We start from the raw sequence: 41,092 nt of genomic DNA, 5'->3' as shown, positions 1-41,092 counted from the left end.
GCTTCCTCGGCCCCTGCGGCTTCCGGCTCCCTCGGATCTCGAAATCCATCGCACCCCTTGAACTGGGGTGTTGCGACGATCCCTAGAACCCAAGCATCCGTACCGGGCCCTCCCGCTTCCCGGCGGTCCGGCCGGGGGTGCCGGGCCGGTACCGGGGACCGGACGGGTTTCCGTCCGGGTGCGGACGTCAGGCAAGATGGGTGTATCTGCCCACACCTCTATTGCTGCCGGACGGTTTCTCTTGGCTGAGTTCATCTACACCATGCGCAAGACGCGCAAGGCGCACGGCGACAAGGTGATTCTCGACGACGTCACCCTGAACTTCCTGCCCGGCGCGAAGATCGGTGTCGTGGGGCCCAACGGCGCCGGTAAGTCCACGGTGCTGAAGATCATGGCGGGCCTGGAGCAGCCGTCCAACGGTGACGCGTTCATCACGCCCGGCTTCAGCGTCGGCATCCTCATGCAGGAGCCGAAGCTCGACGAGTCGAAGACCGTCCTGGAGAACGTCCAGGACGGCGCCGCCGAGATCATGGGCAAGCTCAAGCGCTTCAACGAGGTCGCGGAGCTCATGGCGACCGACTACTCCGACGCGCTCATGGACGAGATGGGCAAGCTCCAGGAGGACCTGGACCACGCCAACGCGTGGGACCTGGACGCGCAGCTGGAGCAGGCCATGGACGCCCTTGGCTGCCCGCCCGGCGACTGGCCCGTCAACAACCTCTCCGGCGGCGAGAAGCGCCGTGTGGCGCTCTGCAAGCTGCTCATCGAGGCCCCGGACCTGCTCCTCCTCGACGAGCCCACCAACCACCTCGACGCCGAGTCGGTGAACTGGCTGGAGCAGCACCTCTCGAAGTACGCGGGCGCCGTCGTCGCCGTGACGCACGACCGGTACTTCCTGAACAACGTCGCCGAGTGGATCCTCGAGCTCGACCGCGGCCGCGCCCTGCCCTACGAGGGCAACTACTCCACGTACCTCGACAAGAAGGCCACCCGCCTCAAGGTCGAGGGCCGCAAGGACGAGAAGCGCGCCAAGCGGCTCAAGGAGGAGCTGGAGTGGGTCCGCTCCAACGCCAAGGGCCGGCAGACCAAGTCCAAGGCGCGTCTCGCACGCTACGAGGAGATGGCGGCCGAGGCGGACAAGATGCGGAAGCTGGACTTCGAGGAGATCCAGATCCCGCCGGGCCCGCGACTGGGCTCCATCGTCGTCGAGGTCGAGAACCTCTCCAAGGCCTTCGGTGACAAGGTCCTCATCGACGACCTGTCGTTCACGCTGCCGCGCAACGGCATCGTCGGCATCATCGGTCCGAACGGCGCGGGCAAGACCACGCTGTTCAAGATGATCCAGGGCCTGGAGACGCCGGACTCCGGCGCCATCAAGGTCGGCGACACGGTCAAGATCTCCTACGTCGACCAGTCCCGCGCCAACATCGACCCGAAGAAGACCCTCTGGGCCGTCGTGTCGGACGAGCTGGACTACATCAACGTCGGCCAGGTCGAGATGCCCTCGCGGGCGTACGTCTCCGCGTTCGGCTTCAAGGGCCCGGACCAGCAGAAGCCGGCCGGTGTCCTCTCCGGTGGTGAGCGCAACCGCCTCAACCTGGCGCTGACGCTCAAGGAGGGCGGCAACCTGCTGCTCCTCGACGAGCCCACCAACGACCTCGACGTCGAGACCCTGTCGTCGCTCGAGAACGCGCTGCTGGAGTTCCCCGGAGCAGCGGTGGTCATCTCCCACGACCGCTGGTTCCTGGACCGCGTCGCCACGCACATCCTGGCGTACGAGGGCGACTCCAAGTGGTACTGGTTCGAGGGCAACTTCGAGTCGTACGAGAAGAACAAGATCGAGCGCCTCGGCGCGGACGCGGCCCGCCCGCACCGCGCCACGTACAAGAAGCTCACGCGAGGCTGATCGACTTGGCCCGTCACATCTACAGCTGCCCGCTGCGCTGGTCGGACATGGATGCCTTCGGCCACGTGAACAACGTGGTCTTCCTCCGCTACCTGGAGGAGGCGCGCATCGACTTCATGTTCCGGCTGGCGCCGGGGGACGGTTCGCCGTCCTTCTCGGGCGGTTCCGTCGTGGCCCGGCACGAGATCGACTACGTGCGCCCGCTGGTCCACCGGCACGCGCCGGTGACCATCGAGTCCTGGGTCACGAAGATAACCGCCGCGTCGCTCACCATCGCCTACGAGGTGAAGGACCCCGGGCAGGTCTACGTGCGGGCGTCGACGGTCGTCGTGCCGTACAACCTGGCCGAGGAGCGGCCGCGGCGGATCACGGCCGAGGAGAAGCACTTCCTGCAGGAGTACCTCGACCAGGAGCCCGCCGTCGTATGACAGTGCCTGTACGGTCACTGCGGTTCGCCGACGCGAGGGAGGCGGCGGACCTCGCCGCCTTCCTCGGCAGGCTGCTGCACTACGACCGGGCCGCCGCCGTCCGCCTCCAGGCGGGCGGCGGCGCGCTCGCGGTCTTCGGCCGGCCGCCGTCGTTCGAGGTCCTCGCGATCCGTACGGTCCGGCTGTCCGGCTCGCACGACTTCGACCTCACCGTGTCGGCCGGGGAACTCCTCGAAGCGCTGGACACGGACGGGGCGGACGACGACGCGGCCGGTGTCGGCGCGCTCCCGGTGCCCGTGACCGGGCCCCCGTGGACCGGGGTGCTGCCGCCGCGCGGCGGCTGGCGGGAGCGCACCGGACTGCCCGGGCCGGTCGGCCTGCGCACCGCGCTCGCCGACGCCGTGGCCGAGTTCCGGTCCCGCGACGCGGCGCTCCCGGAGGACCGGCGCACCAGGACGGAACGCGACCTGATCGGCCGCGACATCTGGTCCCGCACGGTCGGGGAGACGGAACTCCCGCTGCGTGCCGTGCACGCCGCTCAGTCGCTCGGTTTCCTGCGACCCGCGCCGGACTTCCCGGTCGCGCTGCTCACCGCCGGTTCCTGGATGCGGCTGCGCACGCCGTACGGGTCGATCGCCGTGCGGGGCGCGGGCGGTGGCCTGGGGGCCCTCGCCGTGACCGTCGGGACCGTCTGAGGCCACCCGGCACCGGGCGTTCCGGGTGGGCACCAGCCGGGTCCGCCCCGGGGCCGCCCGGGGCCCGCCGCCCAGCCCTCCGGGGTGTCGACCGCACGGACCCCGTCTCCCTCGGCCCCGGCGCCGGTGGCGTCGAGGAAGTCGGCGACGGCGGGGACGCGGCGACGCCGGCCGAGTTTCTGCCGGAGGCCGTCCAGGGCGCGGCTGCCGCGTGCCGAGGTGACGCCTCGCATACGGGCGACCGCGATGTGGGCGGTCGCGACGGCGGCGTCGACATCGCCGAGGGCGAGGTGCGCTTCGGCGAGGCGGGCGAGGTAGATGGCGTGTGCGCGCGGGAACTCGTCCCCGGCGTACGCCTCGTCGCGTGCGTGGTGGGCGCCGGCGGCGTCCTGGAAGTGCTGGAGGGCCTGGCGGGGGTTGCCCAGGTCGAGCGCGGAACTGCCGAGCAGTTGGTGGGCCTCTCCCAGGTTGAACCAGTACACGCACGCGGGGTCGTCGGCGACGGGGCCCGCATGGGCGTAGACGTCGAGGGCGGCGTTCGCCGACCGAGCCGAGGCGCGGGCGTCGCCGGCACGGGCGTGAGCCCGGCAGGCGCGGGCGTGGAGCATGGCGGTCATCCGGGCGGAACCGATCTGCGGTGCCGTGGCCAGGGCCGCTTCGACCAGGTCGGCCGCACCGCGTGGATGGCCCGTCGAGTACTGCTGAATCGCCCAGAAGGCCAGCGTGTTCGCGGCGACGACCGGATCGTCCGCGCTGGCGGCTGCTCGCAGAGCGGTGGCGAAATAGCGTTCGGACACGGCGATCCGGCCGCTGTCGTAGGCCGTCCAGGCGGCGGAGCGTGACGCCTCGGCGGCGGCGCCGAACAGTCGCCGTCCGACCTGCTCGCTGTACGAGGCGTTGCGGATGGCGCGGGTGATGAAGGGGAGTTCGGCCCGGACCACGTCGTGGACCGCGCCCGAACCCACGTGGTCGTCGAGGTGGCGTAATCGGTCCAGGCGGGCTTCGAACCGCTCGGGGACGCCGGCGTCGATGCGGCGGCCCGTCGCGGGGGGCGAGGCACCGGCGGGTGCGGTGCCGGACCACTGGGTGAGTGCGCTGCCGAGGGTGACGGATGTGGTGATCAGGAACCTTCTGCGGTTCACCGAACCTCCTGCGGTCTCCATTGCGTGCAGGGGTGCCGTGGTGGTCCACGGGTGTGGGGAGAACGGCTGTGCTTCGTCTGGCGCCGCGAGTGAGAGCCGGGCCCCGGCCGGCCGTGCGCGAGGACGGCTCGGGGAGGGATGTTCTCTGGCGCTGCCATGGGGTGCTGAGTGCGGATGCCGGGCACGTCAGCCGGTCACCCAGCGTGACCTCTTGTTCTTGCGATGCCCCATCCGCCGTTGCCTCATGCGCCGGTGACGCTCTGTCACCCGAAAGGTGTGTCCCGTACGTCGTCGGCGTGCCCCATCGGCATCATCCGCCCGCCGAGTCCGGCCACACCCCGATGTGGTCCTGCTCCAGTTCGAGCATCACGCGGTGCTCCATCCCGAGCGCCTCGGTGTAGTCCGCCGGGAGCTGCAGCCGGCCCGCCCGGTCGAGCATCGCGTACTCCCGGGCCACCTGGGACTCCTGCCCCGTCGCGGCGTCCACCTCGGTGCGCCGCAGCACCTCGGACGACGTGCGGCCGTCGCGGATCGCGACCGTGCGGCGCACCTCGCTCGCCACGGCCTGGTCGTGGGTGACGATCACGATCGTCGTGCCGAGTTCCTCGTTGGCCCTGCGGAACGCCGCGAACACCTGCTCGCCCGTCGCCGAGTCCAGCTCGCCTGTCGGCTCGTCGGCGAGCAGCACCGAGGGGTTGTTGGCCAGTGCCACCGCGATCGCGACCCGCTGCTGCTGCCCGCCGGACATCTGCGCGGGGCGGCGGTCCCGGCAGTCCGCCACCTCCAGCATCTCCAGCAACGACTCGGCGCGCGCGGCCCGTTCGCGGTTCCGGCCGCCCCCGCGCAACTGCATCGGGAGCGTGATGTTCTGGGCGGCGGTCAGATACGACAGCAGATTGCGGGAGGTCTGCTGCCAGACGAAGCCGACGACGTCGCGCCGGTAGCGCAGCCGTTCCTTCGGGCCCATGGCGAGCAGGTCGCAGCCCGCCACCTTCGCCGAGCCGGCGGTGGGGACGTCGAGGCCGGCCAGAATGTTCATCAGGGTCGACTTCCCGCTCCCCGACGCCCCGACGAGCGCCATCAACTCGCCCTTCGTGACCAGCAGATCGAGTCCCTGCAGCGCCTGCACCTCCACCCCGTCCGCCGAGAAGACGCGCACCAGCCGGTCGCAGGCGATCAGGGAGTCGTGTCCGTACGACGGCCGGTCACGGCGCGCCGCCGCCCGCTGCTCCAGTTCCGCCAGGGTGGTCTCTGTCGACGATGTCACCGGGTGTCTCCTGCCCTGAGTTCCTTGATCGATCCGCGGCGGCCCGCCCACCACGCCTGGACGCCGGCCACGGCGCCGGCGAGGACGACCACGCCCAGTGCCGGGAGCGCCAGCGAGCCCGGGTCCGCCCGCAGCGAGGCGGTGTGCGCCGCTCCCGGGCGTCCGCCCGCCAGCGCCAGCGCCGCCAGGTCGATGCCCGGTGCCAGCAGGGCGATGGTCGCCCAGCCGACGAGGAGCCCGCCGGACGCCGCCAGCAGCGCCTGCGGCATCGCCTCGAACGCGAGGAGCCGCCGGCCCTGCCGGGTGGTGAGCCCCATGGTGCGCAGCCGGGCCAGGAGCGTGGTGCGCTCCGGCGCGGTCTGCAGCAGGGAGAGGAGCACGGCGAGCAGCGCGTATCCGGCGCCCGCCGCGACAGCCGCCCCGTAGATCTGTTCGGCGCCCGTCTGCAGCGGGGTGTCCGTGAACACCCCGCGCTCGACCGCCCGTATCCGTACCGCGTACTCCGGACCCGCCGCACGTGCCGCCGCCCGCAGCTGGGCTCCGTCGAGTGACGAACCGGTGACCAGCAGGGTCGTGGGCCGGTCCATGGAGGGCGCCGCCGAGTCCACGATCAGGAACTCGGCGTCGCTGACCGCGGACGTCCGCGGGAGGACGGCGGCCACCCGCACGCGGATGTCCCCGGCCTGCGACCGGACGGTGTGCGGCCGGTCCCCGAGCCGCTTCGCGAGTGCCGGTGAGGCCACCGCGGGCAGCACCTCGCCCTTGCCCGCGGTCTCCTCCAGCGCGTCCGCCGGGAAGGCGGGCAGTCCGGTGTCGCGGGCGAGCCGTGCGTAGGAGCCCGGTTCGACACCGATCAGGGTCACGTGCTTCGTGTCCGACCTGACGTCCGCGGACGCCGCCAGCGGGGTCGTGTACTCGATGCGCACGGCCGCGACGCCCTCGGCGCCGTCCATCGCCCGCACCCTGCGTACGACGTCGTCCGGGACCGGGTTCAGCGCCCCCTCACCGCTGATCCGGGCGTCGGCGCCGACCGCCCGCAGCGCGGCGGCGTCCCGCGCGTCGGCGATCCCGGCGAGGACCGAGCCGCCGAAGGCCGCCGTGGTCAGTGCGACCAGGAGGGCCAGCAGGGGCAGGGTTCCGCTCGACGGGGCACGGCCGGCGCGGGCCAGCGAGAGGAAGCCGACCGCACCGCGCAGCCGCGCCACGGGGCGCGACGCGAGCCGCAGCGGCAGGGGATACAGGCGTACCAGCACGAGCGCGGCGATCAGGCCCACCAGGACCGGGGCCGCACTGATCAGGAGGTCGGTCCCCGACCCGGGCGACGTGCCCCGTCGGCGCAGCGCGGCGACCGCGCCGACCGCCAGGACGAGCAGCGTCAGCTCGGCGACCGTGCGCCGTCGGGAGGGCCGGGCGTTCACCACGTCGTCGCGGGCACCGTGGAGCAGCGGCCTGCGGTGGTGCAGCGTCGTGCGGAGCGGCAGCACCACACAGACCAGGGCCGCGACGGCGCCGGCCGCCAGCGCGGCGGGCAGGAACCGCGCCTGGGGGACGAGCAGCACGGCCAGCAGCAGGCCCAGCGCCGCCGCGGGAAGGACGGCCACGGCGGTCTCGGCGAGCAGCCGCCCGCCGATGCCCCTCAGCGACCCGCCGCGCGAGCGCAGCAGGGCGAGTTCGTGGTGACGGCGGGCGCCGATCAGCCCACCGGTCATCAGCAGGACGACGGCGGCCACCGCGCCGATCCCCATCGCGGCGACCGTGACGACGGAGTCGATCGCGGCACGCGTCGCCAGGTGGGCTTCGGCGATGGCGTCCAGGTCGGTGGTGAGCGCGGTGTTCGGGCCGGCGATGTCGCGCAGCTTCAGGAGCCCGGGGCCGTTCTCCGTCACGGCCACGGCGGTTCCCAGGCGGGACGCGTCGGCCGCGGTGAGGTCCGAGACGTCCGGGGCGAAACGCCAGTAGAGCTCGGGCTCGCTCATGGTCGCCAGCAGCGCCGGCGCGGCGTCCGGCGGCAGCAGCAGCGTGGCCCTCCAGAAGAAGACGGGGGTCCGTGACCCCGGGTCCCTGACCAGGGAGGGGGCGCGGAACAGCGGGTCCACCGCCCAGTAGCCGCTCTCCGGCCGCAGCGGTGCGACGATTCCCGTGATCCGTACGGTGAGCGGTGCGCCGCGCGTGGTGGGCACGGAGATCGTGGAGCCCGGCCTCATCCGCAGCTCCGCCGCGGTCTCCGCGGTGACGGCGGCCTCGACCTCGCGGGAGTCCTGGGTCACCCGGCCGTGCACGACCGGCCGGCGTCCCGAACGCAGGGTGCTGTGCTCGGGGAGCGCCGACGGTGCCGCGTAGGTGAACCGGGGCGGCAGCGCGTCGGGGCGCGGCAGCCAGGGCTCCTGAGCCGCGACGGGCTCCGTCGTGTGCACCCCGTACGAGGAGCGCGGCAGGTCGGCCCGCAGCGGAGCGGGGAACGCCCCGGCCAGTGCCCGGTCCGCCTCCGCCAGGGCGTCCTCACGCATCGCGTGCTCGCGGACCGACGGGGCCTGGCCGAGCGCCGGCGGTGGTGTCGTCACCTCCAGGACGCTCTGCCCGGGCCGGGCGGCCGTGATGTCGTGGCGCAGCGCCTTCGTCCCGTAGGCGTCCACGGCGCGCGGGAACGCGGCGGCCAGGAAGGCCGTCAGCAGGACCAGGACCGCCAGGGCGGCGGAGATTCCGGGGGCGGTACGCAGCCGGGTGCGCACCCAGGGGGCGCAGGCGGCCTGAATCTTGGTGGCGTTCATGTCAGTTGTCCCCCTGGTGGCGCAGCGACACCGCGGGATCGGCGCGGCGCAGTGTGATCGCCGCGACGAACAGCAGCGGCAGCGCGGCGACCGAGGCCAGCAGGACGGCGACCTGACCGGCGGGCAGCAGCACCAGCACATCGGGCACCGGCCTCGCCGCCTGCCCGGTGAGCACGACGAGCGGCACGACGGCCCTGGTCAGCGCGGCCCCGAGAGCGAGCCCGATCAGCAACGCCAGGGCGATCAGGACCCCTTGCTCGGCCGCCAACATGCGGGCCAGGCGGCGGCGGGGCGCGCCCAGCGCCCGCAGCACCGCGAACTCGGCGGCCCGCTCGCGCTGCGAACCGACGAGCCCCACGGCGAATCCGACCGCCGCCAGGGCCGCGGCCACGACAGCGGCCGCCAGCAGCGCCGACTGCGGCCCCGCCCCCAGCGGATCGTCCGCGAGTTCCCGCGCGACCTCGTCCCGCACCCGCACCTGCGCCGGGTCCGTGTCGGGCAGTGCGCGCAGCTCCGCCGCCACCTCCGGGCCCCCGCCGGGCGCGGTGCTCAGCCACCACTCGGTGGGGGCGAGCGTGGCCCCCGACCGGTGGGCGAGCACTTCGGACACGGCCCTGAGGTCCAGCAGCAGGGCCCCGCCGGGCTTGACCGACGCGTCGGCGACCGCACCCCCGGCGGCCGCGCCCGGCCCGGTGGTCGGCAGTTGCCGCACGGACTTCACCAGCGTCACCCGGACCGTGTTGCCCGCCAGCGTCAGGTCGACCTCCTGGCCCGGCCGGGCTCCCGCGTACTTCAGGTACGCGTCCGTGGCCACCGCCTTCAGCGCCGGGGCCGCGGGACGGTCCGCGGTGATCCGCAGGGTGCCGACCGGCTCACCCGCCCAGAATCCGCCGTCCTCCGTGTCGGCACCGGTGCCGTAGCGGAAGGCGGGCGAGGAGCCCGAGCCGGTGACCGCCTCGGCCTTCTCGCCGGGGCGGGTCTCACCGGCCTCGGTCACCGTCGCGGCGGCGTGCCAGCGCACCCCGTCCGAGGCCGGCACCGGCCGCTCGACGCCGCCGGCGGTGAGCGCGCGCATCCTCGTCACGGAGACCAGACGCTCCTGCGGCGTCCCCGGCACCTGGCCGTCCACCTCGAAACCCGTCACCGCCAGCCGGCCCGACGCGGACACGGGGAAGGACTTCGGGTGCACACGCCCGTCGGCGGGGACGGTTCCGGCGCCCACCCGGTAGCCGATCCCGTAACGGTCCTCCAGCAGCACGCTCACCAGCGGCGCCGCCCGGGACGGGGACGTCCCGTCGGCCGCCGGGGTGCCGCCGATCCGCAGGTCGAACAGCACCCGCGTGCTGCCCTCGGGCAGGACGACCCCGGTCCGCTCGGTCCTCGGTGGTGCCACCGCGTCGAAGAGCTCCTGCGGCGACGTCCCCGAGAGGTCCTCGCGCAGCAGCAGCCGGTCGTCCGCGTGGGCGGTGTCCAGGGCGACTATCTCGGCCGTCCGGCCGTTGGACAGGCCGGCCGTCGTGCGGAACGCGGGAGCGGCCTGCCGCACGCCCGGCAGCTCCGAGTAGGGGGCGGCGTTCGCCGGGTCTCCGGAGAGCCCGCCCACCATGCGCACCGAGGCACCCGACCTGAAGTCCGCCTGGTCGTCCTGCGACCGGTCCCACGACGCGCTCTGCCCGATGGCCAGCATGCCCATCGCGACCGAGAGGACCAGCAGCAGCACCGGGCCGGCGCCGCGCAGCGGGCGACGGCTGAACTGCCAGCCGGCCAGGGCCGCCGACAGTCCCCGGCCGCTCGCGGCACGACGCTCCGCGAGCCTGGCGGCGGGCGGGAGCAGCCGCAGCGTCAGCACGGTCCCGGCGAGCAGGGCCAGGGCGGGAGCGGCGACCAGCAGCGGGTCGATGCCGAGTTCGCCGCCGCGGTCCCCGGTGAGCGCGCCACCGCCGGACGCCCCGGTCTGCCGGTCCAGCTGCCAGTACGCCACCCCCGCGATCACCAGCAGCCCGATGTCGGCGCCCGCCCGCACCGGCACGGGCAGCGCGGAGCCGCGGCCGCTCCGGCGGCCGCTCCCGACGGCGGTGAGCGCGGGTGCGACCACCGCGAGCGCGCACATCAGGGCCACGGCGGCGGCCACCAGCCAGACCGTGCCGTCCACCCCGCCGTCGAGCCGCAGCCCGATCCGGCCGAGCTCGCTCCGCCGCGCCAGCAGCCGTGTCAGCGGCCCCGCGAGCAGCGGGGCGACCACGGCGGCGGGCACCGCGAGCAGCAGCGCCTCGATCGCGGCGAGGGAGGCGATACGGCCCCGCGAACCGCCCCTGGCCCGCAGGAGTTCCGTCTCGCCGCCGCGTTCGCCGCTCAGCAGCCTGGCCACGAGGAGCAGCGCGTAGCCGGCGAGCAGGACGAGCTGAACGGCGACGATCATGATCGTGGAGCGGGACACCAGCAGGGCCCGCTCGATCTGGTCGATGACGGCCGGCAGCGAGGTCCGTACCGCCGGGCCGTTCCCGAACACCCCTGACGCGGCCAGGGTTCCGGGGCCGGCCTTCGACGCCTTGCGCAGGGCCGCGGTGCGGTCCGTGGTCATCGTGGCGAAGTCGGCGGCGGCCACCCACGCCAGCGGACCGGCGCTGACGCGGGCGGAGCCGACGACGGCCGGGTCCGCCAGCAGCGGGCCGTAGGTGGTGAAGACGACGTCGCGGACACCGCGCCCGCCGAGCGGGTCGAGCCGCCAGTAGGGATCGGCCAGGTCGGAGGCCTCGTAGAGCCCGGTGATCTCGATCTTCAGCGGGGCCCCGCCCACCCGGTCGGTCAGGGTGAGCGTGGAGCCCGGCTTCAGTTTCAGGGCGCCGGCCGCGGCACGCGGCAGCGCCACCTGCACGGGGGCGCCCGCCGCACCGGCCCCGGCGTCGGGCATGCGCCCCTCCGTGAGGCGCACCCGGCTGCGGTCCAGCGAGGCGAGATGCGTCAGATCGGGCTCACCGCGCTGCCCGGCTGCCGTCCGGGGGGCGCGCGGCAGTGCGTACGGGCCCGAACTCTCCAGCTTCCGCACGGTCACCGGCAGCCCGTCGAACGTGTCGTGGGCCGCCCGGCGCACCAGGGCGTCGGCCTCGTCGCGTCGCTCGCGGTCCACGTCGGCGGAGACGAAGAGCGAGGCCTGTTCCGCGGAACGGTGCGTGAGCGTGTGCCGCAGCGCGGCGTCGCCTATGGAGCCGGAGAACGCGGTGAGCGAGGCCAGGACACAGGTGGTGAGCAGGACGGCCAGCAGCGCAGCGGCGAGCAGGAGCCGGTGCGCGCGCACCCGCAGAAAGACGAACCCCGTCACCTGTTCCCCCGCACCCTCAGCAGCCGTACGCCCTTCACGCCCCCCGGCGTCCCTCGGATGCTTTCAGAGTGCACGTGCTCCTGGAAACCGCTTGTGGGTGCACCTTGATGGGATCGTGACCGTTATGCGGCTATGGAGCACCGATTTCCGCACATGGCTGATCAGTCGGCTCCGGCACGGCCCGCTCCGGGACGGCCGGCTCGGGGCACCGTCCGCACGGTCCCGGTCCGCCCAGGATCAGTCCGCCGTGTTGATCATCGAGGCGGCGGCGTAGGTGAGGTAGTCCCACAACTGACGCTCGTGCTCGGGCGCGAGGCCGAGTTCGTCGAGCGCCACCCGCATGTGACCGAGCCAGGCGTCGTGCGCCGCCCGGTCCACCCGGAACGGGACGTGCCGCATCCGCAGCCGGGGGTGGCCCCGCTCGTCGCTGTAGGTGCGAGGGCCGCCCCAGTACTGCATGAGGAACAGCCTGAAGCGCTCCTCGGCCGGGCCGAGATCCGCCTCGGGGTACATCGGGCGCAGCAGCGGGTCCTCCGCCACGCCCTGGTAGAAGCGGTGCACCAGGCGCCGGAAGGTGTCCTCGCCGCCGACCTGCTCGTAGAAGGTCTGCTCCTGCAGCGTGTCGCGCGGAATGTCTGTCACAGGTCCATCGTCGCAGACGCGCGAGCGCACCGGCCGGTGACCGGGGTCCTGGGACCCGGTCACCGGCCGGTGCGCTCGCGCGTGACGGGCCGCGGAGTCAGTCGCGGCGGACCGTGATGGTCGTCCAGGCCCCGACGTGCACCTGGTCGCCGTCCTGGAGCGGGACGGGGACATAGGGCTGGATCGGGTCCTCGGCACCGTTCAGCGTGGTGCCGTTGGTGGAGTTCTGGTCGACGACCGCCCACGTGCCGTCGGGCTGCTGCACCAGCACCGCGTGCTGGTGCGAGACGCCCGGGTCCTCCGGCGGCACGGCCAGGTCGATGTCGGGCGACTCCCCGGTGCTGTGCCGGCGGCGGCCGATGGTGATCTGGCTGCCGGTGAGCGGAAGATGCTGCTCCGGGGAGTACGCGGGCAGGTTGAGGCCCGTCGCCTCGGGCCCGCTGCGCTGCATCATCGCCAGGAAGTAGTCGCGGTCCGGGGCGATCACGGCCGTCCAGGTGCCCGGCCCCTGCTCACCGCCGCCACCCTGTGCGGGGCCCTGGCCGGGGAACTGCTGCTGCGGGACCTGCGGCGGCCGAGGTGCCTGCGAGCCCTGCTGGAAGCCCTGCGGGGCCGGCTGCCGCGACGGCGGCGGCAGCATCCAGTCGTCGTCCCCACCGGGCTGCGGAGCCTGCGGCCGCGCCGGAGCGGGCGGCGCCGACTGCTGCTGGAAGGACGCCGGCGCCGGCGGCCCCTGGCGGTGCGGCTCGAACGGGGACGGGGCGCCTGAGGGGCTCTGCGTACCGGGGCCCCGGCCGCCCTGCTGCCCGTCGAACGGCGACGGCGGCTGCTGTGCCGGTCGCTCGAACTGCGACGGCTGCTGCTGCTCCTGCCGTTCGAACGGCGACGGTGACTGCTGCTGGAAGGAGGGCGGGGGCGGCGGCCCCTGCCGGAACGACGGCGGCGGACCGGGCCGGCCGCCCTGCTCGGGGGAGAGCGGTTCGGCGGGCCGGTTCACCTGCGAGGGCCGCGAGCCCTGGTACTCGAAGGGGTCACGCTGCTGCTGGGGCGGCGGGCCCTGCTGGGCCTGGAAGCCGGGCGGCAGGTTCAGGCCGGGCACGGGTCCGCCGGTGCCGCCCTGCGGTGCGAGCGGGGTGTAGGACGTCGCCGTGTTCGTGAGGAAGTTCCAGCGGCACTCCTCGCAGAACGGCGCCATCGCCTCACGCGGGGTGCGGCACTGCGGGCAGAGCTCGGCCTGGACGGTCGGCTCGCCGGCCCCGGGCCGCTGCGGATAGCCGTAGCCGGGCGCGGGCGGCGGAGGAGGCGGCGGCGGAACCGCGCCCGAGGGCGCGTCCGTCCCGGCCATGCGATGTCCGCAGACCTCGCACCAGTCCTCGGAACCCGACTGGTGTCCGTTCGGGCAGGTCGGCATGTCGGCGCTTCCCCCTCTCCTCGTCCGGCCCGGAGGCCGCCATGCTCGTCGGTGCGCCGTACGGCCGGTCGGCCTTCCGTACGGTTCTGTCGTTGTCGTTCGTGTGGCTATTTCTTGACACGAACGGTCTTGGTCGAGCGCGTTTCGAGTGTCATCTCGTCCGCTTCTGCGACCCTCGCTTTCAGTCGCACAGTACCGGTCGCCGCGTCCACGACGTCGACCACCTTCGAAAGCAGCTTCGCGGTATCGGCGTTTCCGGACGCCGAGGCGAGCTGTACCGCTCGGCCCAGTTTCGCCGTAGCGCCGTCGAAGTCACCCGATTTGCGTGCATCCAGTCCCTGTTGGATGACTTGTGCCAGTTCCGCCTGTCCTGTGTAGTGCGCCACCTGGGGGTTGATCGACGTGGACGCGGCCATGTCGTCCGTCCAGACGGCGCGCACCAGACCCTGCGAAAGCGTCTGCGGCGTGCCGCCGTCCGGCGGGGGCGGCAGGATCAGCGAGACCCTGGCGGCCAGCATCTCCTGGCCGATCCCGGCCTCCGGAACCCTGACGCAGACGTGGTAGTCACGGGATTCGTCGCCCCACGAACCGGTCGGGTAGTCCCCGGCGCGGGGCCCGGCCCCGGTCCGGCGGCCGGTCAGATCGGCGACCGTGGGCGCGACCTGCTTGACGAACGCGATCTCCACCCCGACGGGAGTCCAGAGGCGCAGCGCCACATCCGCGACCTCCTTGCCCATCGCGTTCTCCATCATCCGCGTGAAGTCCCCGGCGAGGCCCGCCGGGTCCGCGACGATGTCGGCCGTGCCGAGCAGGGCGGAGGCGATCGCTGTGACCTCTTTCACCTCCCAGTCGGTGCCCACACCTCTCGCGTCGCAGGTGAAACGGCCCGCGCAGGACTCCAGAGCGGCCCGCAGGTCCTCCGGGGACTCGTGCTCGTTGCGGCCGTCGGTGAGGAGGATGCCGTGCCGGATGCCGGCGTCGGCCGACCCGAGCAGCCGGTCCGCGAGCCGCAGCCAGGTCCCGACGGCCGTCCCGCCTCCCGCGCTCAGCCGGCGCAGGGCCTCCTTGGCCTCGGCCCTGGCCTGCGGACCGGCGGTCGCCAGCCGTCCGTTCCCCGGATAGACGTCCTTGGCGACGTGGGTGCCCGCGACCACGGCGAACAGGGTGCCGTCGCGCAGGGTGTCGATCGCCGCCGCGGTCGCGTCGCGCGCGTTGCGCATCTTCGTCGGCGGGTAGTCCATCGACCCCGAGCAGTCCACCATGAGCACCACGGCGGCGCCCGGCCCCGCCCCGGCTGAGTCCCTCGGCGCCGGTACCGCGTCGCCCAGCGGCACGCCGCCGGTCGTCCCCCCGCCGGTGGACGTGACGGTCACGATCGCGTTGACCTCGCGGCCGCCCTCGGGCAGGTAGGCGTTCTGGTACACCTCGACGGAGAACTGCGGCACGGTGGACTTGGAGAAATTGGCCATCTGATCGGCTCCTTGAGGCTCCACGTATGTCGGTCGAGGACAGGCGTGCGGGCAGGGGTCAGGACGTGGGACGGTCAGGGCGTACGACAGGACGGATCACGGGACGTGCCGGGCGGGACCGAACGTGGCTCAGGCCGATCCTGCCCCCGCGGGCGCCACGGCGAACGGCAGCAGGGCCACTGTTACGTTGTCGTGGCCCCCGCCGTCGAGCGCGTGACCCACCAGCACCCGGGCACCGTGCAGCGGCCGTTCCCGGGCGTCGCGGGGCAGGGCGGCGGCCATCTCCGCCGCGGCCTCCGCGTAGTTCCACAGGCCGTCGGTGCACACGACCACCAGCCCGGGGCGGTCCGGCTTGAAGGACGCGGTGTGCGGCTCCAGTTCGTACGCGTCGGCGCCCAGCCACCCCGTGATGGCGTGGGCGCGCTCGTCGGCGTACGCCTCCGCCTCGTTCATCAGACCGGTCGCCACCATCTGCGCCGCCCAGGAGTCGTCCTCCGTGAGCCGGGCCGGCGGGTGCGCGCGGTCCTCGGGCACCCAGTAGACACGGCTGTCGCCCACCCAGCCGACGATCAGCAGGCCGCCTGCCGCGATCGCGCCGACCAGGGTGCAGGCGGGGGCGTTCTGGTGGCGGTGCTGGTCGTGCTCCAGCGCCTGGCCGGGTTCCTGCGCGAGGGCGTTGACGGCCTCGGAGGCCGCCAGGATCGCCTCGTGCATCGCCTGTTGCGGATGCGTGCCGCGCGGCAGCGACTCCAGCAGGGCCTCGTTGGCGGCGCTCGCCGCCGCCGCGGACGCCTCGTCCGGACGGCTCGCCGACGAGACGCCGTCGCACACGATGGCCACCACGGCCGGCGAACCGTCCGGCAGGCCCGTGCAGGACACGGCGAACGCGTCCTCGTTCCGGTGGTGCCGCAGCCCGCGGTCACTGACCGCGGCCACGGAACCGAGCTCCTGCTCCATGTGGTCGCGCTCGCGGGGCTGGGCGTGGCCGCAGTTCTCGCAGTAGCCGTCGGGATCCACGTGACCCGAGCGGCAGGCGACGCAGACCTTCGCGGACGTTCCCCCCGCCGTGGCGTGTTCGGCCGTGCGGGGGTCCGGCGCGGCCGGTCCGAAGCCGGCCTCGGCGCCGTCGCGTCCGGCGCCCGGGCCGTCCGGCTCGTCGTGGCGGACGGCCGCCGGTGCCGAGGCGGCCAGGGGACGGCCGCCCGAGTCCACCCCCGGCAGGTCGGCCGGGCGGTGCGTGGGCGCCGGCAGGTCTGAGCTGTCCGTCTCGGACGCGGCCGGCCACTCCACCGGAGCGGCCGCCCCGGTCGCCACGCCCTGCGCCGGCACCGTGATGGCGACGGTGGGGCGGTCGCCGGGAGGAGCGGGCACGGCCGAGAGGTCGTATCCGCACGCCCCGCAGAACAGGTCGCCCGGCTCCAGCGGTTCCTCGCAGCTGGGGCACCCCGGCAAGGAGGCCCGCTGGTGGATCTGTGACATCTTCACACCCAGGTCCGGGGGCGGAAACGGTTGGCCCGCTCCACCAGTTCGATCCTCTCGTCGCCCCGCTGAGCGAGCCGGGCGAGTATCCGGTACGAGCGTTCGAGGCCGAACCTGAGGCCCCGCTCGTCCAGCTCACTGCCGAGCACCGTCCTCGGGCCCGCGGACGCGGGGGAGGACGGAGCGGCCGGCCGAGCCGTGGGACTACCGGAGAGTACCCAGTCGAGCGCCGTACCCAGCACCTCGGCCGACAACTGCTCGCGGCGCACCGCGTCCAGGCCGTACCCCTGCAACGCCGTCACCTGGTCCGCGGCCGCCGACAGGTCGTCGAGCAGCGGCTCGTGGGGCGCGCGTTCGCGCAGCCGGGCGCGCACCGCGGCCACCCGGGCCGCCGTGTAGTGGATCGACGACTCCGGTACGGACTCCAGGGTGCGTACCGCGCCGACGCGGTCCCCGGCGGCGATCTGGACCCGCGCCAGGCCGAACGCGGCGCTGACGAAGCTCGGATCGGTGGTCCACACCAGGCGGTAGTACTCCGCCGCGTTGTCGAGCTGGCCCAGCACCTCGGCGCAGATCCCCAGGGCCAGCTTCGGAGCCGGCTCTCCGGGGAAGGCGTCGTAGACCGCGTCGAAGGACAGCGCCGCGTTCTCCCGGTCACCGGTCACCAGGGACGTGATCCCGCGGTACCACACGACCCGCCAGTCGTCGGGGTGCTGACCCTCGACCGCCGTCAGGACCCGCACGGCGGAGTCGAGTTCGCCCGTCTCCAGGCGGGCCCGGAGCTCCCGGAGCCGGGTCTCCGGCGAGGCGGCCGGCACGGAGTGCAGCGCAGGGATCAGCTCGGCGGGCGCCGAAGCCATCAGGCCGGCCAGGAATCCCGCGTTCGGGTCCCCCGGGTCGACCCGGGGGACCGGGAGGGCCAGCGCGGTGGCCCGCGCGTCGAACACGGCGAGGCGGGGGCCGGCACCCGGGTACGCGGCGGGGAGCGGCGCGGGGCCCGGGGCCGGTGCGCGCGGGGCCGGTACGGCGGCCCGTGCCGGTGCGGCGCCGGCCGTGCCCGCCCGCACGTGGGTGTCCGGCGCGTACACCGGAGCCGCGCCCGGGGGAGTGCCCGGCGGGGCCGCGGGGCCGAGCGGCGGGGGGAAGGCGGGGGCCGGAGCGGGGACGGGAGGCACCGGGGCCGCCGTGCGGCGCCGCCCGGAGCGGACCCGTCCGGCTCCCGGGCCCCGCCGGGCGCCGAGCGCCGACGCGTCGCGCGCGGGCTCGGCGAACAACTCGGTGTCCGTCACCCGCACTTCCGTCCCGAAGAGCGTCGAGAGCGCCGGACGCGGCCTGCCCGTCTGCAGCGCGACCACCTCGCGCAGCACACCCGTCAGCTGCTCGGCCATCTCCCCGGCGGAGGAGAACCGGCGGGCCGGATCCGGGTCGGTGGCGCGCACGAGGAGCCGGTAGAAGGACTCGTACCGCCGGAACACGTCGATGTTGTCCGGGTCGGGCAGCGAGTCCACGAAGACGTTCGTGTAGCCCTGGAAGTCGAAGGTGAGGACCGCGAGCGTCCGGGCGACCGTGTACAGGTCGGAGGCGACGGACGGGCCGGTCTCGGCGACCTCGGGGGCCTGGTAGCCGACCGTCCCGTAGATGGCCGACTCGTCGTCGTCCATCCTGCGCACCGCGCCCATGTCGATGAGCTTGAGCTGGTCCTCGGTCTGGATGGCGTTGTCGACCTTGAAGTCGCAGTACAGCAGGTTGCGGCTGTGCAGGTGGCCGAGCGCCTCCAGCGCCTCGATGCCGTACGCGCAGGCCTGCTCCACCGGCAGCGGGTCCCGCTTCCCGGCCGGGGTGCGGCGCTCGTTGGCGATCTCCTTGAGCGCCTTGCCGCCGACGTACTCCATGACGATGTAGCCGTCCAGCGAACCGGTGCGCTGGTCCAGGTGTTCCACGAAGTTGTAGATGCGGACGATGTTGGAGTGTTCGATCTCCGCGAGGAAGCGCCGCTCGGAGATGGCCGCCGCCATCGCGTCCTGGTCACCGGTGTCCAGCAGACCCTTGAGCACCACCCAGCGGTCGGAGACCGCGCGGTCCACCGCCAGGTAGACCCAGCCGAGCCCGCCGTGCGCCAGGCAGCCCGCCACCTCGTACTGCCCGTGCACGATGTCGCCGCCGCGCAGCTTGGGCACGAAGGAGTACGGATGGCCGCACTTGGTGCAGAACCCCTCTGTGCGACCTGCCCGTTCGCCGCGGGAGCGGCCCACCGGGGCGCCGCAGTCGGACCGTGAGCAGAATCGCTTCCTCTCGGGGACCTCGGGATTCTCCATCACCGCCGTACGCGGATCGGGCCTCGGTACGTCCGGGACGAGGACGAGCCCCACGCCCAGCCTGCCGCGCCCGGAGGCGGAGGCCGTCGAGGTCCCCGAGGAGCGGACCGACACCGAACGCGAGCCGGAGGAACCGGACAGCGAACGGGAGAGCCGCCCGGAGACCGAACGCCGGGAGGTCGACGAGCGGGACGACGCCCGCGACGACGCACCCGAGCCGGACCGCTGCGAGGCACTGCCGCTCCCCCGGCTCCCGGCCCCGCCGCCCGCGACACCCGTGGGCGGCGAACTCACCATGCCCGTCGGGGACACGACCGGTGCGAGACCGCACGTGTCGCAGTACAGCTCACCGCCGCCCATGTCCTCGTAGCCTCCCCCGCACCCGGGGCGCTGGCACTGCGTACTCATGATGTCTCCCCCTGTCCGTCGTGCCCGCCCCGGGAGCGCGGTGTCAGCAGATCGGTCGCCGCCTGCTGGTAGCGCAGCACCGCCTGTCCGGCGACGCGCAGATCGCACGGGGCGCTCCACAGCATGCGGCGGGCCGCGTCGTAGCGCTCGGTCAGGAGCGGATCCTCCGCCAGACCGTGCCGGGCCACCTTCGCCCGGTAGGCGTCCAGCCTGCCGCGCAGCTCCGCCCGGACCGCGAGCGGCGCCGTGACCGACGTCAACGACTCCCGGGCGCGCATCAACTCCTCCTCCGCCTCGCGCTCCAGCGAGTCGAGCAGCGGCGACAGCCGGTTCCACTGGGCGTGCCTGCGGTACTCCGACGCGGCCTCCAGCCGCTCGTGCAGCGCGGTGGGCGGGCCGCTCACCGCGGGCACCTCCGAGGCGGCGATCTTCGCCAGCACCTCACCGCGCGCCGAACGCGCCTCGGTGAGCGTACGGTTCGCGCGCGACAGCAGGTCACGCACCTGGGCCAGGCGCTGCTCGGCGTCCTGCCGGACCGCGAGCACCGCCTCGATCTCCCGGCGCACGTCCTCCAGGGCACGCGCCGCCCGGTCGTATCGCGTGGTGTCGGGACGCCCCCCGCCGGGTGCGGCACTGCCCGGACCCGGCACCCAGAACGCCAGCGGATCGGAGATCACCTGCGCCCGCAGCGCCGTCAGTTCCCCGGCGATCGACACCAGGTCGTCTCCGGCCGGATGCTCCCCCGGACGCACGCCGACGGAGTGCGCCAGCGAGCCGGTGCGGCGCAGCTCGGCGGCCAGCAGGTCTATCCGGGCGGGCAGCGCCGACCACACGGAGTCCGCCGAGAGGACCATGTCCAGCGCGTGGGCGTACAGGTCGTTCATCCGGGCGACCAGTTCCTCCAGCGTGAACCGCTCGGAGAGCCGGGCGGGACCCGTGAGCGGGGCCCCGGGGCCGGCCGCTCCCTGGTTCGCCACGGTCACCCCGTCGCCGCGCAGCAGGTCGGTCAGGGCCATCAGGTCGCTCCTGCCCGGATAGCGGCGCCTGCCCCGGATCTCACGGGCCGAGGCCAGCGCCGCGGCGTAGGCCTCGAAGTACGTCCACAGCAGCGTGATCGACTGTTCGGCGGAGGCCCAGCGCTCCTTGGTGACACCGGTCAGCCCGGCGCCCTCCAGGAGCCGGCGGCCGGCATGCTCCTCCAGGGCGAAGAGCGAGGTCTCGATGGCCTCGTGCTCCGCGCCGAGCCGGGCCAGCGTACGGTCCGCCTCGTCCCGGCCCATGACCGGGCCGGGGGGCCTCCCCGCGAAGCTGGGGAAGGATCCCGCCACGCCCATCGATCACCTCTCCGCTCGATTCGCCGGGCCGGGGCCCGGACTGGTCAGTTGCTCCGGTACTTCGGAGCCGGGGGTCCGGTGATCCCCGGCAGGCCCGTCGCCAGCCACTTGCGGTACGACACCATCCAGGGGCTGTCCGCCCCGCCCCGGCGGTAGTCGACCAGCACCTTGTTGATCCGCGCCACCAGGTCGTCGGCGCCGAGCTTGGCGGCGACGCCGTAGTACTCCGTGGTGAACGGCTTGTCGCCCTTGAGCTCCACCGCCGGGTCCTGCGCCGCCTGGCCGGCCGCCAGCGCGTTGTCCGTGACCACCGCGTCGACCTCGCCGAGCTGCAGCCGGACCAGGCAGTCCAGCTGGTTGGGCACGGTCAGGCGGTCGGGGTCCTGCGCGGTGCCTTCGTCCTCGTCCTCGAACACCGCGCCGAAGGACTTCCCGTGCAGCGCGTCGTTCGCCGTGGAGCCCTCGGCCGTGCAGACCCGCTTCCCCTTCAGCGAGTCGTCGTACCCGCTGATGTCCGAGTCCTTCGGGGCGAGCACCTGCTGACCGGCCTGGAAGTACGCCGTGGAGAACGCGACCTGGTCGAGACGCCTGCAGTTGATCGTCATCGTCCGCACGACGACGTCGACCCGGTCGTGCTCCAGCGCCGCGATGCGCTGGTTGGTCGGTATGGCGCGGAAGATCACCGCGTCGGGATCGCCGAGCAGGTCCTCGGCGATGGCCCGCACCAGGTCGATGTCGAACCCTTCGAGCGTGCCGGTCTCCGGATTGCGGTACCCCCACCGGAAGCTGTTCTGGTCGACACCCGCTATCAGCTTCCCGCGCTCGCGGATCTTCGCGATGTTCGGGCCGTCGGCGCCCGACGGGGGGAGGCTCGCCTCCGGATCCTCGCAGGTGTCGGCCTTCAGCGGCATCGTCGCGCCGGCGCCGTGGCCGGCGCCCGCGGCACCGAACGTGCCGTCGCCGTGCGCGAGCGGCAGCAGCGTCAGGCAGGCCGTGACGGCGCAGGCCACCGCCATGCCCGTCACGCCGCCCCAGCCGCGCAGCCTGCCGCGTGCGGCCCAGCCTTTCGCCCCGGTCATCGCTCGTCCCCTCACCGGTACTCCGAGAGCCTGCGGTTGACCCCGACGATCGCGGCGACCGCACCCAGCACGGCGAGGACGGCGGCCCCGGCCGGCAGCCCGCCCAGCGCCCCGCGCCCGCTCCTGGCAGCGGCGTCGAACTCGCCCTGCTCATGGGCGAGCGCCTGCCGCAGCGCGCCGTCGACCAGTTCGAAGCACTCACCCGTGGAGCCCTCCGGACCGATGATCTGCTTCAACGCACCGTCGTAGTCGCCCCGGTCGTCGGTCGTCCGGGCCTTTTTGTGGCGGTCCTGCCACTCGGACACACTGGTGATGGCACTCGCCACCGGCTTGCTCCCACTGGAGTCGTCGGCGAGCTCCTCCGCGTCGGCGAGCTGCGCGGCGAGGGCCTTCATTCCCGTGCCGTAGTCGGTCTCGTACTTGTCGCGCGTGCCGTCCGGGGTGAGCACGGCGCCCCGGGCGACCAGCGTGAGGTTCTCGTTGGCGCGTGCCTTCAGGGAGTTGATCCTGGCCTTGTTCAGGACGTCGAGGGACTCCTGTCCGTGGACCATCGCGTCGCGCATCTCGGCCCTGGCCACCGTGTGCCCCACGGCCAGCCACAGCAGCACCACCGTCGCCGCCGCCGTCGCGGCGAGCAGCCCGTGGTTGAGGACGCGGTTCGTCCTGCGGTAGTTGCGCCGCTGCATCCACACCAGTGCGGCCAGCGCCACGATGCCCGCGGCCAGCGAGAGGAACGGCCACCTGCGGGCGTCGGACGAGTCGGTGCCGAGCCTGCCGGTCTCCGCGGCGTACAACCGCTCCGCCGCGGGCAGGAGTTCGTTCGTCATCTTCTGGTTGGCGTACCGGAGGTAGGCGCCGCCGAGCGGAAGCCCCTGGCGGTTGTTGGCCCGCGCCCGCTCGACGAGGCCCGTGTACTCGGGCAGCAGCTCTCCCAGGGTGGTGATCTCCCGGTGCGAGGAGGTCGAGGCGTCGGTGCTCGCCGCGGCCCTCACCAGGAGCCGGGAGGCCTCCTTGATGTCCCGCTCGTACTGCGCGTGCACGTCCTCGGGCTCCTGAGCCCCCGCCAGGAAACCGCTCGCCGCCATCGTGTCCGCGTCGGCCAGCGAACGGTAGATGTCCGCCGCGTCCGCGCTGAGCGGCTGGCTGCGGGTCACCACGTCGTGCGCGGCCTCGGCCCGGTCCGCGATCTCCAGATACGTGACCGCGCCGAACACCAGCACCAGCAGGGCGAGTACGGCGCCGTAGATCTGCAGCCGGCCCGGCTCGGTCGTCGCGGCGGAGCGCAGCCGCTCGACGGCCACGGCCCGGGCGCCACGGCGCTGCGCGGGTACGGTCGCGGGTGCGGCCCGCGGCCCCGGCGCGGGCTCATGCGGCGCGGTCCCGCTCGGCGGGTATGTCACTCGACCTCCCCCTCGGTCACCGACGACGGCCCCGGCCCCCTGCCGAGGAGGGCTGATGCCCGGCCAGAAGTATGGCCGTAAGGACCGGTATTCACCAGGAACAACCGGATCCCGCACCGGATCGATCTCCCCCCACCATGAACACGTATGGCGCGACGGATCGGTTCCCGTGCGGAAGGGGCGCCGCGCGGCGCCGAAGCCGCGTGACGCCCCCACCTGCGGTGCCATTGTGTCAGGCGTAGTACGAGCGCAGCCTCCCGTGGGCCGCCGGAGGCGCCGCCACGTGGTCGAGCCCGAGCAACGCGGCCCCCAGCACCGGGGGCTGGGCGACCACCCGCACCACCGCCCCGGGGGCGCGTCCGGCGAGCAGCTCCGCGATCCGGCCGTCCAGCCGGGGGTGCCGAGCCGCGAGCACGCTGCCCCCCAGCACCACGGGAACCTCCTCGGCGAGCAGACCGAGCCGGCCCATCGCGACGGACGCCATCGCGACGACCTCGTCCGCCAGCCGGTCCACCAGGGCGCCCGCCACCGGGTCCCCGGCGGCGCTCGTCGCGAACAGCACCGGAGTCAGCTCGTGGCGGCGGCCGTCGGGGATCAGCCCCCTGTGCAGCGCCTCGATCAGCTCGTACATCGAGCCGAGCCCGAAGTGCCCCGGCAGCGCACGGGCCAGCTCCGTCGGCTTCCCGCGGCCGTCCTCGGCCCGCGCGGCGAACCACAGCGCCTCGTCCGCGAGCCCCGAACCGCCGCCCCAGTCACCCGATATGCGTCCGATCGCGGGGAAGCGCGCGGTGCGGCCGTCGGGCACCATGCCCACGCAGTTGATCCCGGCGCCGCACACGACGGCCACCCCGCGCGGCTCGTCCACCCCCGCGCGCAGGATCGCGAAGGTGTCGTTGCGCACCTCCACCGTGCCGCCCCATCCCCGCCGCAGCAGAGCCTCGGTCAGCTCGGCCTCCTCGACGGGGAGATCGGCGTTGGCCAGGCACGCCGACACGTGGGCGACGCCGGCGACGTCCTCCTCGCACCGCGCGAGCGCCTGCCCGACCACCGCCGCCAGGATGTCGACGGCCGGCTCCACCCCGACGACCGGCGGCTGGAAGCCGCCGCCGCGCGCCGTGGACAGGACCGTGCCGTCCTCGCCGATCAGTGCCACATCGGTCTTGCTGTTCCCCGCGTCGATGGCGAGGACCGATGCGTTCACGCCCACGGCAGGTGCTCCCGGTTGTGCGCGATCAGCTTGTCCGTGAGCGCCTCGGCGTACTCGAACTGGCCCACGAGCGGGTGCGAGAGCAGCGCCTTGAACACCCGGTCCCGGCCGCCGCGCAGGGCGGCGTCCAGCGCCAGGTCCTCGTACGCCGTGACGGACCCGACGAGCCCCGCGTAGAGCGGGTCGAGCGCGGGGACCGCGAGGGGGACGGCGCCCGCGCCGTCGACGCGCGCCTGCACCTCGATCACCGCGTCGTCCGGGAGGAACGGCAGCGTGCCGTCGTTGCGGGTGTTGACCACCTGCACCGCGGAGCCGCCCCCGCCGAGCAGGGAGGCCGCCAGGTCGACGGCCGCCTCCGAGTAGTAGGCCCCGCCGCGCTTGGCGAGCAGTTCCGGCTTCTCGTCCAGCGCCGGATCGCCGTACATGGCCAGGAGTTCCTTCTCCATCGCGGCGACCTCCGCCGCCCGGGACGGCTTCGTGCCGAGCTCCCGGACGACCTCGTCGTGCGCGTAGAAGTACCGCAGGTAGTACGAGGGGACGACACCGAGCCGGTCCACGAGCTGCCGGGGCATGCGCAGGTCGCCCGCGATCGTGTCGCCGTGCTCCGCCAGCAGCTTCGGCAGGACGTCCTCGCCGTCCGGGCCGCCGAGGCGCACCCCGAGCTCCCACGAGAGGTGGTTGAGACCGACGTGGTCGAGGTGCACCTCGCGCGGAGCGACGTCCAGCAGCCGCGCGAACTTCCGCTGGAAGCCGATCGCGACGTTGCACAGCCCCACCGCCTTGTGACCGGCCTGGAGCAGTGCCCGGGTCACGATGCCGACCGGGTTGGTGAAGTCGATGATCCAGGCGTCCGGGTTGGTGCGCCGGACCCGCTCGGCGATGTCCAGGACGACCGGCACCGTGCGCAGCGCCTTGGCGAGGCCGCCGGCCCCGGTGGTCTCCTGGCCGACGCAGCCGCACTCCAGCGGCCAGGTCTCGTCCTGGTTGCGCGCGGCCTGCCCGCCGACGCGCAGCTGGAGCAGCACCGCGTCCGCGCCCTCCACCCCCGCGTCCAGGTCGGCCGTGGTCGTGATCCGCCCCGGATGGCCCTGCTTGGCGAAGATCCGCCGCGCCAGGCCGCCGACGAGCTCCAGCCGGTCGGCCGCCGGGTCGACGAGCACGAGCTCCTCGATGGGCAGGGTGTCCCGCAGACGTGCGAAACCGTCGATCAGTTCGGGTGTGTAGGTGGACCCGCCACCCACTACTGCGAGCTTCATGTCAGCCCTTTACTCCGGTCAGTGTGACGCCCTCGACGAATGCCTTCTGGGCGAAGAAGAAGACGGCGATCACGGGGGCCATGACCAGAACGGTCGCGGCCATGGTCAGGTTCCAGTCGGTGTGGTGCGCGCCCTTGAAGGATTCCAGGCCGTAACTCAGTGTCCAGGCGGCCGGGTTCTCGGAGGCGTAGATCTGCGGCCCGAAGTAGTCGTTCCACGCGGCGAAGAACTGGAACAGGGCGATCGCCGCGATGCCGGGCCTGGCCATCGGCAGCACGACCCTGACGAGGGTGCGGAACTCGCCGCAGCCGTCGACCTTCGCGGCGTCCAGGTACTCGTCGGGGATCGTGAGGAGGAACTGCCGCAGCAGGAAGATGGAGAACGCGTCGCCGAACGCCATCGGGATGATGAGCGGCCAGAGCGTGCCGGAGAGGTCCAGCTGCTTCGCCCAGAACAGGTACATCGGGATGATGACGACCTGCGGCGGCAGCATCATCATCGAGATGACGAGCATCAGGGAGAGCCGCCGTCCCCGGAAGCGGAACTTCGCCAGCGCGTAGGCGACGGGCACGGACGAGAGCACCGTCAGGACGGTGCCCACCCCCGCGTACAGCAGGGTGTTGCGCCACCAGGTCAGGAACCCCGGGGTGTCGAGGACCCGCCGGTAGTTCTCCCACTCCCAGGTGTCGGGCGTGAGGTCCCTGGTCAGCGCCTGCTGGTCGCTCATCAGCGAGGTCAGCAGGACGAAGACGAACGGCAGGACGAAGAACAGCGCGGCCGCGACACCGAGCGAGTGCACCGCGATCCAGTGCAGCAGCGCCTTGCGGCGGGCGGTGCGTTCGGCGGGGGTGGCCGCCCCGTCGGCCGTGCGGGGCCGGGGCGGGTCGAGGAGTTGGGTCATGACTCAGTCACCGGCCTGGATCAGGTTGTTGCGGCCCCGCATCAGCAGTGCGGTGAAGGCCATGGCCAGGGCGAACAGCACGAGGGCGACGACGCAGGCGGAGCCGTAGTCGAAGCGCTGGAAACCGAGGTTGTAGACCAGCTGGGGCAGCGTGAGTGTCGACTTGTCGGGATATCCCGGCTCGAACTGCTGCCCGGAGCCGCCGATGACTCCCGACGCGACCTTCCCGGCCACGAGGGGCTGGGTGTAGTACTGCATCGCCTGGATCACCCCCGTGACCACGGCGAACAGCACGATCGGCGAGATGTTCGGCAGCGTGACGAAGCGGAACCGCTGCCAGGCCGAGGTGCCGTCCAGCTCGGCTGCCTCGTACTGCTCACGGGGCACGTCGAGGAGCGCCGCCATGAAGATCACCATGAGGTCCCCGATGCCCCACACCGCGAGCATCGTGAGCGCCGGCTTCGACCAGGAGGCGTCGTTGAACCAGCCCGGCGTCGGCAGCCCCAGGTCGCCCAGGATCGCGTTGACGGGGCCCGTGCCCGGGTTCAGCAGGAAGACGAAGGCGAGCGTCGCGGCCACCGGCGGGGCGAGGTAGGGCAGGTAGAAGAAGGTGCGGAACAGCCCCGTGCCCGTCTTGATCTTCGTGATCAGCATGCCGATGCCGAGCCCGAACACCACCCGGCAGCTGACCATGACGAGCACCAGCCACAGGGTGTTGCGCAGCGAGGGCCAGAACATCGGGTAGTCGCCGAAGACGTACGTCCAGTTCGTCAGCCCGTTGAAGGACGGCGCCCCGAAGCCGTCGTACTTCATGAACGAGAAGTACACGGTCGAGATCATCGGGTACGCGAAGAAGACGGCGAACCCGATCAGCCAGGGCGACATGAAGGCCGCCGTCCGCAGCGCCGATCTGCGGCGCTTGGAGCGGAGCGTGTGCGTGGTCATCGGGGGACTACTCCGCCTTGGCGATGTCGGTGTCGATCTGCGCGGCGGTCTCCGCCAGACCGGCCTTCAGGTCCTTCACCGCGCCCTTCTCGTACTGGAAGCCGAAGTCCTGGATGGTCTGCTGGTACGCCGAGCCGTTGACCGCGCCGTCCGGGGTGCTGGACTTCGGGTGCTGCGCGATGTCGAGGAACGTCTTGAAGCGCGGGTCGAACTTCAGGCCGGGCGACTTGAGCGCCGCGAAGGTGGAGGGCACGTTGCGGATGCCGTTGGCGAAGTCGACCACCGCCTGCGTGTCGCTGGTCATGAACTTCATGAGCTCCCAGGCCGCGTTCTGCTTCTTGCTGGCCGGGGCTATGCCCATGATCGTGCCGGACAGGAAGCCCTTGCCGTAGCTGTCGGCCTCGTCGTCGGCGACCGGCATGGGGGCCACACCGATCTCGAACGGCACCTTGGCGTCCGCCGCCATGCCGAGGCGCCACTCGCCGTCCAGCTGCATCGCGACCTGGCCGGTGTGGAAGGGGTGCTTGGCCCCCCACTCGTCACCGAACGTGCCCCGGTACTTCTCCAGCTTCTCGTATCCGCCGAGGTCCTCGACCAGCTGCTTCTGGTACGTGAACATCTCGGCGAACGCCGGGTCCTCGGCGATGTTCGACTTGCCGTCGGTGTCGAAGTACGCGTGGTCCCACGAGGACAGGTAGTGGTCGGCGACCGTCTCGTAGCCGTGGAACGTCGGCATGAAGCCCAGCTGTTCGTAGCCGTCGCCCTTGCTCACCGTCAGCTTCTTGGCGACCGAGGCCAGCTCGGACATGGTCTTCGGGGGCGCGGTGATGCCGGCCTTCTCGAAGGCGTCCTTGTTGTAGTAGAGCCCGTACGCGTCGGCGAGCAGCGGCAGCGCGCAGCGCTTGCCCTCGAACTGCGTGTAGTCCAGCAGGACCTTGGGGAAGGTCTTCTCCAGGTCCAGCTTCGACTTCTCGATGAACGGGCCGAGGTCGGCGAAGGCCCCGGACGAGCAGAACTTGCCGACGTTCGAGGTGGTGAAGGAGGACACCACGTCCGGACCGTTCGAACCACCGGCCCGCAGCGCCTGGTTGAGCTTGTCGTCGTTGATGTTGCCGACGACCCTGACGGTGATGTTGGGGTGGGTCTTCTCGAACCGGTCGACGTTGTCCTGGACCGCCTTCACCTCGGAGGGCGCGCTCCAGCCGTGCCAGAAGTTGATCGTGGTCTTCGCGTTCGGGTCGTCGTTCGCACCGGACTCGGTCTGGCCCGTACAGGCGGTGGCGAGTACCGAGATCGCGGCGACGGCGACGGCCGTGGTGGTCATCGTGCGGCTTCTGCGCATGACAAAGCTCCCAGGGACAGGGGAAGAAGGAGAAGGGGAGTGGGACAGAGGTGGTGCGGGAGGTGCGGGGGAGTGCTGCGGGGTCAGCGGGAGGTGTCGAACACTTCGTCGCGGGTGTCCGCCAGGGCGCGTTCCAGGGCGCCCCGCAGGACCGGGTGCCGGTCGATCAGCCCGAGGGCGAGACGTGGCCGGGACGCCGCCAGCTCGGCGAGTTCGGACTGGACCAGGGACAGCAGCCGATCGCCGCCGGCGGAGACCAGTCCGCCCGAGAGGACGATCAGCCCCGGGTCGAGCACGGCGGTGACGGACGCGAGCCCGGTGGCGAGGCGCTGCGCGTACTGCCGCAGGAGCTCGGTGAGGGCCGGGTCCCGCTCGTACTCCGCCGCGGCCCGGGCGAGGAGCCCTGCGGCGACCTCCGTGTACGGCTGGTGCGGGGTCTCGATGCCGAGGGCGGTGGCGAGCCTCGGCACGGCCTGCGCGCCCGCCAGCTCCTGGAAACCGCCGGCGTTCGCCTTCACCACCTGACGCACCAGCGGGGTGCCGGGCACGGGCAGGAAGCCGACCTCGCCCGCGCCGCCGGTGAAGCCGCGGTGCAGCCTGCCGTTGATGACGAGGGCGGCGCCGAGGCCCTCCTCGTTCCACAGGAGGACGAAGTCCTCGTGACCGCGGGCCGCGCCGAGCCGCTGTTCGGCCACCGCGACCAGGTTGACGTCGTTCTCGTACTCCACCGGCATCGGCAGGATGGCGGCCAGCTCGTCCAGCAGCGTGGGGGAGTGCCAGCCGGGCAGGTGCGAGGCGTAGCGCAGCCGGCCCGTGCCGGGATCGAACGCCCCGGGGGTGCCGACGACGACCCGGTGCACGTCGGCCCGGGTGATGCCGGCGTCCTTGACCGCGCCGTCCAGGGCGTCCGTCACCTGGCGCACCACGCCTCCGGCGCGCCGTGCGGAGGCGGGCACCTCGTACGTGCCGACGGTCGCGCCGGTCACGTCCGCGACGGCCGCGACGATCCGCTGGGCGGTCACGTCCAGCCCCGCCACGTGGGCGGCCCCGGCGTTGACCGCGTACAGCTGGGCGCTGGGACCGGGCCGCCCCTCGCTCGTGCCGGTGGCGACGACGAGCCCCGCCGCCTCCAGCCGGGCCAGGAGCTGCGACGCCGTGGGCTTGGACAGGCCCGTCAGCTTCCCGATCCGCGTGCGGGTGAGCGGGCCGTGCTCCAGCAGCAGGTCGAGGGCCGCCCGGTCGTTCATGGCGCGCAGCACGCGGGGCGTGCCCGGGGTGGTTCCGGCCATGAGTGACACCCGCCCTCTGTTAGGAAAGTTTCCTGTTCATTGAGGAACGTAGGCGCGATGTCACGCGGCCGTCAATGGAAAACGCCCCCGAGGCAACCGAAGCGTTACCTCCGGGGGCGTGGCGGTGCGGCGACCGGCCGCCGGCGGCGGTCACGGGGAGGGCGGGCCGGAGCCCGAAGGGATTCCCCGGCGAGCGCGCCGCCCGTTCGTCGCGGCGTCCGTTCGTCGCGGCGTCCGGCCGCGCTACTTCGTGAGGTTCGTCGGCGGTATCGGAGTGGCCGCCAGCGACTGCGGCGAGGTCGTCGAGGCGTAGGCGGAGGGAGCCGCCATGCCCGCCGTCGGGTCGGCGGCGGACTCGCCGTCCGCCGGGAGCGGCAGGGCGCCGACCATCCGGACGCCGGCCGAGTCGAGCGCCTGCTTGATCCGCCAGCGCAGCTCGCGCTCCACGCCCAGGGACTTGCCCGGCATCGTCTTCGCCGTGACCCTGACGGTCATCGAGTCCAGCAGCACCGCGTCCAGGCCGAGCACCTCCACCGGGCCCCACAGCCGCTCCGACCAGGGCTCCTCCTTGGTCATGGCCTCGGCCGCGCCGCTGATCGCGCCGCGGACCACGTCCAGGTCCTCGGAGGGGCGGACCGTGACGTCGACGCCGGCCGTGGACCAGCCCTGGCTGAGGTTGCCGATCCGCTTCACCTCGCCGTTGCGGACGTACCAGATCTCACCGTTGTCGCCGCGCAGCTTGGTGACCCGCAGGCCGACCTCGATGACCTCGCCGGAGGCGACGCCCGCGTCGATCTGGTCGCCCACGCCGTACTGGTCCTCCAGGATCATGAAGACCCCGGAGAGGAAGTCGGTGACGAGGTTGCGGGCGCCGAAGCCCAGGGCCACGCCGGCCACACCGGCGGAGGCCAGCAGCGGGGCCAGATCGATCTTGAAGGCGCCCAGGATCATCAGGGAGGCCGTGCCGAGGATCAGGAACGACGTGACCGAGCGCAGGACGGAACCGATCGCCTCGGAGCGCTGGCGACGACGCTCCGCGTTGACCAGCAGACCGCCGAGAGCGGTGCCCTCCACCGCCTGGGCGCTGCGGTTCATCCGGTCGATGAGGTTGGTGAGGGCCCGCCGGATCAGGTAGCGCAGCACGATCGCGATGGCCGCGATCAGGATGATGCGCAGACCGGTGTTCAGCCAGGTGGACCAGTTCTCCTCGACCCAGCCCGCGGCGTTTCCGGCCCGCTCGGCGGCTTCGTCCAGCGAGCCGGGGGTCCCGGGTGACGGGGCGACGGCCAAGAGGGCGGACAAGGGCACGGCGGGGACCTCCAGGTGGGGTGACGGCAGCCCGTCCACACTAACGAAGCCGGAGGAGTGGTTCGTTGCTCCGGCAGGGGGAGAGACGGGGCTCACGCGGGGATACACGGTGTGTGGCCGATCTCATGCGGGGTCCGCCGCCCTGCTGAGGCGCCGGTTCCGGGACGACCGGGTGCGCGCGCGGCCGGGCGGTGAGGAAAATCCCTCCGGCCCGTTACCCGCACGTGGTGGCGCTCGGACCAGGCATGAGGAGAGACTGAGATCGGATCGTCCCGGCGCGAGCCACGCGTCGCCGGCGTACAAGGAGGCATCCACGTGCCGCACGTCCTGGTTCTCAACGCTTCGTACGAGCCGCTCGGCGTCGTACCTCTGCGCCGCGCACTCGTCCTCGTCCTCGAGAACAAGGCCATCTGCCTCGAGGAGTCCGGCGCCTTCATGCACAGTGCCACCCGTGCCGTGCCGGCCCCCAGCGTCGTCCGCCTGAAGCGGTTCGTGCGGGTCCCCTACCGAGGCCCCGTGCCCCTCACCCGCCGGGCCCTCTTCGCGAGGGACGGAGGCCGCTGCATGTACTGCGGGGCCGCCGCCACCAGCGTCGACCACGTCATTCCCCGCAGCCGCGGCGGACAGCACGCCTGGGACAACGTGGTGGCCGCCTGCCGCCGCTGCAACCACGTCAAGGCCGACCGCCACCTGCCCGAGCTGGGATGGCGGCTGCGCCATCAGCCCGCCCCGCCCAGCGGGCTCGCCTGGCGGATCATCGGGACCGGACACCGGGATCCGCGCTGGCTGCCCTACCTGCAGCCGTTCGGTGCGGAGGACGTGATGGCCCGCATCGACGGCGTCTCCGCCTGACGGCGCGACCGGCGGGGCCTTCGCCGTCCCGCCGGCCCCAGGGCTTCTCCGCGACCGCGTGGGCTCCACCGATCACAGCGAGTAGCCGTACTCGCCCCCCGAGGACGAGGCCTTCGCCGTGCGCGCCAGGTCGGGGCCGGGCTGAGGACGACCCGCAGGGCGCGGGGGAGTGTCCATGTGCGGGGCCGTCGTGCCGGATGTGCCCGGGGTGACGCGAGATCCGGGCGGGGCGCACGCGCGGGTGCTGCCGAGTGGCCGAAAACCGCCCGGACCTGGCGTGCGGGGAACCGAATGTGACCCACGGCACGTTCGACTCGTTGGTATAACGCGTATGTCACGTTCACGTCTGCGGCCGCGCCGGCTGGGTAGGTCTGCCCTGTCCTGTCGTCCACGGCCAGGAGGCCGACGTGCCCGCTTCCGCACAGCTCCTGCTCTCCGCCCTCTCCAAACAGGTACCGAGCCTCATGGATTGCGATCCGCCGGCAGCCGAGAACTCCCCGACCGCCACCGTCCCTCCGATGATCAGCGAGCTGCCGCTCGCCTACGTCTCCGACCTGACCGGTGAAGCCGCCTTCGCCGACGCGCCGCTCACCAGCGAGCCTCCGCTCGCCGACGCCACACCTCTCACGAGCGAGCCTCCGCTCGCCGCCGTCGCCCCTCTGACCAGCGAGCCGACAGCACCCGGCACCGCAGGGGGCATGGAGTCCCCAGGAGTCTGAATGGGCTTGTCCCGGCTCGCCGAACTGCACGGCGTCGCCACCTCCTTCTCCCCGTCCGCGGATGTCACGGTGTCCGTCCCCGACGGCACGGTCACGGCCGTGCTCGCCGCGCTGGGCGTCGAAGCCGCCACGCCCGCCGAGGTGGGGAGATCACTCGCCGCGGCCGAGTCCGCGGCGGCCTCCCGCCTCCTCCCGCCGACGGTGGTGGTCTGGTCGGGAGAGCCGCTTCCGGCCGTGCTGACCGCACTGCCGCCCGGATCGGCCGTGACGGTCGACCCCGAGCCGGAGGCCGCCGGAGCGTCCTCGCCCCTGACGATGCGGGTGACACCGGCCCCGGCCCGGGGCGCGGCGGACGTGCCCTCCTGGTGGGCCGGACCGCCCCCGGGTGTGCACCGGCTGACGGTCCGCACCCCCGACCACCACCACGCCGCCGCCACGCTCGTCGTCGCCCCGGACCGCGTGCCGCAGCCCGCCGGGCGGACGCACGGCTTCCTGGTCCAGCTCTACTCGCTGCTCTCCGCCCGGTCCTGGGGCATGGGTGACCTCGGCGACCTGGCCGACCTCGCCACCTGGTCGGGCCGCACCCTGGGCAGCGGATTCGTGCAGGTCAACCCCTTGCACGCCGCGGTGCCCGGCAAGCCGACCGACCCCTCCCCCTACCGGCCCTCCTCGCGGCGCTTCCCCGACCCGGTCCACCTCCACATCGAGTCGATCCCGGAGTACGGCCACGTCCCCGAGCCCGGCAGGGCCGCACTCGACGACCTGCGCCAGGAGGCCGCCGCACTGCGCGAAGCCGTCCTGAACAAGGGCGCGCTGATCGACCGTGACGCCGTCTGGGAGCTCAAGAGGCAGGCACTGGAGCTGATCCACCAGGTCCCCCTGACGCCCGGCCGCCGCGCCGACTACTGCGACTTCCTCGCCGAACAGGGACGGGCCCTGGAGGACCACGCCCTGTGGTGCGCGCTGGCCGAGGTGCACGGCTCCCGGTGGCGCGAGTGGCCCGAAGGGCTGCGGGACCCGCGCTCCCCGGCGAGCGCCCGGGCGCGGTCCGCCCTCATGGACCGTGTCGACTTCCACTGCCGGCTCGCCTGGCTCACCGACACCCAGCTCGCCGCCGCCCAGAGCGCCGCACGGGAGTCCGGCATGGCGGTCGGGATCGTCCACGACCTGGCCGTGGGCGTGCACCCCGACGGCGCCGACGCCTGGTCCCAGCAGGACGCCTTCGCGCGCGGCATGTCCGTCGGCGCGCCCCCCGACGCCTTCAACGCCCACGGCCAGGACTGGGGCCTGCCCCCCTGGCGCCCGGACGCCCTCGCGGCCTCCGGGTTCGCCCCGTACCGCAATCTGCTGCGCGGGCTGCTCGCGCACGCCGGAGCCCTGCGCATCGACCACGTCATGGGCCTCTTCCGGCTCTGGTGGGTGCCCGAAGGCCGTCCGCCCACCGAGGGCACCTATGTCGGCCACGACGCGGAGGCCATGCTCGCGGTCCTCGTCCTGGAGGCGCACCGGGCCGGTGCCGTCGTCATAGGGGAGGACCTCGGCACCGTCGAACCGGGTGTGCGCGAGGCGCTCGCCCGGCGCGGCGTGCTCGGCACCTCCGTGCTCTGGTTCGAGCGCGACTGGGACGGCACCCGGCGGCCGCTCGCCCCCGAGAAGTGGCGCCGGGACTGCGTCGCCACGGCCACCACCCACGACCTGCCGTCCACGGCCGCCCGGCTGACGGGCGACCATGTGACGCTCCGCCACCGCCTCGGGCTGCTGACCCGGAGCCTGGAGCAGGAACTGGCCGAGGACGCCGCCGACACGGCCGAGTGGCTCGCCTACCTGGCCAGGCTGCGGCTGCTGCCCGAGGGCGAGGGGGACGAGGAGGGAGCCGTCCGCGCGGTGCACCGCTTCCTGCTGCGGACCCCGGCCCGGATGGCGGGTGTGTGGCTCCCGGACACCGTGGGCGACCGGCGCCCGCAGAACCTCCCCGGCACCTGGGACCAGTACCCCAACTGGCGCCTGCCCATCGCCGACGCGGAGGGGCATCCCGTCACCCTGGAGGAGATCGCCGCGTCACCGCGGCTGCACCGGCTGATGGCCGTACTCGCGCCGCCCCGGGGCGGTGCGGGCGTCCCGAACGGCCGGGGCGCGCCGGAGCGTCGGGGCGCACCGGCAGCCCGTACGGCACCCCCGGACGCGCGCCCGTCGTAGGCGTTCGCTACGTTTGCACCGTGGACAAGAAGAACGCTATGCGCGCCGGCGCCGTCGCGGCCGGTACGACGCTGATGATGCTGCTCATGTCGTCCCCCGCGCTCGCGCTCACCCGCGACGACGGTGACGACCCGGGGTCCGGCCTGAGCGTGCTGGAGACCCTGGGTCTCTACGTCGGGCTGCCGATCCTCATCTTCCTGGTGATCGTGGGCCTCGTCATGGTCCTCGACCGGTCCAGGAAGCACGCCTAGCCAGTTCTCCCGAGTGCGCCGCCGGTACGCAGTACCGCGCGGCGCACCGGCATGTCCGGTCCCGGGTAGGTTGCGCCCATGACCGAGTGGGACGTCAAGAAGCTCCGCATCCTGCGCACGCTGCGCGACCGGGGCACGGTCACCGCGACCGCCGAGGCCCTCCTCATGACGCCCTCGGCGGTGTCGCAGCAGCTGACCAACCTCGCCAGGCAGCTCGGGGTGCCGCTGCTCCAGGCACAGGGCCGCCGGGTCCGCCTGACCGACGCCGCCCACCTCGTGCTGCGTCACGCCGAGGCGGTCTTCGCCCAGTTGGAGCAGGCGGACGCAGAACTGACCGGCTATCTGCGCGGCGAGGCCGGACAGGTGCGGGTCGGCGCGTTCTCGACGGCCGTACCCGCCCTCGTCGTGCCGGCCGTCCGGCTCCTGCGGGCCGGGGGCCGTCCCGGTCCCGAGGTGCGCGTCCGGGAGGCGGAGGCCGCGCAGGCGTACGAGCTGCTCTCGGCCGGGGAGGTGGATCTGGCGCTCTCCCTCGCGGCGCACGCCCCGACGGCCCGCGACCCCCGCTTCACGCTCGTCCCGCTGCTCGCCGACCCCCTCGACGTCGCCCTGCCCGCGGACCACGGCCTCGCCCGCACACCCGGCCTGAGGCTGGCCGATCTCGCCTCGGAGCCCTGGATCTTCGGCGGCTCGGGCCCGTGGTCGGAGATCACGAGGGCCGCGTGCGAGGCGGCGGGCTTCGTGCCGGAGCAGGCGCACAGCGCCTCGGGCTGGACCGCGATCCTGGCCATGGTGGAGGCGGGCATGGGGGTGGCGCTGGTGCCCCGGATGGCGTCGGCCGCCGACCGCTGGGGCGACACGGTGGCCATGCGGGTGCTGGAGGCGGACCGGCCGCACCGGCACGTGGTGGCCGCGGTGAGGCAGGGCGCCGACCGGGGCCCCGCGGTGGCGCGGGTGCTGGAGGCTCTGCGGCGGGCGGCGGAGGACGTGGCCGGAGACCGGATCGTTAAGAAGATCTGATGAGACCGTGCGAAAACTTTCGATGGACCTGACGGGTCGATCCGGTCGACAGTCGGGTCATGACCACCGACGCGAGCAAGACCGCATTCGACGAGTCCGACCCCCACGCGAACGACGCGGCCCCTTACGGCGGGGGTGACCCGTACGCCGACTACCGCGACGCCCCCGGCCTCCCCTTCACCGGCCTCGTCGACCTCGCGGACCGCCGCCTCGGCGCGGGCGTCATCGCCGCCAACGACGAGTTCTTCGCCGAGCGGGAGAACCTCCTGATCCGCGAGCCCGCCGTCTTCGACCCCGAGCGGTTCGGCCACAAGGGCAAGATCATGGACGGCTGGGAGACCCGCCGCCGCCGCGGCGCGGACGCGGACCACCCCTTCCCGGCGCCCGGGGACCACGACTGGGCGATCGTCCGCCTCGGTGCTCCCGGGATCATCAGGGGGATCGTCGTCGACACCGCGCACTTCCGGGGCAACTACCCCCAGCGCGTCTCCGTCCAGGCCACGGCCGTCGAGGGCGCCCCGGGCCCCGGGCAGCTCCTCGCCGACGGTGTGAAGTGGGAGGAGATCGTCCCGCCGGCCCCCGTACGCGGCCACGCGGCCAACGCCTTCGAGGTCACCGCGGACCGCCGCTACACCCACATCCGCCTCTGCCAGCACCCGGACGGCGGCATCGCCCGGCTCCGGGTGCACGGCGAGGTCGTACCGGACCCGGCCTGGATCGCCGCACTCGGCACGGTCGACCTGCTCTCGATCCTGAACGGCGGGACGTACGAGGACGCCTCGGACCGCTTCTACTCCTCGCCGGCCCAGATCATCCTGCCGGGTACGTCCCGCAGGATGGACGACGGCTGGGAGAACCGCCGCCGCCGGGTCCGCGACACGAACGACTGGGTGCGCTTCCGCCTCCCCGCCCAGGGCGCGGTGCGCGCCGTCGAGATCGACACCGCCTGTCTCAAGGGCAACGCGGCCGGCTGGATCGGCCTCCAGGGCCGCGACGGCGACGGCGAGTGGTTCGAGATCATCCCCCGCACCGGGCTCCAGCCCGACACCGCCCACCGCTTCGTCCTGGACACCGAGGCCGTGGTCACCCACGTGCGCCTCGACGCCTTCCCCGACGGCGGAGTGGCCCGGATGCGTCTGCACGGCTCCTTGACCGAGGCGGGCGCGGCCGAACTGGTCCGCCGCTACCAGGAGTCGGCGGCCTGAGGCCGAAAGGGGCGCCTCCCGCCGGAGGCGCCCCTTCCCGTGCCGGCCGGACCCGCTAGGCGGTCGCCGCCGCGGCGTCGGCCGCCTGGGCCCTGAGCGCACGCTCCACGCCCGACCTGGACTCCGACATCAGCCTGCGCAGCGCGGCGCTCGGCTGCGCGGACTCCAGCCAGGCGTCCGTGGCGTCCAGGGTCTCCTGGGAGACCTGGAGGGCCGGGTACAGGCCCACCGCGATCTGCTGCGCCATCTCGTGGCTCCGCGAGTCCCAGACCGCCTTCACCGCGGTGAAGAACCTCTCCGTGTAGGGAGCCAGCAGGTCGCGCTGGTCGGTCTGCACGAACCCGCCGATGACGGCCTCCTGGAGGGAGTTCGGCAGCTTGTCCGACTCGACGACCGAGGCCCACGCCTCCGCCTTCGCCTCCTCGGTGGGCTGCGCGGCACGCGCGGACGCCGCGTGGCGCTCACCCGCGGCCGTCCTGTCGCGCTCGTACTCCGCCGCGATCTCCTCGTCGTCCAGGAGACCGGTCGCGGCCAGACGCTGCACGAACGCCCAGCGCAGCTCGGTGTCGACGGTCAGCCCCTCGATCACCTGCGTGCCGTCCAGCAGTGACTGCAGCACGTCCAGGTGCAGCGGGCTGCGGGCCGTCGCCGCGAAGGCGCGGGCCCACGCCAGCTGGTGGTCCCCGCCCGGCTCCGCCGCACGCAGGTGCGCCAGCGTGGCCTCGGTCCACTGGTTCAGACCCGCCTCGCGCCACTCCGGTGCCGCGTACAGGTCGAGGGCGGTCTTCACCTGGCGGTGCAGCGACTGCACGACGCCGATGTCCGTCTCCTTGGAGATGCCGGAGAGGACCAGCGCCAGGTAGTCGCGCGTCGCGAGCTCGCCGTCGCGCGTCATGTCCCAGGCCGAGGCCCAGCTCAGGGCGCGAGGCAGGGACTCGGCGAAGTCGCCCAGGTGCGCGGTGACGACCCGCAGGGACTCCTCGTCGAGGCGGACCTTGGCGTACGACAGGTCGTCGTCGTTGAGCAGGACGACCGCCGGACGGGCCGTGCCGGAGGGGAACGGCACGGTGGTGCGCTCGCCGTCGACGTCCAGCTCGATGCGGTCCGTGCGGACCAGCTTCCCGGCCTCGTCGAGGTCGTAGCAGCCGATCGCGATCCGGTGCGGGCGGAGCGTCGGCTCGCCCTTGGCGCCGGCGGGCAGGGCCGGAGCCTCCTGGAGGACGGTGAAGGAGGTGACGTGACCGTGCTCGTCGGTCTGGATCTCCGGGCGCAGGATGTTGATCCCGGCCGTCTCCAGCCATGCCTTCGACCAGGTCTTCAGGTCACGTCCGGAGGTCTCCTCCAGTGCGCCCAGCAGGTCGGACAGGCGCGTGTTGCCGAAGGCGTGCGCCTTGAAGTACGCCTGGACGCCCTTGAAGAACTCGTCCCGGCCGACGTACGCCACGAGCTGCTTGAGGACGGAGGCGCCCTTCGCGTACGTGATCCCGTCGAAGTTCACCAGGACGTCGTCGAGGTCCCGGATGTCCGCCATGATCGGGTGCGTCGAGGGCAGCTGGTCCTGGCGGTAGGCCCACGTCTTCATCGAGTTGGCGAAGGTGGTCCAGGAGTGCGGCCACTTCGAGCCCTCCGCGTCCGCCAGGCAGGCGATGGAGGTGTACGTCGCGAACGACTCGTTGAGCCAGAGGTCGTTCCACCACTCCATGGTGACCAGGTCGCCGAACCACATGTGGGCGAGCTCGTGGAGGATGGTCTCGGCCCGCGTCTCGTAGGCGGCGTCCGTCACCTTCGAGCGGAAGACGTACTGGTCGCGGATCGTGACCGCGCCCGCGTTCTCCATCGCGCCCGCGTTGAACTCCGGGACGAAGAGCTGGTCGTACTTCGCGAACGGGTACGCGTAGTCGAACTTCTCCTGGAACCACTCGAAGCCCAGCCGCGTGACCTCGAAGATCTCGTCCGCGTCGAGGTATTCGGCGAGCGAGGGCCGGCAGTAGATGCCGAGCGGGACGGACTGGCCGTCCTTCTCGTAGCTGCTGTGCACCGCGTGGTACGGGCCCGCGATCAGCGCCGTGATGTAGGTGGAGATGCGCGGCGTCGGCTCGAAGGACCAGACGTCGCCCTCGGGCTCCGGCGTCGGCGAGTTGGAGATCACGGTCCAGCCCGAGGGCGCCTTCACGGTGAACCGGAAGGTCGCCTTCAGGTCGGGCTGCTCGAAGCTGGCGAACACCCTGCGGGCGTCCGGCACCTCGAACTGCGTGTAGAGGTAGGCCTGCTCGTCGACCGGGTCGACGAACCGGTGCAGACCCTCACCGGTGTTGGTGTACGAGCAGTCGGCGACGACCTTCAGCTCGTTCGCACCGGCCTCCAGGTGCGGCAGCGTGATCCGTGAGTCACGGAACACCGCCGCGACGTCGAGCGACTTCCCGTTCAGCACGACGTCGTGCACGGCCGGGGCGACCAGGTCGATGAAGGTCTCCGCGCCGGCCTCGGCGGAGTCGAAGCGCACGGTGGTGACGGACCTGTAGGTGCCGCCCTCCTGCGCTCCGGAGAGGTCGAGGTCGACCTCGTACGCGTCCACGGTCAGCAGGCGCGCCCGCTCCTGTGCCTCTTCGCGGGTCAGATTCGTGCCAGGCACGCGGTCATCTCCTTGATATCCGACGTTTTCGGCCATCCTTCCACGTGCGACGGGCGCAGCGCGATGCGCGTTTCCGGCGGACCTCCCGGGCCGGGGCCGCCCTCCGGTCACCACCGCGTACGCGGCCCGGTTCCGGAGCGGGCCCGGCGTCTCCCGGTGTCCCGCATGCGGGTGGCCTACCTTTCCTACTCGCGGTAGCATCAATGGTATGAAGATCAGTGTGAGCCTGCCGCCGGAGGATGTCGCCTTCGTCGACGAGTACGCCGCGAAGACCGACGCGGGCTCCCGGTCGGCCGTGATACACGCGGCGATCGAGGCCCTGCGGGCGTCCAACCTGGAGGCCGACTACGAGGCGGCCTTCGCGGAGTGGGACGCGAGCGAGGACGCCGCGTTCTGGGACCGCTTCTCGGGGGACGGGCTGACCGATGAAGCGCGGTGACATCTATCTGGTCGATTACGAGCCGGTCCGGGGCAGCGAGGCGAACAAGGCCCGCCCCTCCGTGATCATCTCGAACGACGGAGCCAATGCCGTGGTGGACCGTACGGGGCGGGGAGTGGTGACCGTGGTGCCGCTGACCTCGAACACCGCCCGGGTCCATCCCTTCCAGGTGCTCCTGCACGCGGAGGAGTCCGGTCTGCCCAGGGACTCCAAGGTGCAGTGCGAGCAGGTGCGCGCCATGGCGCGCGAGCGGTTCCTCCGGCGCGTCGGCGCCGTCCCCCGTCAGCGCATGACGGACATCGACGCCGCTCTGCGCCGGCACCTCGCCCTCTGAGCACATACGAGAAGGGGGGGCCCCCCGGGGCGGGGGGGCGCCCCGGGGGGGTGTGTGGGGGGGGGCCCGTGGGGTCGGCCGCCCCCCCCCCCCCCCTATGGACCCCCGTCAAGGCGGCACCCAGTCGGGGGGTGTGG

The 41,092-nt window shown here is 73.0% G+C and carries 29 protein-coding genes and 1 pseudogene; 11 read left to right on the top strand and 19 right to left on the bottom strand.

Features of this window, described 5'->3' with window-relative positions; genetic code table 11:
- The first annotated feature begins 241 nt into the window (after positions 1–241).
- Genes ettA through ACFYY2_RS33960 form a run of 3 tightly spaced genes read left to right on the top strand, consistent with a single transcriptional unit; the run spans position 242 to position 3,029 of the window.
- Entirely contained in the window at positions 242–1,906 is a 1,665-nt protein-coding gene (ettA, locus tag ACFYY2_RS33970) for an energy-dependent translational throttle protein EttA (RefSeq protein ID WP_329037366.1), read from the top strand.
- A 5-nt stretch (positions 1,907–1,911) separates the two neighbouring features.
- Complete coding sequence (locus tag ACFYY2_RS33965; RefSeq protein WP_388750382.1) at positions 1,912–2,334, top strand: acyl-CoA thioesterase; 423 nt, start codon at positions 1,912–1,914, stop codon at positions 2,332–2,334.
- Positions 2,331–3,029: a hypothetical protein gene (locus ACFYY2_RS33960; protein WP_388750379.1), complete on the top strand. Its 699-nt coding sequence runs from the start codon at positions 2,331–2,333 to the stop codon at positions 3,027–3,029. Before ACFYY2_RS33965 ends, ACFYY2_RS33960 begins: the two co-directional genes overlap by 4 nt.
- A 1,452-nt stretch (positions 3,030–4,481) precedes the next feature.
- Here ACFYY2_RS33960 and ACFYY2_RS33955 read toward each other — a convergent pair.
- From ACFYY2_RS33955 to ACFYY2_RS33870, 18 genes are all read right to left on the bottom strand, one after another.
- Positions 4,482–5,438 carry an ABC transporter ATP-binding protein gene (locus ACFYY2_RS33955; protein ID WP_388750376.1) on the bottom strand — a complete coding sequence of 319 codons (957 nt, stop codon included), beginning with the start codon at positions 5,436–5,438 and terminating at the stop codon, positions 4,482–4,484.
- The gene (locus ACFYY2_RS33950; protein WP_388750373.1) at positions 5,435–8,206 is read right to left on the bottom strand and encodes an ABC transporter permease; all 2,772 of its coding nucleotides are present in this window, start codon (positions 8,204–8,206) and stop codon (positions 5,435–5,437) included. Before ACFYY2_RS33950 ends, ACFYY2_RS33955 begins: the two co-directional genes overlap by 4 nt.
- A gap of 1 nt (position 8,207) precedes the next feature.
- Positions 8,208–11,525: an FtsX-like permease family protein gene (locus ACFYY2_RS33945; RefSeq protein ID WP_388750370.1), complete on the bottom strand. Its 3,318-nt coding sequence runs from the start codon at positions 11,523–11,525 to the stop codon at positions 8,208–8,210.
- A gap of 237 nt (positions 11,526–11,762) precedes the next feature.
- The gene (locus ACFYY2_RS33940) at positions 11,763–12,167 is read right to left on the bottom strand and encodes a globin (protein ID WP_388750368.1); all 405 of its coding nucleotides are present in this window, start codon (positions 12,165–12,167) and stop codon (positions 11,763–11,765) included.
- A gap of 97 nt (positions 12,168–12,264) precedes the next feature.
- Positions 12,265–13,578 (bottom strand): FHA domain-containing protein, encoded by a 1,314-nt coding sequence (locus ACFYY2_RS33935; protein WP_388750366.1) that lies wholly within the window; start codon positions 13,576–13,578, stop codon positions 12,265–12,267.
- A gap of 107 nt (positions 13,579–13,685) precedes the next feature.
- The gene (locus tag ACFYY2_RS33930; RefSeq protein ID WP_388750364.1) at positions 13,686–15,047 is read right to left on the bottom strand and encodes a VWA domain-containing protein; all 1,362 of its coding nucleotides are present in this window, start codon (positions 15,045–15,047) and stop codon (positions 13,686–13,688) included.
- A 129-nt stretch (positions 15,048–15,176) separates the two neighbouring features.
- Positions 15,177–16,526 carry a protein phosphatase 2C domain-containing protein gene (locus ACFYY2_RS33925; RefSeq protein ID WP_388750361.1) on the bottom strand — a complete coding sequence of 450 codons (1,350 nt, stop codon included), beginning with the start codon at positions 16,524–16,526 and terminating at the stop codon, positions 15,177–15,179.
- A 2-nt stretch (positions 16,527–16,528) separates the two neighbouring features.
- Positions 16,529–19,249, bottom strand: coding sequence for a tetratricopeptide repeat protein (locus ACFYY2_RS33920; RefSeq protein ID WP_388750359.1), 2,721 nt, complete (start codon positions 19,247–19,249; stop codon positions 16,529–16,531).
- The gene (locus ACFYY2_RS33915) at positions 19,246–20,583 is read right to left on the bottom strand and encodes a hypothetical protein (RefSeq protein ID WP_388750356.1); all 1,338 of its coding nucleotides are present in this window, start codon (positions 20,581–20,583) and stop codon (positions 19,246–19,248) included. The genes ACFYY2_RS33920 and ACFYY2_RS33915 overlap by 4 nt, the downstream gene beginning before the upstream one ends.
- A 44-nt stretch (positions 20,584–20,627) precedes the next feature.
- Positions 20,628–21,662: a glutamate ABC transporter substrate-binding protein gene (locus tag ACFYY2_RS33910; protein ID WP_388750353.1), complete on the bottom strand. Its 1,035-nt coding sequence runs from the start codon at positions 21,660–21,662 to the stop codon at positions 20,628–20,630.
- An 11-nt stretch (positions 21,663–21,673) separates the two neighbouring features.
- Positions 21,674–23,062, bottom strand: a complete 1,389-nt coding sequence (locus ACFYY2_RS33905; RefSeq protein WP_388750350.1) for a hypothetical protein — start codon at positions 23,060–23,062, stop codon at positions 21,674–21,676.
- Between the two features lie 232 nt (positions 23,063–23,294).
- Positions 23,295–24,269, bottom strand: coding sequence for an N-acetylglucosamine kinase (locus tag ACFYY2_RS33900; RefSeq protein ID WP_388750347.1), 975 nt, complete (start codon positions 24,267–24,269; stop codon positions 23,295–23,297).
- Positions 24,260–25,525 carry a 6-phospho-beta-glucosidase gene (locus ACFYY2_RS33895; protein ID WP_388750345.1) on the bottom strand — a complete coding sequence of 422 codons (1,266 nt, stop codon included), beginning with the start codon at positions 25,523–25,525 and terminating at the stop codon, positions 24,260–24,262. Before ACFYY2_RS33895 ends, ACFYY2_RS33900 begins: the two co-directional genes overlap by 10 nt.
- Before the next feature lies 1 nt (position 25,526).
- Complete coding sequence (locus ACFYY2_RS33890) at positions 25,527–26,426, bottom strand: carbohydrate ABC transporter permease (protein WP_388750342.1); 900 nt, start codon at positions 26,424–26,426, stop codon at positions 25,527–25,529.
- Positions 26,427–26,429: 3 nt separating this feature from the next.
- Entirely contained in the window at positions 26,430–27,371 is a 942-nt protein-coding gene (locus ACFYY2_RS33885) for a carbohydrate ABC transporter permease (RefSeq protein ID WP_388750340.1), read from the bottom strand.
- Positions 27,372–27,378: 7 nt separating this feature from the next.
- The gene (locus ACFYY2_RS33880) at positions 27,379–28,713 is read right to left on the bottom strand and encodes an ABC transporter substrate-binding protein (RefSeq protein WP_388750338.1); all 1,335 of its coding nucleotides are present in this window, start codon (positions 28,711–28,713) and stop codon (positions 27,379–27,381) included.
- Positions 28,714–28,796: 83 nt separating this feature from the next.
- On the bottom strand, positions 28,797–30,002 hold the full coding sequence (locus tag ACFYY2_RS33875) for an ROK family protein (RefSeq protein WP_388750335.1): 1,206 nt from the start codon (positions 30,000–30,002) through the stop codon (positions 28,797–28,799).
- Between the two features lie 243 nt (positions 30,003–30,245).
- Positions 30,246–31,310, bottom strand: coding sequence for a mechanosensitive ion channel family protein (locus tag ACFYY2_RS33870; RefSeq protein WP_388750332.1), 1,065 nt, complete (start codon positions 31,308–31,310; stop codon positions 30,246–30,248).
- A gap of 315 nt (positions 31,311–31,625) precedes the next feature.
- Between ACFYY2_RS33870 and ACFYY2_RS33865 the strand changes: the two are divergent.
- The 6 genes and pseudogenes from ACFYY2_RS33865 to alc form a co-directional block, all read left to right on the top strand.
- Positions 31,626–32,159 (top strand): annotated as a pseudogene (locus ACFYY2_RS33865) (HNH endonuclease); the annotation flags it as partial.
- A 410-nt stretch (positions 32,160–32,569) separates the two neighbouring features.
- Positions 32,570–32,881 carry a hypothetical protein gene (locus ACFYY2_RS33860; protein WP_388750329.1) on the top strand — a complete coding sequence of 104 codons (312 nt, stop codon included), beginning with the start codon at positions 32,570–32,572 and terminating at the stop codon, positions 32,879–32,881.
- The gene (gene malQ, locus ACFYY2_RS33855) at positions 32,882–35,077 is read left to right on the top strand and encodes a 4-alpha-glucanotransferase (RefSeq protein WP_388750326.1); all 2,196 of its coding nucleotides are present in this window, start codon (positions 32,882–32,884) and stop codon (positions 35,075–35,077) included. It begins immediately after the preceding gene.
- A gap of 20 nt (positions 35,078–35,097) precedes the next feature.
- Positions 35,098–35,328, top strand: coding sequence for a hypothetical protein (locus ACFYY2_RS33850; RefSeq protein ID WP_388750323.1), 231 nt, complete (start codon positions 35,098–35,100; stop codon positions 35,326–35,328).
- A 78-nt stretch (positions 35,329–35,406) separates the two neighbouring features.
- Positions 35,407–36,345 (top strand): LysR substrate-binding domain-containing protein, encoded by a 939-nt coding sequence (locus ACFYY2_RS33845; RefSeq protein WP_388750320.1) that lies wholly within the window; start codon positions 35,407–35,409, stop codon positions 36,343–36,345.
- A 59-nt stretch (positions 36,346–36,404) separates the two neighbouring features.
- Positions 36,405–37,550: an allantoicase gene (gene alc, locus ACFYY2_RS33840; protein ID WP_388750318.1), complete on the top strand. Its 1,146-nt coding sequence runs from the start codon at positions 36,405–36,407 to the stop codon at positions 37,548–37,550.
- Positions 37,551–37,605: 55 nt separating this feature from the next.
- Here the strand turns inward: alc and pepN are convergent, their stop codons facing one another.
- The gene (pepN, locus tag ACFYY2_RS33835; RefSeq protein WP_388750314.1) at positions 37,606–40,182 is read right to left on the bottom strand and encodes an aminopeptidase N; all 2,577 of its coding nucleotides are present in this window, start codon (positions 40,180–40,182) and stop codon (positions 37,606–37,608) included.
- Between the two features lie 208 nt (positions 40,183–40,390).
- On the opposite strand from pepN, the gene ACFYY2_RS33830 reads away from it, so the two are divergent.
- Together ACFYY2_RS33830 and ACFYY2_RS33825 are read left to right on the top strand one after the other, a co-directional pair.
- A complete protein-coding gene (locus ACFYY2_RS33830; protein WP_388750312.1) occupies positions 40,391–40,621 on the top strand; it encodes a type II toxin-antitoxin system ParD family antitoxin in 231 nt (76 codons plus the stop codon).
- Positions 40,608–40,955, top strand: coding sequence for a type II toxin-antitoxin system PemK/MazF family toxin (locus ACFYY2_RS33825; protein WP_388750310.1), 348 nt, complete (start codon positions 40,608–40,610; stop codon positions 40,953–40,955). Before ACFYY2_RS33830 ends, ACFYY2_RS33825 begins: the two co-directional genes overlap by 14 nt.
- The last annotated feature ends 137 nt before the right edge of the window (positions 40,956–41,092 follow it).

It is taken from the genome of Streptomyces sp. NPDC001822, assembly GCF_042892135.1.
In the GTDB taxonomy this organism is placed as follows: domain Bacteria; phylum Actinomycetota; class Actinomycetes; order Streptomycetales; family Streptomycetaceae; genus Streptomyces.
The sequence above is the reverse complement of the archived record's forward strand: the minus strand, read 5'-3'. Positions and strand labels throughout refer to the sequence as shown.

Excerpts from the sequence above, each read along its gene's own strand:
- ACFYY2_RS33830 (WP_388750312.1), top strand. The coding sequence starts at position 40,391 with ATGAAGATCAGTGTGAGCCTGCCGCCGGAGGATGTCGCCTTCGTCGAC.
- ACFYY2_RS33930 (WP_388750364.1), bottom strand. The coding sequence starts at position 15,047 with ATGGCCAATTTCTCCAAGTCCACCGTGCCGCAGTTCTCCGTCGAGGTG.
- malQ (WP_388750326.1), top strand. The coding sequence starts at position 32,882 with ATGGGCTTGTCCCGGCTCGCCGAACTGCACGGCGTCGCCACCTCCTTC.
- ACFYY2_RS33845 (WP_388750320.1), top strand. The coding sequence starts at position 35,407 with ATGACCGAGTGGGACGTCAAGAAGCTCCGCATCCTGCGCACGCTGCGC.
- ACFYY2_RS33915 (WP_388750356.1), bottom strand. The coding sequence starts at position 20,583 with ATGGGCGTGGCGGGATCCTTCCCCAGCTTCGCGGGGAGGCCCCCCGGC.
- ACFYY2_RS33875 (WP_388750335.1), bottom strand. The coding sequence starts at position 30,002 with ATGGCCGGAACCACCCCGGGCACGCCCCGCGTGCTGCGCGCCATGAAC.
- alc (WP_388750318.1), top strand. The coding sequence starts at position 36,405 with ATGACCACCGACGCGAGCAAGACCGCATTCGACGAGTCCGACCCCCAC.
- ACFYY2_RS33935 (WP_388750366.1), bottom strand. The coding sequence starts at position 13,578 with ATGCCGACCTGCCCGAACGGACACCAGTCGGGTTCCGAGGACTGGTGC.
- ACFYY2_RS33925 (WP_388750361.1), bottom strand. The coding sequence starts at position 16,526 with ATGTCACAGATCCACCAGCGGGCCTCCTTGCCGGGGTGCCCCAGCTGC.
- ACFYY2_RS33825 (WP_388750310.1), top strand. The coding sequence starts at position 40,608 with ATGAAGCGCGGTGACATCTATCTGGTCGATTACGAGCCGGTCCGGGGC.
- ACFYY2_RS33885 (WP_388750340.1), bottom strand. The coding sequence starts at position 27,371 with ATGACCACGCACACGCTCCGCTCCAAGCGCCGCAGATCGGCGCTGCGG.
- ACFYY2_RS33910 (WP_388750353.1), bottom strand. The coding sequence starts at position 21,662 with ATGACCGGGGCGAAAGGCTGGGCCGCACGCGGCAGGCTGCGCGGCTGG.
- ACFYY2_RS33920 (WP_388750359.1), bottom strand. The coding sequence starts at position 19,249 with ATGAGTACGCAGTGCCAGCGCCCCGGGTGCGGGGGAGGCTACGAGGAC.
- ACFYY2_RS33895 (WP_388750345.1), bottom strand. The coding sequence starts at position 25,525 with ATGAAGCTCGCAGTAGTGGGTGGCGGGTCCACCTACACACCCGAACTG.
- ACFYY2_RS33890 (WP_388750342.1), bottom strand. The coding sequence starts at position 26,426 with ATGACCCAACTCCTCGACCCGCCCCGGCCCCGCACGGCCGACGGGGCG.
- ACFYY2_RS33880 (WP_388750338.1), bottom strand. The coding sequence starts at position 28,713 with ATGCGCAGAAGCCGCACGATGACCACCACGGCCGTCGCCGTCGCCGCG.
- ACFYY2_RS33950 (WP_388750373.1), bottom strand. The coding sequence starts at position 8,206 with ATGAACGCCACCAAGATTCAGGCCGCCTGCGCCCCCTGGGTGCGCACC.
- ACFYY2_RS33960 (WP_388750379.1), top strand. The coding sequence starts at position 2,331 with ATGACAGTGCCTGTACGGTCACTGCGGTTCGCCGACGCGAGGGAGGCG.